Genomic DNA, 57,671 nt, shown 5'->3' with positions numbered 1-57,671 from the left:
CCTCAAGTCGCACCGCTGCCTGAACTACGCGCATGTCAACAAGGGACACATCTGGCACCTCGGCAGAGGCCGGGAAACAGCGCACGTGGCCGTCGGCGGGCCGCTGTGCGCCAACAACGGCGACCTGCTGGTGGAGGCCGCCGTCGCGGGCGCCGGGCTGATCCTGCAGCCCGAGTTCCTGGCGGCCAAACACCTCGCAGCGGGCCGCCTGGTGCCGGTGTTGCCGCAGTGGCAGGAGTCGCCGGAGATCGCGCTCTACGCGCTGTACCCGGCGACGCGGCGCGTTCCCGTCACGGTGCGCGCACTGATCGACCACCTGGCGGCGGCCTTGCCTCAAGCCATGTCGGCCGTTGAAGCGCCCCGCCGCTAGCCTGGCGCGGCGCCCGCGGTCTCCATGCCGAAGCGGGGCGGCGCGCTGGGCCCCAGCAGCCAGTAGGTGGCCATGCGGCCGCGGCCCTTGAGCTCTATGGGCTCGCGCGCGGCAAAGGCAAAGTGCTGCCGCGTCTGCAGGTAGACCGCCTCGCTGACGTGGACGGCCCCCGGCTCGCCGCTGGACTCCATGCGGCTGGCCACATTGACCGTGTCGCCCCAGACGTCGTAGAGAAAACGCTTGACGCCTATCACCCCCGCCACCGCGGGGCCCGCGTGCATGCCTATGCGCATGGCCAGTTGCGTGCCGTTGGCGACGTTGTAGCGCTGCAAGGCTTCCCCCATGTCCAGCGCCAGCCGCCCCAGGCTGTCGAGCCGGTGGTGCGCTACCACCATGTAGGCATCGCCTATGGTCTTGATTTTTTCCAGCCCGTACTTTTCCACCAGGCCGTCAAAGGCCGAGAAGATCTGGTTCAGCACCAGCACCAGCGCGTCCGGCGGCAAGCTGCGTGAAAAACTCGTGAAACCGGCGATGTCGGCGAACAGCACGCCCATGTTGTCGAACTTCACCGCGTTGACCTTGTCCTCGCGCTTGAGCTCATCGGCGATGGAGGCCGGCAGCACGTTGTACAGCACCTTGTCGGCGCGCGCGCATTCGCTCTCGGCGCGCTGCATCTCGGCGTACAGCTCGGCATTGCGCGCCAGCATGAGCTCGTCGAGCGCCGTGCACAACACCAGGATGCAAAACGGGTTGACCAGCGCGGCAAGGAGTGCCAGGCCCGCGTACCCGCGCAGGGCGACGGCCAGGCTCAGCGCCCCGAAGCTCAGCAGGTACATGGGCTTGCGCACCGGGCTGGGCGTGCACATGACGGCTGCGACAAAGGTCGCGCCCGCGGCATAGATGGACAAATCGCCCCACATCGCGCCGTGGACGGCGCCTACCCAGGTGGCCAGCAGCATGGCGCCGGCACAGGCAGTATTGAGCGCGCCTTCCCGGCCGCGCAGCCGAGGCGCATACCGGTCCACCAGGATCACCGTGATGAAGAACAGCTCCGCCGTGAGCTGCCAGGCCAGCAGGCCGGCCACACCCTGCGGCCGGTGTTGCTGCGCGATGGTGAAGTAAGCCGCATCGGCGGCGAGCGCCGCCGGCGGTAACAGCCAGGCCACGGCCTTGCTGTAATACACGCCCTGTGCCCAGCTTTTCTGGACGAGCCAATCCCGGAACGGCTGCAGCGCCATGGTCATTCCTCCCTTGCGCCGCGCGGCATGGGCGCGGCATGCGGGAACCATACGGGCTGAACGGCCTTGGATCAACGGACATTGACCGCCTGCGGCCTTTTGATGTGCGAAGCCGAAAAAAAAAGCGCCCGAAGGCGCTTGTTTGGGGGCGTTGGCGGCCGCGAATTACTTCGAGACGACGCGCACCATTTCCAGGCACTTGTTGGAGTAACCCCATTCGTTGTCGTACCAGGCCACGACCTTGACGAAGGTGCCGTCCAGCGCAATGCTGGCGTCGGCGTCAAACACGCTGGTGCAGGTCTCGCCGCGGAAGTCGGTGGCGACCACCTTGTCTTCGGTGTAGCCCAGAATGCCCTTGAGCGCGCCTTCGCTTTGCGCCTTCATCTCGGCGCAGATTTCTTTCAGCGTGGCTTCCTTGTTGAGTTCGCAGGTCAGGTCGACCACCGAGACGTCGGAGGTCGGCACGCGGAAGGACATGCCGGTCAGCTTCTTGTTGAGTTCAGGAATCACCACACCCACGGCCTTGGCCGCGCCGGTGGAGGAGGGGATGATGTTTTCCAGGATACCGCGGCCGCCGCGCCAGTCCTTGTTGCTCGGGCCGTCCACGGTTTTTTGCGTGGCGGTGGCCGCGTGCACCGTGGTCATCAGGCCACGCTTGATGCCCCACTTGTCGTTCAGCACCTTGGCGACGGGCGCCAGGCAGTTGGTGGTGCAGCTGGCGTTGGAGATGATGGCTTCGCCCTTGTAGGTCTTGTCGTTGACGCCGAAGACGAACATCGGGGTGTCGTCTTTCGACGGCGCCGAGAAGATGACCTTCTTCGCGCCGGCGGCCAGGTGCTTCTCGCCGGAAGCTTTGTCCAGGAAGAGGCCCGTGGATTCCAGCACCACGGTCGCGCCGATGTCGCCCCACTTGAGGTTGGCGGGGTCACGCTCCTGCGTCAGGCGGATTTTCTTGCCGTTGACGATGAGGGTGTTGCCGTCCACGGACACGTCGCCTTCAAAGCGGCCATGCACCGAGTCGTACTTCAGCATGTAGGCCAGGTAGTCGGGCTCAAGCAGGTCGTTGATGCCGACGATTTCGATGTCGTTAAAGCTCTTGATCGCCGAGCGGAACACGTTGCGGCCGATCCGGCCAAAACCATTGATACCAAGTTTGATCGTCATTTTCTGTTGCTCCTGGAAGTTGAAATTCGTTGAATCGGCGAGCCGTGTACCTGATGCGCGCGCTTACTTGCGCAGCACCGTGCGCACGGTGTCGGCGACGTTCTCGGCGGTGAAGCCGAAGTGTTTGAACAGCACCGGGGCGGGGGCGGATTCGCCGTAGCTGTCGATGCCGACCACGGCCGCGCAGCCGTATTTCCACCAGCCGTCGGTCACGCCCATTTCCACCGCGATGCGGGGGATGCCTTCGGGCAGCACTTCGCTCTTGTAGGCGGTCTTCTGTTTGTCGAAGGTGGTGGTGCTGGGCATGGAAACCACGCGCACGGCGATCTTGTGGGCGGCCAGCAGTTCCTGCGCCTTGAGCGCCAGCTGCACTTCGGAGCCGGTGGCGATGATGACGGCCTGGGCTTTCTTGTTGAGGCCGACTTCGGCCGGGTCGGCCAGCACGTAGGCGCCGCGGCTGATGTTGCCGAGGTCTTTCTTTGGCGCGTAAGGCAGGTTCTGGCGGCTCAGCAGCAGCGCCGTCGGCTTGTTCTTGTTTTCAAGCGCGACAGCCCAGGCGACGGCGGTTTCGGCCGTGTCGCCCGGACGCCAGACGTCCAGGTTGGGGATCAGGCGCAGGCTGGCGGCGTGCTCGATGGACTGGTGCGTCGGGCCGTCTTCACCCAGGCCGATGGAGTCGTGGGTGAACACGTGCACCACGCGCAGCTTCATCAGCGCGGCCATGCGGATGGCGTTGCGGCTGTAGTCGCTGAAGGTCAGGAAGGTGCCGCCGTAGGGGATATAGCCGCCGTGCAGCGCGATGCCGTTCATGATGGCGGCCATGCCGAATTCGCGCACGCCGTAGTTGATGTGGCGGCCGATGGCGCTCACGCCCTCGGCGTTGGCCGTCAGCACGATTTCGCCGTTCATGTCAAAACGCAGGCTGGGCGTGGACTTGGTGTTGGTCAGGTTGGAGCCGGTCAAATCGGCCGAGCCGCCCAGCATCTCGGGCAGGCCGGCGGTGAAGGCTTCGAGCGCGAGCTGCGAGGCCTTGCGCGAAGCCACGGTTTCGGCCTTGGTGTGTGCGCCGATGACGGTGTCGACCGCGAGCTGCGCGAAGGTCTTGGGCAGCTCGCCCTTCATGCGGCGGGCCAGTTCGGCGGCGAGTTCGGGGTGGGCGGCCTTGTAGGCGGCGAATTTCGCGTCCCAGGCGGCCTCGGCGGCCAGGCCCTTGGCCTTGGCGTCCCAGGCGTCGTAGGTTTCTTTCGGCACTTCAAACGGCGCGTAAGGCCAGTTCAGGGCTTCGCGCGTGAGCTTGATTTCCTCGGCGCCCAGCGGCTCGCCGTGGGCCTTGGCGGTATTGGCGCGATTCGGCGAGCCCTTGCCGATGTGCGTCTTGCAGATGATCAGCGTGGGCTTGTCGTTGGATTTTTTTGCGCCTTCGATGGCCTGCGAGACCAGTTCAGCGTCGTGGCCGTCGATGGGGCCCTGCACGTTCCAGCCGTAAGCGGCAAAACGCACGGCGGTGTTGTCGATGAACCAGGGCGCGACCTGGCCGTCGATCGAGATGCCGTTGTCGTCGTAGAGCGCGATCAGCTTGTTGAGCTTCCAGGCGCCGGCCAGGGCCGCGGCTTCGTGGCTGATGCCTTCCATCAGGCAGCCGTCGCCCATGAACACATAGGTGTTGTGGTCGACGACGGTGTGGCCTTCGCGGTTGAATTCCTTGGCGAGCAGCTTTTCAGCCAGCGCCATGCCGACGGCATTGGTCAGGCCCTGGCCCAGCGGGCCGGTGGTGGTTTCCACGCCGGGGGTGTAGCCGTATTCGGGGTGGCCGGGGGTTTTGCTGTGCAGCTGGCGGAAGTTTTTGAGTTCGCCGATCGGCAGTTTGTAACCGGTCAGATGCAACACGGCGTAAATCAGCATGGAGCCGTGGCCGTTGGAGAGCACAAAACGGTCGCGGTCGAACCAGTTGGGGTTGTGCGGGCTGTGCTTGAGGTGGCTGCCCCAGAGGGCGACGGCCATGTCGGCCATGCCCATGGGGGCGCCGGGATGTCCGGAATTGGCTTGTTGTACGGCGTCCATTGCGAGTGCGCGTATCGCATTCGCCATCATTTGCGTGTTTGCCATGTAGGCTGCTCCGGAGGGGGAAAGATCAGGGGTAACCCGGTATTTTACCGTTAGGCCCCAGCCGGGGGATTTGCCGGGATATGGAACCAAGTTACGGCCCGAACGGAGCCGCGCATCGTCTAAAGTCGGGGCATGCAAGGCCTACACCTGACCGCCGACCTTTACAAATGCCGCTGCGACGCCGCCTGGCTAACCGACGCCGCCCGCCTGGGCGACTGGTGCGTGCAGGCCGTGCAGGCTACCGGCCTGCAGGCCGTCAACCAGCTGTTCCATACCTTTCCCGACACCGGGCACGGCCCGGGCGGCATCACGGCCACGGTGCTGCTGGCCGAATCCCATGTCTGCGTGCACACCTGGCCCGAGCAGAAGGCCGTGACGCTGGATGTTTATGTCTGCAATTTCGGCGGCGACCACTCGGCCCGGGCGCGCAGCCTGATGGATGCGCTGGTGCGGCGCTTCAACCCGGAATGGACCGAGCAGCGCTCGCTGGACCGGGGGGACACGCAGTAAGCCGGTTTACCAGCTTTCGCGCACGGTCGCCAGAAACAGCGCATTGAGCGAGGGCAGCACAGGCCGCAGGTCGTCGGGCGTGGAAATCGCCGCATCCAGCCTGGCGAGTTCGGCCTCAATAAAGGCGTTGACCCGCGGGTAGGGCGCCGACAGGCCCAGTTCCGGCGCGCCGCGTTTTTGTTCGAGCATGTCGGCGATGTCGGCGAGCAGGTCCGTTTCACCGTCAATCAGGTGCAGCAGGCTGGCGAACTCAATGGGCGCGGCCGTGCCGTAGCGCTCCAGCCAGCGCACCGCGAGCAGCGGCCGCAGCACATAAAAATACTTCTTGAGCCGCACCATCTCGCCCTGAAGGTGCTCGCGGTAGTTGCCTTTTGCCGAGCTGCGGTAGTGGTGAATGCCCCGCTCGCACGAGTAGACCTGCGGCAACAGCCGGCGAGCCTCTTCAGCGAACGCGCCGTTTTCGATGTACTTGATCGGCGACTGGATCCATTCGACAAAACCCGGGTTGGACTTCCAGAACAAACGCAGTGCCTTGCGCAAATCCCAGCCGTTGAGGTCTATGTCGTCGACGATGGGGTACTCGATGACGTCACGGCGGTCCTCAAGGTCCAGCGAGAGGTAGTCGTCGGCCGGCCGTGCGTAGATGAAACGCACGTCGAAATCGCTGTTCGGCGAGGCAAAACCCCAGGCGCGGCTGCCGGACTCTATCGCCATCAGGATGCGCACACCGTGCTCGCGTTCGGCCGCCGCGAGGCGGCTCATGATCTCAGCGCGGATCTCGGGAGGAATCATCGTCAGGCTTTCGGGTTGCGGTGGCCATGCATTCTGCATGAGCGGCTCCCGTTAAACTGCCGCCATGCCCTCTGCACCCATCAAAGCCATGATCATGGCCGCCGGCCGCGGCGAGCGCATGCGCCCGCTGACCGACAGCACGCCCAAGCCCTTGCTCAAGGTGCGCGGCAAGCCGCTGATTGACTGGCACGCCGAGGCGCTGGCGCGCGGCGGCTTCACCGACCTGGTGGTCAACACCGCCTGGCTCGGTGAGCAGATTGAAAACCACTTCCGCCAGCCAAGCCGCGCGCCCTTGTTGTCCATTGCCTATTCGCACGAAGGCATCGACTTCGGCGGCGCGCTGGAAACCGCCGGCGGCATCGCGCGCGCGCTGCCGCTGCTGGGCGATGTGTTCTGGCTGCTGGCGGGCGACGTGTTTGTGCCGGGCTTTGAATTCACGCAGGCCGCGGTGGACCGGTTTGCCGCCGGCGGCAAGCTGGCGCATCTCTGGCTGGTGCCCAACCCGCCCCACAACCCCCAGGGCGATTTCGGCCTGGGTACTGACGGCGTGGCGCTGAACCTGCCCAAAGATAGCGTTGAGCCCAGGTTCACCTACAGCACCATTGGCCTTTATCGCCGGGAATTCTTCGACACGATGCCCTTCGGCAACCCGCGGGGCCTGAAAGCCCCACTGGCGCCGCTGCTGCGCGCGGCGATGGACAATGGCCGGGTCAGCGCCGAGCTGTACCCCGGGTCCTGGACCGACGTGGGCACGCCAGCCCGGCTGGACGAGCTGAACCAGGCAAGCACCACACACTGAGCAACAACCTAAACAAAGCGCAGCCCACCATGAGCACCACCACGATTTACCAGAAACGCCGTGCCGCCGTGGCCCGCGCGCTCAAAGCAGCCGGCGGCGGGGTTGCCCTGCTGCCGACCGCGCGCGAATACCCGCGCAACCGTGACACCGACTTTCCTTACCGGCACGACAGCTACTTTTATTACCTGACCGGCTTTGACGAGCCCGAAAGCTGGCTGGTAATAGACGCCAGCGGCAAGACCACGCTGTTTTGCCGCCCCAAGGACCTGGAGCGCGAAATCTGGGATGGCATACGCCTGGGCCCCAAGGCCGCGCCGGCCCGGCTGGGCGTGGACGCGGCCTTCAGCACTGAGGCGCTGGATGCGCAGATGCCTACCCTGCTGGCCAACAAGAAGTCGGTATGGTTTCCGTTTGCCACGCACGAGGGCCTGGACGCGCGCGTGGACGGCTGGCTGGACAAGGTGCGCGCCCGCGTGCGCCTGGGCGACGAGTGCCCGCAAAGCCGCAACGACCTGTGCGGCGTGCTCGATGAGATGCGTCTCTTCAAGGACAGCCACGAGATCGCCACCCTGCGCCGCGCCGGAAAAATTTCAGCCGGCGCGCATGTGCGGGCCATGCAAACCTCGGCGGCCATGCTGCGCAATCCCGTCAAGGGCGGCCTGCGCGAATACCACCTGGAGGCCGAACTGCTGCACGAGTTCCGCCGCCACGGCTCGCAGTTCCCGGCCTACACCAGCATCGTGGCGGCAGGCGCCAATGCCTGCGTGCTGCACTACCGCGCCGGCGACGCCGAACTCAAGGCCGGCGAGCTGTGCCTGATAGATGCCGGCTGCGAGCTCGACGGCTACGCCAGCGACATCACACGCACTTTCCCGGCGGGCGGTACATTCACGCCGGCCCAGCGCAGGCTGTACGACATCGTGGTGGAGTCCCAGTACGCCGCCGTCAAGGCCACCAAACCCGGCAAACGCTTTAACGATCCGCACGAGGCCGCGCTGCGCGTGCTGGCCCAGGGCATGCTCGACACCGGCCTGCTGCCCAAGTCCAAACACGGCAAGGTCGACGACGTGCTCGAGTCAGGCGCGTACCGCCAGTTTTACATGCACCGCACCAGCCACTGGATGGGCATGGACGTGCACGATTGCGGCGACTACACCGAGCCCGGCAGCAAACCCCGCCCCGACAAGGACGCCATGGGCCAGCCCATCATGCGCAAGCCTTCGCGCATCTTGCGGCCAGGCATGGTGATGACGATAGAGCCCGGCCTCTATGTACGCCCCGGGAAGAACGTTCCCAAGGAGTTCTGGAACATTGGTATCCGGATTGAGGATGACGCGCTGGTCACGGCCAAGGGATGTGAATTGATGACGCGCGGGGTTCCGGTGGATGGGGATGAGATCGAGCGTTTGATGAAAGGCTGAGAGGCTTGCGCGCAACGTGCGCGCTCAAGGACAAACGCTCGCTTCTATCGCGGAGCCCGGCTCCACCAGCGTGTTGGTCAGCATGGGGTTGATGCTTTTCCAGGCGCGCATTTTTTCGGCCGTGAGGTAGACCTTCACGCAGCTGCCAACAGCAAAACTCTGGCTGGTCCGGAAAAAAAGCTGCTCGGCATTGGTCTGGCGTATCAGGAACAGGCACTCGCGTGGCGCCAAAGCCTTGTCGATCGGCTTGAGCACAGACTCCATTGCTTTCCCGATGACCGCGATGCCGGGTGGTTGATCAACATTGGCAGTGAAATTGTTGGTCAGCGACTGGGTGCAGGGGTCATAGACTTTTTCCACGCGTCCGGTCAACACCACAGTATCGGCCGCCTGTTTGTTGACGGCGCAGGATGCCAGCAGCGTTGCCAGCAGGCAGCATGACAGCAGCGGCAGGCGCCTGGCTCGGTTCACTCTGAAGTCCAACATGATTTCCCCTCCCGATTTTCATCATTTGCAATGGTGTGGGGCATTATCCGGTGGGCGCCGCACCCGGCGGCGCGAGGCCCGGCCGAAACACACTCAGCCCAAATTCAAAGCCGTTCCCCGCCTATGCCCCTGCGTAAACGCCTCCTCAAACACCGAATACCCCGATAAATCACTGTGCGCAAAATGCAGCCGCCGCCAGGGCAATGGCAAAGGCCCTTGCAGCGCCCGCAGCACCGAGCTGCTGTGAACGCCCGGCACCGGCGTGCTCATCGCATGCCCATAGCGCATGACCTCCATGCGCGTGACCTTGCCGGGCAGGTCGGGATGCGGCACGGACAGTTCGGCCAGCACGCTGTCGCGCCAATGCGTCCAGGGCTGCTCGTACAAGGTTTTGCGGCCGGCCGCGCCTGTGCCGAAGGCACGGTAATAGGTGAGCACCGTGGCGGCGGGCACGGCCTGCAGGCTCTGGTGGGTGGCGTCGACATAACCCAGGCCGGGGCTGTCGCCGTAAATCACGTTGTCCCAGCTGGGCGCGGCACCGGGCCTGTCGTGCAGGGCTGAAGCGATGTGCAGGTTGGCGACCAGCCAGGGCGCGTAGCGCAGCTGACCGGCGGCCTCGCGCAGCGCGGGCGGCGGGTTTTCGACGACACGCGCGGCCACAAAGAGCGGCAGGGCCAGGATGCACTGCTCGGCCTGCCAGCGTTCCACCGATTGCGTGGCCGCATTAAAGGCGTCGACTTCCACGCCGTGCCGGTTCGCGGCGACGCGGATCACGATGCGGCCCGTGTGCAGGCGCTCGCCCAGCGGCGCGGCCAGCCGGCGGGTCAGCCAGCCGTTGCCCTCGGGCCAGGTCAGCACGCCGGCATCGCGTTCGGCCGAAGGTGGCTCGCCGGGCGCCTGGAAGCCGTGGCGGCTCGCGAAGTAGTGGATGCCGGCCCAGGCCGAAACCGCGTCCAGACCCGCGCCATAGTCGTCGCGGCAGCAGTAGTCCAGGTACCAGCGCAGCGGCGCGCGCGTGAGCTGCTGCTGGTCCAGCCAGGCTTCAAAGGTCAGGGCGTCGAGGGCGCGGTGTTGCGGCGCCGGCGCGCTCACCGAAAGCGGAATCGAAAAAGGCGCGGCGACTGAAGCTTGCCGCATCAGCCGCGCAAAACGCTGGTAGTCGGCCATCAGGGCGATGTCCATGTCCGGCAGGGGCAGCAGGCCTTCCTGCCATTCACCGCGTATGAAGAGGCGCTCCTGCGGGCTGTGGCACAGGTGGCGCTCGTCATACTCCCAGCGTCCGGCCACGCGCCTGCGCAGCGACAGCTCTTCAAGCAGGTCCTGCACGTCGCGCGCGGCGTCGCCGGGCACCGGCAGGTAGTGCGCGCCCAGCGGGCAAGGCAGGCCGCCGACCATGCCGCCGCGGCTGTTGCCACCGGCGCTGTCCTCCAGCTCCAGCATCGCAAAATCGTCCATGCCGCGCAGGCGCAGCGCGCGCGCCGCCGCGAGGCCGGCGACACCGCCGCCGGCAATCAGCACACGGGTGCGCCGGGTGACGGAAGGAGCGGGCCAAGCGCGGCCTTTGCCGGGCTCGCCGGGCCGCAGCAGGTGGCCGCGTTCATGGTTTGCGCCGAGGAAGCCGCCTTCGATCTGCCGGGTCCCCTTGCAGCCCAGCAGCGGCAGCGCGACGGAGGTCGCCAGGAAATGGCGGCGCTTCAACGCAGCACCTTGCCCCATTCCTGCTCGTAGCTGTGCACCAGTTCCTGGTTGGAGAGCCGGTTCACGGGCGCCGGCACGCGCGCCATGTCGACCGGGAAATCAAACAGCAGCGGCAGGGTTTGCGCATCCAGGAAACGCAGGCCGGAAGGCAGGGCGCCTGTTTGCGTCGTGGGGCTGAAGGGCCGGCGGCTGGCCACCACAAAACCCCATTCGCCGAAGCTGGGCACATTGGCGTGATAAGGCGCGGCCCTCAGGCCCACGGATTCCAGCGTGGCCACCACCGTCCAGAAACTACGGCGCGCCACCAGCGGCGAGGTGGTCTGGATCACGGCATAGCCGCTGGCCGAGAGGTGCCGGTCCAGCAGCGCGTAAAACGAGTTGGTGTAGAGCTTGCCGATCGAAAAATTCGTGGGGTCGGGAAAGTCGACGATGATGATGTCGAACATGTCCGCACTTTTGTCCAGCCACTGGAAGGCGTCGGCATTCACCACCCGCACCTTGGGCGACAGCAGCGCCTCGCCGTTCAGGCGCTTCAAGGCCGGCTGCTGGCTGAAGAGATCCGTCATGGCCGGGTCCAACTCGACCAGCGTGACGCTTTCCACGCTGGGGTATTTGAGGATCTCGCGCACCGCCATGCCGTCGCCGCCGCCCAGCACGGCGATTTTTTTGGGCGCGCCGTGCGCGCTCATCACCGGGTGGACCAGCGCCTCGTGGTAGCGGTATTCGTCGCGCTCGGCAAACTGTAGGTTGCCGTTGAGGAACAGCCTGTGGCCGCCGCGGCCGTTGGTCACCACGATGCGCTGGTAAGGCGTGGTGGCGGTGAAGACCACGCGGTCCTGGTAGAAATGGTCTTCGGCCAGCGTGGTGATCTGGTTGGCGCCCACAAAGCCGGCCGCCAATGCGCACAAGACGGCGAAGCAGGCAACGGCATGCGACCTGAGGTGTCGCAGCTCGGCGCGAAACAGCCACAGCGCCCACAGCGCGACGGCCGCATTCATGAGGCCGAACAGCAGGCCGGTGCGTATCAGGCCCAGCTGCGGCACGAGCACCAGCGGAAAGGCCAGCGACACGGCCAGCGCGCCCAAATAATCGAAGGTCAGCACCTGCGAGACCAGCTCCTTGAGCGCCACGTTGCGCCGCAGTATGCGCATGACCAGCGGAATCTCCAGCCCCACCAGCGTGCCCACCAGCAGCACCAGGGCGTACAGCAAGAACCGGAATGCGCCGGGCACGTAAGCATTGGCCAGGAACAACAGGGCCGGCAGGGCGCCTCCCACCAATGCCACCATCAATTCAATGCGCAAAAAATGCGCAGGCAGCTGCCGCTCGAAAAACCGCGACAGCCAGGAGCCAATGCCCATGGCGAACAGGTAGCTGCCGATGATGGTGGAAAACTGCAGCACCGAATCACCGAGCAGGTAAGAAGCCAAAGCCCCCGCCGCCAGCTCATACACCAGCCCGCATGCCGCCACCACAAAGACGCTGGCCAGCAACGCGACCTCGAGAGGGCGCGGGGTGGGGGTGGAGGAGGTTTCAGTGTTCAAAACAGATGGAGGTGATAGCAGGAAGCAGGTGAGGCGATGCGAAGCGAGCCGGTATCACGACGGCGTCAAGGGCGTAGCGAGCGAGCTGCGGGCAAGGCGGACGGCGCGCAGGAACCGGAATGTACCTATGGGTACATGAGGATTCCGAGCACCGGCCAACGCCGCCCCCAGTTCGCGCAGTAGCCGGGAACGAGCCTAGCCGTGGATGGCGGCGGCTACTATTACGCAGATGCCTAATGCCATCGCGGCCACAACCAGCGCCAGCGCCACATTCTGCTTCTCGACAATCTCCAGCCACAGGTCATAGGGCGTTATCTTGTCGATGATGACAAAGCTCAACCAGAAGATGATCACGCCAATCAGCGCGAACAGGATCGAGCCCAGGAAAGCCGCGGGTTTAAGCCATTCAAGTCCCATGATGGTCTCCAGAAAAGGTCTGCCAGCTTGCGCAGAAGATGAAGAAGCAAAAAGAGGCGGCCTTCATTTATGGCCGCCCCCGCCGGAAAAACCGCCGAACGAGCCGCCCGAACTGCGCGAGCTGCTGGACGAGGAACAATTTTCGTACTTCGGGTCGCAGCTTGAGCAGCGGCCTATCAAAAACAGAAACAGCAATATCAGCAGCACCACGATGATGATGGTGCCGCAGCCCATGCCGGCCGAGCTGCTCAGCGGCTTGGCGTCCGAGCGTTTGAACAAGTCCTTCTTGCCGTCAAGCTTGAAGGCCTTGGCGACCAGGTCGCCGTCCAGCTTGTTGCCGCTGGACCAGGTGATCTCGTTGGGCGACTCTTCCTGCGACAGCAGGGCGCTGCCGCTCGCGAAATCGCGGTTAAAAGTCTTTTGCCCGCGCTGCACCTGCCAATAGAACTCGCCAGCCACATAACTGGTTTCGGCCTGGTAGCTGCTTTGCAGCCGGTAGGTCGTTTTGAGATAAGTCGCGCTGTCGCCGCCGGGCTTGAAGCTGGGCGCGCCCGTGACCGGCTTGACCAGGCTCCAGCCGTCTTCGGAATCCACCAGAAACGTGAAGCCACGCTTCTGGTTGTAGAGCAGGTATTCATCCCAGCCGAATTGCTCGTCCGGGTCGTCGGCCTCGTAGCCCATGCGGTGCTGGAAACCGACGACTTGCCATTGCACACCTTGCAGTTGACCCGTGGTGCCCAGCGCGATCAGCGGGCTGACGGGCTCGTCCTGGATCGCGTGCTTGAGCGCGGCGCCCGTGCCCTGCGTGAGGTCGATGATGCTGTTGCAGGAGCGGCAGGTGATGCTTTTGCTGCCGGCCAGCGTGACCTCGACCGGCGCGCCGCAGTTCGGGCAGCTGAACTGCTTGCCGCTTTCGTCCTTGGCCGATTCATCCTTCAGGCCCGTCAGCTTCAAGTCCTCCAGCAGCACGGAGCGGCCCAGCGACAGCGCGGGCGCGCCGCCGCCGGCCACCGCGCCGTAGTCGACGCTGAGCACGTCGCCGTCGGCGCTGCGCAGCTCCACCATCGCAAAGGGCGAGCCCAGCGCCGGCAGACGCGGCAGCTCGCCCTGGGCCGAGAGCAGCGATACACGTTCGTTGGACGCCACGCTGAAGGGCTTGGCGTTGATGGCCGTGGTCGCACCCACGCGGAAATTTTCCGCCGGAGGCACGGCGCGCTGCAGGCTGGTGGGCAGGCTGAAAACGTAAGCGCCGTTGTCTTCGCTCAGGAAAGCCGCCGTGCCGTCGTCCAGTACCGCGTACCACTCGGTCCAGGTGCCTTGCGCGTACTGGTATTGCAACCGGCCGACCAGCGTGAAATTGCGGCCTTGCCAGGTACCGGAGGCCTGCAGCTGCAGCGGGCTGAAGTCATTGAACAGCTCGGCCATCTTGCCGATGCGCGACAGGGTGTCGCCGTCGCGCACGACAGTGCTCTGGCAATAGCCGCACACCGCGTGCGTGGACTGCGCGCTGCGAAATTCAACGGGCGCGCCGCAGCCGGGGCACGGCGCGCGGTAGGCGCGTTGCTGGGGCTCGGATGCCAAGATGGGCTGTCAGTGAATGATGCGCGGCGTCGCCGGCATCAGACCAGCTTCTTCAAAAGCTCGGCCTTCTTGGCGTCGAACTCTTCCTGCGTGAGTATGCCCTTGGCCTTGAGTTCGCCGAGCTTCTCGAGCGTGGCCATCACGTCGTCGGGCTTCACGGCCGCAGCCGCAGCCGCCTGGGCCGCGTTGCCTCCGCCCTGCAGTCCTTGCTGCAGGTTTTGCGCCAGCACCTGGCCCAGCGCCACGCCGGCGCCCAGGCCCATGGCGTCGCCGGCAATGCCGCCGCCCGCGCCCGCGCCTTCGGCGAATTTGGGAATCGCCTGCGCCGTCTGGTACTGCATGAATTTGCCCATGTCGTTGCCGACCATGCCCATGCCGATTTTCTGGTCCAGGATTTTTTGCAGCTCTTCGGGCAGCGAGACGTTCTGCACCGTCATGCCTTCGAGCTTCAGGCCTATCTTGGCGAACTCGGGGGTGAGCTGCGTGACCAGCGCCTGCGCGAAGGCCAGCTGGTTGGCGGCCAGGTCCAGGAAGGCGATTTCGCTGGAGGCGATGGCGTTGGAAATGTTCTGCAGCACCAGGCCGCGCAGCTGGCCGTCGAGGTCGGCCGTGGTGTAGCTGTCGCGCGTGCCCGAGATTTCGGTGTGGAAAAGCTTGGGGTCAGCGATGCGGAAGTTGTAGTTGCCGAAGGCGCGCAGGCGCACGGCGCCGAAGTCCTTGTCGCGTATGGTGATGGGCTGGGGCGTACCCCATTTCTGGTCTATCTGCTGGCGCGTGCTGAAGAAATAAACGTCGCTCTTGAAGGGCGACTCGAACAGCTTGTCCCAGTTCTTGAGGTAGGTCAGCACCGGGATGGTCTGCGTGGTCAGCTTGTACATGCCGGGGCCGAACACGTCGGCGACCTTGCCCTCGTTGACAAACACCGCCATCTGCGATTCGCGCACGGTCAGCGAAGCGCCGTACTGAATCTCCATGTCGGCCATCGGGAAGCGCCATGCCAGGGTGCCGTCACCGGCCTCGGTCCACTGGATGATGTCGATGAACTGTTTCTTGATGAAGTCCATTAAGGCCATGGCGCGCTCCCTTTGAAGTGAGTTATCGGCCACATGATAACCGCGGGAAATGGCGCTTGGGCAGCCATTTCTGTCCGCAAAAACAGGCTGAAAAGGAAAGGCGGCGCCGGACGGCGCCGTTTACTGCCCCTGGCCTGCCTCCACCGGGTCGGCCAGGCATGCCACGCGGCTGCCCGCGCCCGTGCAATCGGCCTGGGCCGGGCCGTCGGGGTTGCGCGTATCGGGAAAACCCGCCAGGCGGAAAGCCGGCGTTTGCGCCGCGCCGGCCAACTCTGTTGCGGGCCGTATACCGGCCGCGCGGCGGAAAGCCTGCTCGCGCCTGTCGTCGGCCTCCAGCACCGGCAGCGCCGTTCCGTTGGCGATACGCGCGTCGCCGGTGCGCTCGGCCATGTTGGCCGGCGCCGGCGTGATGCTGGCCGTGGTGGCGGCCGTGGTGTTGAGCAGCACGTAGTTGCCGGCGTCCGCGCCCGACAGCGTGATGCCGGTGATGCTGACGGGTTTGCCGCTGCCGACGGCGGGCGTGTCGAAATTGCCGGTTGCCGTGCCCACCGTGAGCACATCCGTGCCAATGCGGCCGGTAAAGGCAGCGGCGCCGGTCGCCAGCGTGGCGGCCGTGGTGCCGTCCTGCACCTTGTCGGCGGCGGTGATGCCGCTGACGTTCGCGATCGAGGCCGGCGTGATGGTGGCCGTGGTGGCGGCCGTGCTGTTGACGCTGTAATTACCGGCGTCGGTGCCCGTGATGGCGATGCCGCTGACATTCACCGTCTTGCCGATGCCCGCGTTCTTGTCAGTGAAGTTCGCAGACGTGTTGCTGGTGGAGAGCACGTCGCCGGCGACCCGGTTGTCGCCCAGCGTCACTGTCGCGGCGGTGCCGCCGTCGTACACCTTGTTTTGTGCCGCGGCGCCTACGGTGAGGGCACGCTGTGTGATGTCGGCGGTGGTAGCGGCCGTGGTGTTGAACGTGTAGTTGCCGGAGTCCGTGCCGGCAATACCGATACCGCCCACGCTCACGGCCTTGCCGGTTCCCACATTTTTGTCTGCGAAGCTGGCCGAGGTATTACTGGCCGTGAGCACGTCGCCCGCAACACGGTTGTCCGTCAGGGTCACGCCGGCCGTGGTGTTGCCGTCATAAACCTTGTTGCTTCCCGTGGCGCTGACCGTGAGGGCGCGCTGCGTGATGTTGGCCGTGGTCGCCGCCGTGGTGTTGACGCTGTAGTTAGCCGCATCGGTACCAGTAATGGCTATGCCGCTCACGCTGACGGCCTTGCCGATACCCACGTTCTTGTCGGCGAAGTTCGCGGCCGTGTTGCTGGTGCCGAGCACATCGCCCGCGACACGGTTGTCCGTCAGGGTCACGCCGGCCGTGGTGTTGCCGTCGTAAACCTTGTTGCTTCCCGTGGCGCTGACCGTGAGGGCACGCTGCGTGATGTTGGCCGTGGTGGTCGCCGTGGTGTTGACGCTGTAGTTAGCCGCATCGGTGCCGGTAATGGCTATGCCGCTTACGCTGACGGCCTTGCCGGTTCCCACATTCTTGTCGGCGAAGCTGGCAGCGGTATTGCTGGCGCTGAGCACATCGCCCGCAACGCGGTTGTCGGACAAGGTGACGGTGGCAACGGTGCCGCCGTCGTAGACCCGGTTCTGGCCGGTGGCACTGACCGTAAGGGCACGCTGCGTGATGTCGGCCGTGGTGGCTGCCGTGGTGTTGAAGCTGTAGTTGCCGGTATCAGTGCCTGTGACGGCAATGCCGCTCACGCTCACCGTCTTGCCGGCGCCGACATTTTTGTCGGCAAAGTTGGCGGCGGTGTTGCTGATGGTCAGCACGTCGCCACCGACGCGGTTGTCAGCGAGGGTCACGCCGGCGGTGGTGTTGCCGTCGTAAACCTTGTTGCTTCCCGTGGCGCTGACCGTCAGGGCGCGCTGCGTGATGTCGGCTGTGGTGGCCGCCGTGGTGTTGACACTGTAGTTGCCGGCATCGGTGCCGCTGATGCTGATGCCGCCCACGTTGACGGTCTTGGCGATGCCCACATTCTTGTCGAGGAAGGCAGCCGAGGTGTTGCTGGCGGTGAGCACATCGCCGGCCAGGCGGTTGTCGGCCAGCGTCACGGCGGCGGCGCTGCCGCCGTCGTAGACACGGTTCTGGCCGGTGGCCGTGACGGTCAGGGCCCGCTGGGTGATGGTCAAGGCGCCGTTGGTCAGGGCCAGGGTGTAGTTTTCGTTGTTGGTGGCGCCGGCGGTGATGGCCACCGGGCCGGCGGCGACGGCCGTCCTGTCCACCGCGGTGGTGCTGTAACCAACACCCACACCGGCGGCGGTGTCGCCGTCGATCAGGCCGCTGACCACACCGGTCAGCAGCGGATTGCTGTCGCCATAGACCTTGGTCTTGTTGTCGGCCGTGACGGTCAGGGTCGGCGCGATGCGGTAGAGGAAGGTGTTGGCGCCGCCGGCCGGCACATAGCTGGCATCGCTGTTGTAACGCTTGCTGTAGCCGGTGACGCCCTCGAGCGTGGTGCCCGGGTCGCCGCTGTAGACCAGGTAACGGCCGGAGGCGGCCACGATGCCGCCCACACCCACGTTGTTGATGAGCTGGCCGCCGGTGCTGACGCCGGCCGCATTGGAGCTGCCGGCCTTGAGCACCACGGCATCGCCGGTGGCGGAAGAACTCACGGCATTGTTCAGCGTGAGGTTGGAGGCCGCGCCGGTGGTTTCGATTTTGACCGTGCCGCTGGCCGTCACGCCGGCGGTAGCGCCCACGGTTCCCACGATCAGCGCGCCCGTCTGTTTGTAATCCACGCTGCCGGCATTGGCCGCAAGCGTCGTGACGGCGTTGCCTGCGTTTGCGAGCGTGTAGCCGCCTGCGCCTGTGAGCGCAAGCCCGGAGGCGGCAATGGCGCCCGACTGGCTGACCGCAGCACCGGCGGACAAGGTGGCGTTGGCTGTGGTGGCCAGTGCCGCCACGTCAAATCCGGCGGCGCTGCCGTACTGAATGGCCCCCGCCGCATTGGCCGTGTCCGCGGCGTTGCGCGACTGCAGGTTGATGGCGGTGTTGGTATTGCCGCTGTTATTGAGCGTGATGGCGCCGCCGGCGTTGACCAGGGTCTTGACCTTGAGCGTGCCGGCCGTGATGTTGCCCGTGCCCGCCGTCTGGCTGACCGCGCCCGCCGCCACCAGGTCCAGCGTGCCGCTGCCCACATTCGAGGCTGTGGCGCCCACGCCCAGGTTGACGGCGCCCGCGCTGCGCACAAAGGCATTGGCATTGCCCGTGGTGTTGACGCTGAGGTTGGTGGCCGCGATGTCTATGCCGTTGCTGGCGTCCGTGCCGATCTGGCCGTTGGCATTGAGCGAGACGTTCTGCGCGGTGATGGTCTGCACGCCCACATCGGTGATGGAACCGGCATTGAGCGTCAGCGTCTTGCCGGCCAGGGCGACCGGCCCGCCGATTGTCATCACGCCCGTGCTGGCCGTGTCGCCGATGACGATGGGGCCGGTGGCGCCCGTGGCGAAGGCGGTGATTTCCGCGGCCGTGAGGTCAAAGCCGGACGCGCCGGCCAGTGACATGGCGCGGCTAGCGGTCTTGGCCTTGAGCGTGAGCACGCCGCTGGTGGCCAGCGCGTTGTTGCCGGTGTTCGCGGCGATGGCGACCGTATCGGCCGTGACGGTGATGGGCCCGCTGCCGGCAGCCACGTCGATGTTGGCATTCTGCGTGTAAGTGCCCGTGCCGGTGTCTATGGCGACAGCGCTGTTGGTGGTGCTGATATTGCCCGCCACCACCGTGCTGTTGTTGCCGTTATTCAGCGCGAAGCCGCCCGCCGCCGTGATGGCGTTGAGGGTGGCGATATTGTTGGCCTGGGTGCCGAAGTTCAGCGAACCGGCGCCGGTGCCGGCCACTGCCAGCGAGGCAGCCGTCACGGCGCCCGACTGCGTGATGTTGCCGCCCGACTGCAGCGCCAGCGCTGCCGTGGTGTTGATCGCGGCCACGTTGAAGCCGGTGGCGTCGCGGTAGGAAATTGCACCTGCGGCATTGACCGTGTCGGCGGCATCGCGCGCGCGCAGATCGACGCTGGCGGCCTCGTTGCCCGCGTTGTTCAGTGTGATCGCGGCACCGGCATTGACCAGCGTCTTGGCCGACAGCGTGGGTGCGGTGATGGCGCCGGTCTGGGTGATGGCGCCGCCGGCCGCGACCGTCAAGCTGGTATTGGCCGTGGACGTGCCCAGCACGATGGCGTTGCTGTCGCGCAGCGAGACGTTGTTGCCGCTGGTGACGGCGACGCTGGAGAAATTGTTGCCGGCATTGGCCAGCGTGATGTCGTTGGCCGTGCCGGCCGCCAGCGTGGTCGCGCCGGTCACGGTGAGCGCGCCGGTTTGCGTGATGGCGCCGCTGGTGTTCACGGCCAGCGTGCCCGAGACCGTGGACGCGCCCAGCGCCAGCGCATTGGCATCCGTGAGGCTGACGTTGAGCCCCGACACCACTGTCACCGCGCCGGTGAAATCATTGCCCGCATTGTTCAGCGTGATGTTGTTGCCGGCGCCCGCCGTCAGGGTCGCGGTGGTGGCCTTGATGGCGCCGGTCTGCGTGAGAGCGCTTCCCGCCGTCAGAGTCAGCGCATTGACGTTAAGTGCGCCGTTGAGGCTGATGTCGCCGGTGTCAGCGCCGGCGGTGGTGGCCGTCAGCGAGGTGGCGCCGGTGACGCCTGCCGAGGCGCCGCCTATGGCGCCCATGGCGATGTCGTTGGCGGTCACGGTCAGTGCCGACAGGGCCAGGCTCGCGCCGGTAGTGCCGTTGATCGCCACGTCACCGTTGCCTGCCTGCAGCACCAGCGCACGGCCCGAAGCCAGGCTGTTGACCGCGCCGTCCAACTGGATGTTGGCGCCTACGCCCGCGCCGGCATTGCCGCCGCGCGAGTCCAGCGTGATGCTGGCCGCGTTGAGCAGGGCATCGTCCTTGATGCGGATCGCGCCACCGGCGCCCGAAACCGCACCGCCGACCTGGTTGCCGCCCAGCGCCGTGAGGCCGCCGGCCAGCGTGATGGTGGGCGCTGCGCCCGCCGCATCGAGCGTGATGCTGCCCGCGTTGCCGCCCGCCGCCACCCCCGTGCCGCCGTTGCCACCCGTGGTGGTGATTGCGGCGACAGCCAAATTGCCGCCGGTGGACGCCAGCGACACCGCCGCGCCTTGCCCGCCGGCCTGGTTGGCACCCACGCCGTTGCCGCCGATCGCGGTGAGCGTGCCGGTGCTGCTGATGGCCGCCGTGGAGTTCACGGTGATCGCACCGCCGTTGCCGCCCGCACCCGTGGTGCTGCCGTTGCTGCCGTTGGCGGTGATCGCGGCCGTGGTAACGCCCGCGCCGCTGATGCTTACCGTGCCGGCATTGCGGCCGTTGGCTGTGCCGGTGGTTGCGCCGCCGCTGGTGGTGATGGTGCCGACCGTCGCGATGCCGCCTGCGGCCGAGGCAATGACATTGCCGCCGTGGCCGGAGGTGCCGCCCGTGGTGGTAAGCGTGCCGGTTGTGAGGTTGCCCGCGGCATTGCTCACGCTGATGCTGCCCGCCGTGCCGCCCGCGCCGGTGCCCGCCGCATTGCCGCTTTGCGCGGCCAGCGCGCCTGTCGTGATATTGCCGGCCACCGTGTTGGCCAGGCTGATGCTGCCGGCATTGCCGCCGTCGCCGTTGGTTGTGCCGCCCGCGCCGCCGTTGGCGGTGATAGCCGCCGTGGTGACCGTTGCGGTTGTTGTGATGCTAACGGCCGCGCCGCTGCCGCCTTTTTCATTGGCGCCGGCCGCTGCCGCGCCGCCGGAAGCGGTGATGGTGCCTGTGCCCATATTGAGGCCGGCGCCGCTGATGGTGACGCTGCCCGCATCGCGGCCGGCCAGGCCGCTGACCGTGGTGCCGCCGCTGGTGGTGATGTTGTTATTGAGCACGGACACCTGGCCCTGCGCCGACAGGCTGACATTGCCGCCATTGCCCTTGGTGCCGCCTGTGGTGGTGATGGCCGCGGTGGAGAGGGTCCCGCCAGCCGCCGTGTTGGCCACACTGATACTGCCGGCCGCACCACCGGCGCCCGTGCCCAGCGCGTTGCCGGTTTGCACGGTCAAAGTGCCGGTGCTGACGTTGCCGCTGCCGCTGCCGCTGCCGCTGTTGTTGACCGTGATGCTGCCGGCGTTGCCGCCGGCCGCGTTGGTGCCCACCGCGGCGCCGCCGCTGGCCGCGAGGTTGGTGACCGTGATGCCGGTGTTGCCGGTGATGCTGATGGCCGCGCCATTGCCGCCGGCCTGGTCGCCCGTCAGCGTGCCATTGCTGCCGCTTGCGGTGACAGTGGTTGCTGTGAGCAAACCGCCTGCGGCCTGCAGCGTCACACTGCCTGCATTGCGTCCCGAGGTGCCCGCATTGGCCGTGCCGCCGCTGGTGATGACAGCGCCCGTCGTCAGCACGCCGGCTGTTGACGTGGCGCTGATATTGCCGCCGTCCCCGTTGGCGCCACCCGTGGTGGTCAGCGCGCCGACGTTGAGTGCTGTGCCGCCCAGCGTGATGCTGCCGGCTGTGCCGCCCGTGCCTGTGCCGGTGGCCGCGCCCGTGGAGGCGTTGATGGTGTTGGTGCCCAGCGTGCCGCTGCCTGTGATGCTGACAACACCGGCATTGCCACCGGCCTGGTTGGTGCCCAGGCCGGCGCTGCCGCTGGCCGTGATGGCTCCCGTGACGGAGCGGTTGGCGCCGGTCACCGTGATGTTGCCGGCGCTGCGGCCGGCGCCGGTGCCGCCGGCCAATACCGTGCCGCTGGTGTTTAGTGTTCCGGTGACCGTGACGCCGGCTTGGGAGGCCAGCGTGACCGCACCACCATTGCCGCCGGCACCACCGCTGCTGTCTATGGCACCAGTGCTGAGGTTGGCGCCGGCCGCGCCGTTGCTGACGCTGATGCTACCGGCCGCGCCGCCCGCGCCTGTACCCGCCGCTGCACCTGTGCGCGCCGTGAGCGCGCCCAGTGCAATCGCGCCCGTCGTGGCCGAATTGTTCTGTACCGTAATGCTGCCGGCATCGCCGCCGTCACCGTTGGTTGTGCCGCCCGCGCCGCCGCTGGCGGTAATGGTGCTGATGGTCACGGCATCGGTGCTCGTGACGCTGACGGCTGCACCGCTGCCGCCCTTCTGGTTGGACGTGGCCGCTGCCGCGCCACCACTGGCCGTGATGGTGCCTGTGCCCATGTTGAGGCCGGCGCCGCTGATGGTGACCGTGCCGGCATTGCGGCCGGCCAGGCCGCTGACCGTGACGCCGCCGCTGGTGTTGATGTTGTTGTTGAGCACGGACACCTGGCCCAGGGCTGACAGGCTGACGTTGCCGCCGTTGCCCTTGATCCCGCCGGTGGTGGTGATGGCCGCGGTGGAGAGTGTTCCTGCGGCGGCGGTGTTAGTGACGCTGACGCTGCCGGCCGTGCCGCCCGCGCCTGTACCCAGCGCATTGCCGGTCTGCGCGATCAGGGTACCGGTGTTGATATTGCCACTGCCGCTGTTGTTGAGGGTGATGCTGCCGGCATTGCCGCCGGCCGCGTTGGTACCGACCGCCGAGCCGCCGCTGGCCACCAGGCTGGTGACCGTGATGCCGCTGTTGCCGGTGATGGAAATCGCCGCGCCGTTGCCGCCGGCCTGGTCACCCGTGAGGGTGCCGTTGGTGCCGCTGGCGGTGATGGTGGTGCCGGTGAGCAGGCCGCCCGTAGCCTGCAGCGTCACGCTGCCTGCATTGCGTCCCGAGGTACCCGCATTGGCCGTGCCGCCGCTGGTGATGATGGCGCCCGTCGTCAGCACGCCGGCCGTCGAGGTGGCGCTGATATTGCCGCCGTCGCCATTGGCGCCGCCCGTGGTGGTCAGCGCGCCGGCCACGACCGTTGTGCCGCTCAGTGTGATGCTGCCGGCCGTACCGCCGGCGCCTGTGCCGGTGGCGCCGCCGGTCGAGGCCGCGATGGCCACGGTGCCCAGTGTGCCGCTGCCGGTGATGCTGACCACACCGGCATTGCCGCCGGCCTGGTTGGTGCCGTTGGCCGCGCTGCCGCTGGCCGTGATGGCGCCGGTGACGGAACGGTTGACACCCGTGATGGTGACGTTGCCGGCGTTGCTGCCGGCGCGCGTGCCGGCAGCCAGCACGGTGCCGCTGGTGCCCAGGGTACCGCTCACGGTGACACCGGCCTGCGAGGCCAATGTGACCGCGCCGCCATTGCCGCCCGCGCCGCCCGCGGTGTTGATGGCCCCGGTGTTGAGGTTGCCGCCGGCCGCGTTGTTGGTGACGGCCAGGCTGCCGGCTGTGCCCGCAACGCCGGTGCCGGTGGCCGCGCCGGTTTGAGCCGTCAGGGCACCGGTGACCAGGTTGCCGCTTCCGCTGTTGGTCACGGTGATGGCGGCGGCATTGCCGCCTGATGCATTGGCGCCCGCACCGGCCCCGCCGCTGGCGCTGATGGCCGCACCGGCGATGCCGCCTGTCGCGGTGATGGAAACCGCGGCCGCATTGCCGCCGTTGCCGGCCGTGTTGGCGCCGGTGCCGCTGGCCGCCACGGCGCCCAGCGCGGTGATGGCGCCGGCTGCCGTGATATTGATCGCGCCGGCATTGCGGCCCGAGGTATTGGCCAGCGTCCCGCCGCCGCTGCTGGTGACAGTGCCCGCGCTCAGCGCACCGGCAGAGTTGAGCGTGACCGAACCACCGTCGCCGTTGGCGCCGCCGGTCGTGGTGATGTTGCCGGTGCCCAGGCTGGCGCCGGCGGCGCTGTTGGTGACCGAGATGCTGCCGGCCGTGCCGCCCACGCCTGTGGTCACGGCATTGCCGGTGCTCGCGGTGAGCGCGCCGATGGCGATATTGCCGGCGCCGCTGTTGGCCACGCTGATGCTGCCCGCGTTGCCGCCCACCGAAGGGCCGGCGCCGCCACTGGCGCCGCTGGCCGTGAGGGCGCCGGTAGCGGAGATGCCATTGGTGGAGGTAATGCCGATGTTGCCGCCGGCGCCGCCGGTTTGCCCCGCGCCCGATCCGGCGGAGCCGTTGGCCGTGATGGCGGCAACCGTGACGCCCGCACCTGTGATGCTGACGACACCGCCGCTGCGGCCCGGGTTGCCGGCGCCGGCCGCACCACCGGTGGCGGTGATGGCGCCGGCCAGGTTGATGGTGCCGGTGGCGTTGAGGGTGACGTTGCCGGCATTGGTGTTGGCCGCGCCGGTGGTGGTGATGGTGCCGGCCGCCATGCTGGTGATGCTGGCCGCCGAGAGGTTCACGCCGCCGGAGGCCGTCAGCGCGGCATTCAGGGCAATCGTGTTGCCGGCTTCAAAGCGGACCTTGTTGCCCGCCGTCATGGCCAGCGCATTGGCCAGCGTGATGTTGTTCGTGGCCTGCAGGTAGAGCTCGCTGTAGCCGGTGACGTCGGCGACCTGGATGGTGTAGGTGCTCGCGGCCGGTGGGTCGGCGAAAGCCACGTCGGGCGTGCCGTCGGCATTGTTGGGTGGCGAGGGCTGGACCGAGGCGTTGAGCAGGATGTCCTGCGGGTCCAACAGCACCCGCCCGCCGGTGCCGGCCGGCGCGGCCACGTCAACGCTGCCGTGCAGGTCCAGCTGCTGTTTGCCCGAGACCTCGACAAAACCGCCGTCGCCGCCGTTCACACCACCGCGTGCGCTGATGGCGCCGCTGTGGCGGGTGTCGCCATCGGCCCAGACCACCACCTTGCCGCCGTTGCCGCTGTCGGTCGCGTCGGCGCGTATCGCCGCGCCCGCCGCGATGTAGGTGCGCGAGGCGTTCTGCACGGCCGCATTGCCGCCCTGGTAATCGCCGCCCACCAGCGCGGTGCCGCCGCCCGCGGCGCCGGACACATTGATGGAAGCGCCGCTGTCGAGCGCCACCTTGTCGCCCAGCACCTGCACCGTGCCGCCGCTCTGGCCTGCCACCGCGCCGCTGGCGTCCAGCGTGCCCGAAACACGGACCACGCCGGTGCCGCCGCCGCTCAGCACAATTGTGCCGTTGCGCTCCACCGCCGAGTTGGCGCGGATGATGCCCGACTGGTTGATGACGGTCGCCATCGCGTCGCCCATGGCGCTGGCCAGCACGGCCACCTGGCCGCCCGCGGCGGAGATGCTGCCGCTGTTGTTGATCGCGGCCTGTGCGGCCGCGGCGTCCACCGAGAAGCGCACCAGCCCCGCGCCTGAAGCGTCAACCGACACACGCGAGCCTGCCAACAGGCCGACGGAACCAGCCTCGGCGCTGATGGCGCCGGTGTTGGTGACCTGCGGCGCGGCCAGCAGCACATAGCCGCCGCGCGCGGCATTGATGCTGCCGTAGTTGCTGACGGCGCCCGTTCCCGTGCCGCTGAAGCTGTAGCGCTCGGCCATGAAGTCGCCGTTGCTGATGTCCAGGCTGGAGGCAACCAGGCCGCCCACATTGACCTGCGCGCCGGGCGCGAACATCACGCCCGAAGGATTGACCAGGAAGACCTGCCCGTTGGCGCTCAGTGAGCCGAAGATGGACGAGGCACCGTTGCCGATGACGCGATTCAGCGCGACGGACGAAACGCCGGGCTGCACGAACTGCATGGACTGGCCGGCGCCTATGTTGAAACTTTGCCAGTTGAGCACGGCCTTGTCGCTGGCCTGGTTGACCACCATGGCATTGGCCGAGGGCGTGCTGACGCTGGCCTGGCCGGCCACGACCTGCGCGCCTTCGGGCAAGGCGGTAGCCCAGGGCGAGACGGCGGCCAGCAGCGTTGCAAGCAGCTGCGACAGGCGCCGGCCGCTGCGGATGCGGTAGGTGGCGCGCAGCTTGCGCGAGATCCTGACCACCACGGTACGCACAGCCCAGGGTCGGTAGGCGGCGTGGGTGCTGGATGCAGTGGCGGTCATGATGGGCATTCGGAATGAAGGGGGGCTAGTACTGCAACCCGAAAGTAGCGAAACACAATGAAAGTGATGGATTCGCGCCCAGGGCAAGGCGCAAGCCGCAGCGAAGGCTGGACGCCTTCGCAAGGATTGCAACGCGGCCATGGGTGCGAAGACGCGCTTTCATGTTTCGATACTTTCAGGTTGCAGTACTAGAACCAGGTCTGGGCCGAGAGCCAGGCGCGCGGTGCGCGGTCCGGATCGCCGGTGGAGGGCTGCGCGGGTGTGGTGCGCCAGGCCAGGTAGCTCTTGATGAGGAACTTTCCGGGCCGGCCCAGCGTGGCGCCCACGCCGAAGGAGCCCAAGCTCAGGGTGTTGGTGTTGGTGGGCAGGGTGGGGCCGTTCTGGTTGAAGCGCACGCGACCGAAGTCGTAGAAGGCCAGCAAGGTCAGGGGCTCGCCCCACGGCGCCTGGGGGAACTGGTAGCGTGCCTCAAGATTCAGCAGGAAGCCGGCGTCGCCCACGCCTTCACCCACCGGGTAGCCGCGCACGCCATTGGGGCCGCCCAGCACCATTTTTTCGGCCGAGCTGAGGTTTTTGGAGGCCAGCTGGGCCTGGGCAGCCAGATGGAAGCTATAGGGTGCGTCAAAAAACTGCGAGCGCTGGAATTCCAGATTCAGCTTGCTGAAGCCGCCCGCCGTGCGCAGGCCGCCCAGGCCGTCGTCCAGCGCCTGGTCGGCCGCATTGAGCGTGAGGCGGCCGAACGTGAGGTTGAGGGCATAGTTGTTCAGGCCGCTGCCGCCCATCGCTTCGTCGACGAAATTGCCTGCCAGGCCCAGCCTGAGCGCGGTGATGTCGCGTTCGCTTTTCAACGCGGGCGTGCGGGTTTCATCGACCAGCTTTTTTTGTTCCGCGCTGACGAAGCCGTACACATTTGCGCCGCGCCCGCGCAGCAGGGGCTGCGACAGGCTGATGCCCGCGATGTCGGCGCTGCCGCTGGCGCCCAACGCCTCGAACTGCTTGCCCAGCGTGTAATCGAGCCGCGCCAGGCTCAGGCCCAGCCGCGTGCCATGGTTGCCAACGGGCACGGTGTAGCCGATGCGGTAGAGGGCGGAGCCGGCCTGGTCGCTGTGCTGGGCGCTCAATGCCAGCACGTCGCCGCGACCCAGCAGGTTGTTGATGTTGGCGTTGAGCACGGCGCGCACGGCGCCGGCGGTGCGTGCGCCGTGGTTGTCGATGCTGACCGAGCCGTCCATGCGCGGGCCCTTGGCCTGGACGGTGACCAGCACATCGGCCTGGCCCAGGCGGTCGCCGGGCTGGACGGTCGCGGCGGCCTCAAAGCCGGCCAGGTCGCGCAGCAGCAGCACGGGTTTGTCGAGCGCGTATTCGGTGACGGCGTCGCCGGTCTTCAACTGGCCGGCCACCAGGCTTTCGGCGAAGGCCTGCGAAATGCCGGAGCCTTCCACGCGCACCGTGACGCGGCCCACGTGCGCTTCAAGAACGGCGATGGTGACACTGCCGCCCTGGGCGGCGAAAGCCTGCTCAGGCAAATAGGCCTGCGTGAGCAGGTAACCCTTTTGCCGGTAGTAGGCGCTGACGCTGTTGGCCGCTTCGCTCAGGCCGGCCATGTCGGTGGGCTGGTTCAGGCGGGACGCGAGCAGGGCGGCGAGCAGCTCGCTGGAGAACACCGTGTTGCCGGTGAAGTTGAAGGCCGCCGGTGTGATGCGCGCGGCACCGGGGGCGGGTGGCGTGGCCTGGGGTGGCCGCAGTTCCAGCGGCGGCTCGCTGCGTTGCGGGAGCATGGGCAGCGACCCCGGCGACTCGAGCAGGATGCCGGCGTCCGGCCGGATTTGCGCCAGCGCAGGCGCAACCCCGGCGGCGCAAGCAGCCAATACAAACCAGGCCGGAGCCCGGAACATCAAAACAGCAGGACGGGACAAGTGCAAACCCTTAAGCCAGAGTGCAACAAAATGTTGTAAACCGGTTGTAGTCCTTTGGGTTCACTCTGTCCAACAGTTTCCCTGTTCAGAGCATATGTTTAACGCGTATCTGTTTGTTTTTTCACACTTTTTTGGTGAGAACCGATGTTGAACCCCGGTGCCCGCCCGGGCACCCGAGAGTTGTAACAATTGTCTTTATCGACCTTCGCAGCCGCCCGGCCTATGCATCGCCTAGGGCAAATCAATTGGCGATTGACTTAGTGACTTTCTATTGCTCAATGAAAGTCAATCTATTGAAGCTATTTTCAAGCCATCCCAAGGAGAAGCTGATGACTGAGCTTTTACGCGCCAATTTGCCAACGCTGAAGAAAACCGCCAGCGATTACGTGGTGCACGTGACAGTGGCAGCGCTGGGGCGGCCGGCGTACGGCCGCGCCCGCAGCGGCGGGCGCCTAGCGCTCAGTGGGGCCGGGGGATACAGCTCAAGCCGTGCCCCAGACCTCTTGTGCCGTTTCGACCACCAGCCGCAGCTTGTTGCGCTGCGCCTCGACGGCGATGTTGTTGCCGTGCACCGTGCTGCTGAAGCCGCACTGCGGTGACAGCGCGAGCTGCTCCAGCGGTGCGTATTTTGCGGCGTCCTCGATGCGGCGCTTCAGGTCGTCCTTGCTTTCCATTTCGCCGAACTTGGTAGTGACCAGGCCCAGCACCACGGTCTTGCCCTTGGGCAGGTAGCGCAGCGGCCGGAAGTCGCCGCTGCGGCTGTCGTCGTACTCGAGGAAGTAAGCGTCCAGGTCCATCTCCTTGAGCAGCGCTTCGGCCACCGGCTCGTAGTTGCCGGCCGCGGCATGGGTGCTCTTGAAGTTGCCGCGGCACAGGTGCATGGCCAGGGTCATGCCGGCGGGTTTTTGCGCGACCACCTTGTTGATGAACTTCGCGTAGCGGTGCGGCAGCTCGTTGGGGTCGTCGCCGCGCTGGCGCGCTGCTTCGCGCATTTTTTCGTCGCAGAGGTAGGCCAGATTGGTGTCGTCCATTTGCACATAGGTGCAGCCGGCCGCGGCCAGGCTGCGCAACTCGTCGCCATAGGCCTTGGCCACGTCGTCATAAAAATCCGGCTCGAGCTCGGGATAGGCGTCCTTGCTGATACCGGCACGGCCGCCGCGAAAGTGCAGCATGGTGGGCGAGGGAATGGTGACCTTGGGGGTGTTGCCCGCGCTGACCTGGCTTTTGAGGTACTGGAAGTCGGCGAGCTGGATGTCCTTCACGTGGCGCACCTTGTCGATCACGCGCATCACGGGCGGCGCCAGTTCCATGCTGCCATCGGGCCGCTGTATGGTGACCGGGATGTCGGTCTTCACGCCGCCGATCTGCTCCAGGAAATCGATGTGGAAGTAAGTGCGGCGGAATTCGCCGTCGGTGATGCTTTTGAGACCCACGTCCTCCTGGAACTTCACGATTTCGGTGATGGCCTGGTCTTCGACTTTGCGCAGCTGTTCGGGCGTGATCTGGCCCTTGGCTTTCTGCTCGCGGGCTTCCAGCAGATATTGCGGGCGCAGAAAGCTGCCGACGTGGTCATAACGGGCGGGTAGTTTGGCGGTCATGGGAAAGTCTCCAGAGTTGGCGAGTTGGCAGATACAGGTGCCATGGTATTCCAGCTGGAAGCACCCTCATTGAATACAATGACTCCGTATTTACCCTGAATTTTGGCCTTTTACTTGGTTTTTTTGGCATTTATGTATACATTGAGTATCCATGGATGCTAAAAAACCCACTTTTCCGCTCAACGCCTGGTATGCCGCCGCCTATGACGTCGAAGTCGGCCGCAAGCTGCTGGCGCGCACCATCTGCAAGCAAAAACTCGTGATGTTCCGCCGCACCGACGGCCAGGTGGCCGCGCTGGAGGATGCCTGCTGGCACCGGCTGCTGCCACTGTCCATGGGCTCGCTGTACGGCGACGAAGTGACCTGCGGCTACCACGGCCTGGTCTACAACGCCCAGGGCCGCTGCACCCATATGCCCAGCCAGGAAACCCTGAACCCCTCGGCCTGCGTGCGCGCCTTTCCGGTGGTGGAAAAACACCGCTTCGTCTGGATCTGGCCTGGCGACCCGGCCAAGGCGGACCCGGCGCTGGTGCCCGACATGCACTGGAACGACGACCCGGCCTGGGCCGGCGACGGCAAGCTGATCACCGTGAAGTGCGACTACCGCCTGGTGGTGGACAACCTCATGGACCTGACCCACGAGACCTTTGTGCACGGCTCCAGCATAGGCCAGCGCGCCGTGGCCGAAGCGCCCTTTGTGGCCACGCACGGCGACCGCACGGCAACGGTGACGCGCTGGATGGAAAACATCGACGCGCCGCCTTTCTGGGCCGGCCAGATCGAGCATGCGCGCGGCTACAAGGGCAAGGTGGACCGCTGGCAGATCATCCGGTTTGAAGGGCCCTGTACCGTGAACATCGACGTCGGCGTGGCCGAGGCCGGCTCGGGCGCGCCGCCCAAAGACGGACAGCCGGGCGACCGCAGCAAGGGCGTCAACGGCTTTGTGCTGAACACCGTGACACCCGAGACCGACGGCAGCTGCCACTACTTCTGGGCCTTCGCGCGCAACTACTGCCTGGGCGAACAACGCCTGACACACCAGTTGCGCGAGGGCGTGGCCGGCATCTTCCGCGAGGACGAGCATGTGCTGGAGGCCCAGCAGGTCGCGATCGAGGAACACCCGGACCACCAGTTCTACAACCTCAACATCGACGCCGGCTCCATGTGGGCCAGGCGGCTGATAGATCGCATGGTCGCGCAGGAAACGCCGCCGGCACCTGTGATCCCGATACGCCTCGCGGCCTGAACCCCATGGTGAAAGCACTCCCTATGGCCAACGCCGCCAACCCCGCCGCCGTACCCAACAACAGCCTGGAAAGCGCGCAGGTGAGGGCGCAGCTGCAGCTGCGCGAGATGATCCTGGCGGGCGAGCTGCCCGGGGGCGCGCGCATCGCCGAGCTGTCCATCGTCGAAAAGCTGGGCGTTTCGCGCACGCCGATACGCGCCGCGCTGATGCGGCTGGAGCAGGAAGGCCTGCTGGAATCGCTGCCCAACGGCGGTTTTGCGGTGCGTACTTTTTCCGAGCGCGATGTGTCTGAAGCGATAGAGCTGCGCGGCACGATTGAAGGCCTGTCGGCGCGGCTGGCAGCCGAGCGCGGCGCGCCCACGGTGGTGCTGGGCGAAGCGCGCGAATGCCTGAACCGCATCGACGCGGTGCTGAGCCAACCGGCCCTGAACGATGAGGCGTTTTCGGACTACGTGGCGCTCAACGAGCGCTTTCACGCGCTGCTCAGCGAGATGGCGGGCAGCGAGGTGATCGCCAAAGAACTGGACCGTGTGTCCAGCCTGCCTTTTGCCTCGGCCTCGGGTTTTGTGGTGGTGCAAGCCAACTCGCCGCGTGCGCGCGACATGCTCATCGTGGCACAGGATCAGCACCGCCAGGTGCTGGACGCCATCGAGCAGGGAGAAGGCTCGCGCGCCGAAGCCATCATGCGCGAGCACTCGCGCCTGGCCCAGCGCAACCTGCGCGCCGCCGTGACCAGCCACAACCTGGACCAGATGCCGGGCGTACGCCTTATCCGGAAGAAATGACGTTCCCCCCGAAGCGGCCTGCGGCCGCCTCCCCCTCAAGGGGGCGCCACCAGTGGCCCGGCGAAGCCGGTTCCACGGTGGCTCGCGAATTGAAGAGACCACGGAGAACTGAAGAATGAGAGCCAGCGCTACTTGGACCGATGCGGTCATTGAATCCATCCACGATCTCACGCCGACCGTGCGCGAGTTCCGCATACGCCCCGCGGACGGGCAGGGCGTGCCGCGCCACGAACCGGGCAGTCACCTGCAGGTGCAGCTGCTGGTGGGCGGCAGGCCGCAGCAGCGCTCCTATTCTCTGGTCGGTGAGCCCGACGGGCAAAGCTGGCGTATCGCGGTGAAGCGGCTGGACGACGGCCGCGGCGGCTCGCGTGCGATGTGGCAGCTGGCCGCCGGCGACCGGCTACAGCTGAGCGGGCCGCACAACCATTTCCCGCTGGACCTCAACGCGCCGGCCTATCTGCTGGTGGCCGGCGGCATAGGCATCACGCCGCTGCTGGGCATGGCCCAAACGCTGGCGGGCCGGTGCGCCCAATCGGGTCGGCCGCTGCGCATGCTGTACGGCGTGCGCAGCGAAGCCGAGCTGGCTTACGGCGAAGCGCTGCAGGCCTGCCTGGGGCCGCGACTGCATGCGGCCGTCGATGCGCGCATCGATTTCGCCGCCGAGATCGCGGCACTGCCCGCCGGCGCGCAAATGTATGTCTGCGGCCCCGTGCCCATGCTGGACGCGGCGCGCCACGCTTGGGAGGCCTCGGGCCGGCCGGCGACCGACCTGCGTTACGAGACCTTCGGCAACAGCGGGCGTTTCGCACCGCAGGCCTTCCGGGTGCGGATTCCGCGCCATGCGCTGGACATCACCGTGCCGGCCGACTGCAGCCTGCTGGACGCGCTGGAGCTGGCCGGCGTGGAGGCGGTGTCCGACTGCAAGCGCGGCGAATGCGGCCTGTGCACGCTGGACGTGCTGGCGCTGGACGGCGAGATCGACCACCGCGACGTTTTTCTGAGCGAACATGAAAAACAGGGGAACAGGCGGCTGTGCGCCTGTGTCTCACGGGTGGTCGGCTCGGTGACGCTGGATTCTTCCTACCGGCCTGATCTTTGACAAGGCAACTTGTGTGCGATCACCGGGCCATGCGCGCGATGATCGCGCAACGTCGGTGAACAGGCACCAAACCACGGGATGACCCGCGACAGAATAAAACCCAATGGTGTTCGCATAAAGAACATTTGTGCAGATACCGCACTCAGACTAGACTCGCAGCGTTTTGCAGCCGCATGCCGGGGCGCAATGGCAAGCATTGAAAAATCACCAGGAGACAAACATGAAAAAACGTAGCTTTCTTACCGCCGCCGCGCTGGCGGCCGCCACACTTGCCGCCGGCCCCGTGCTGGCCCAGGACAACACCTTCAAGATAGGCCTGATCCTGCCGATGACGGGCCAGCAGGCCACCACCGGCCGGCAGATCGAGGCGGCCGCGCGGCTTTACATGGCGCAAAACGGCGACACCGTGGCGGGCAAGAAGATACAGCTGATCGTGAAGGACGACACCTCGCTGCCGGACACCACGCGCCGCCTGGCGCAGGAGCTGGTGGTCAACGACAAGGTCAATGTGCTGGCCGGTTTCGGCATCACGCCCTCGGCCCTGGCCACCGCGCCCATCGCGACGCAATCGAAGACGCCTATGGTGGTGATGGCGGCGGCGACCTCCAGCATCACGCAGGCCTCGCCCTATATCGTACGCAGCAGCTTCACCTTGCCGCAGGTCTCGGTCGCGCTGGCCGACTGGGCACCCAAGAACGGCATCAAGAAGGTGGTCACGCTGGTGTCTGATTACGGCCCCGGCATAGACGCCGAAAAGTTCTTCAAGGACCGCCTGACCTTCAACGGCGGCGAAGTGACCGACGCGCTGCGCGTGCCGCTGCGCAACCCGGACTTCGCGCCCTTCCTGCAAAAGGTCCGGGACAACAAACCCGACGCGCTGTTCGTCTTTGTGCCTTCGGGCGCGGGTGCGGCGGTGATGAAGCAGTTCCTCGAGCGCGGCCTGGACAAGGCCGGCATACGGCTGATCGCGACTGGTGACGTGACGGACGACGACCAGCTCAACGACATGGGCGACGGCGCGCTGGGCGTGGTCACCTCGCACCACTACTCAGCGGCGCATCCCTCGGCCGTAAACAAGAAGTTTGTGGAGGCTTTTTCCAAGGCCAACAAGGGCCTGCGGCCCAACTTCATGGCCGTCGGCGGCTATGACGGCATGCGCGTGATTTATGAGGCGCTCAAAACCAGCAAGGGCCAGGGCGGCGGCGACGCGCTGCTCGCGGCCATGAAGGGCCAGCTGTTTGAAAGCCCGCGCGGCAAGATCTTCATCGACGCGCAGACGCGCGACATCGTGCAGGACGTCTACCTGCGTAAGGTCGAGAAAAAGGACGGCCAGCTTTACAACGTGGAATTTGACGTGATCAAGGACGTGAAAGATCCCGGCAAGAGTAAGTAACCCCCCGAAGCGCCGCTTCGCGTCGCCTCCCCCCTGCTGGGGGCAACCTCTGCGGCCCGGCAAAGCCGGTTCCGCGCCGTTCCTGGCATGGACCTCTTTCAAGCAAACACTGATCCTCCGGCCAAAGCATGCTGACCCTTCTTTTTGACGGTATCGCCTACGGCATGCTGCTGTTCATCCTGGCGGTGGGCCTGGCGGTGACCATGGGCTTGATGAATTTCATCAACCTCGCGCACGGCGCCTTCGCCATGGCCGGCGGCTACATCACCGTGCTGCTGATGCAGCATTTCGGTGTGCCCTTTTTGCTGTGCCTGCCGCTGGCCTTTGCCGGCTCGGCGCTGCTGGGCGGCGTGCTGGAGCGCACGCTGTACCGGCCGCTTTACAACAAGCCGCACCTGGACCAGGTGCTGTTTTCCATCGGCCTGGTGTTCATGGCGGTGGCCAGCGTGGACTATTTTGTCGGCTCGACACAGCAAATCGTGCAGCTGCCGCAATGGCTCAAGGGCCGCACCGAGATCGGCAGCGGCGCCTGGATGCTGGGCATGGGCCACTACCGGCTGTTCATCATCGCGGTCTGCGCGGCGCTGACGGTGGGCCTGCAGTACCTGCTGGCGAGCACGCGTTTCGGCAGCCGGCTACGCGCTTCGGTGGACGACCAGCGTGTGGCGGCCGGCCTGGGCATCAACGTCAACATCGTGTTCCTCTCGACCTTCGCCGTGGGCTCGGGCCTGGCCGGCCTGGGCGGCGCGCTGGGCGCCGAGGTGCTGGGCCTGGACCCGGGCTTTCCGCTCAAGTTCATGATTTATTTCCTGATCGTGGTGGCCGTGGGCGGCACCTCGTCGATCACCGGGCCGCTGCTGGCCGCGCTGCTGCTGGGCATCGCCGACGTGGCAGGCAAGTACTACATCCCCAAGCTGGGCGCCTTCATCGTCTACAGCCTGATGATCGTGATCCTGATCTGGCGGCCGCAGGGCCTCTTTGTGCGCAAGGGAGGCAAATAGCATGAGCAACACCCAGACATCGCTGCTCAAGAGCAGCCGCTGGAAACCCTGGGAGCCGGTGCTCTGGCTCGTCGCATTCGCCGCGCCGGTGCTGATGCCCAGCCATGCCTCCCTCATCAACGAGATTGCCATCGTCGCGCTGTTCGCGGTATCGCTGGACCTGGTGCTGGGCTACACCGGCATCGTCTCCCTGGGCCATGCGGCCTTCTTCGGCATAGGCGGTTATGCCGCGGCGCTGTTCGCCAAGCTGGTCATGCCCGACCCGCTGCTGGGCCTGGCCGTGGGCATGACCACCGCCACGCTGCTGGGCGCGGTCTGTTCGCTGACCATTCTGCGCGGCAGCGACCTCACGCGGCTCATGGTGACGCTAGGCGTGGCGCTGATCTTGCTGGAGCTGGCCAACAAGCTGGACTGGCTGACCGGCGGGGCCGACGGCCTGCAGGGCGTGGTCATGGGCCCGCTGCTGGGCCGCTTCGAATTCGACCTCTCAGGCCGCACCGGCGCCTATTACTCGCTGACCGTGCTGCTGATCCTGTTTGTGCTGATGCGCCGCCTGGTGCATTCACCGCTGGGCGCGACGCTCAAGGCCATACGCGACAACCGCCTGCGCGCCATGGCGATCGGCATACCGGTTGGGTCCCGGCTTGCGGTGGTCTACACGGTGGCGGCCGGTGTGGCGGGCGCGGCCGGCGCGCTGTTGACGCAGACCACCGGCTTCGCTTCGCTGGATTTGTTCGAATTCCACCGCTCTGCCGATGTGCTGCTGATCCTGGTGGTGGGCGGCGTGGGCTGGCTGTACGGCGGCGTGGCGGGGGCGATTGTGTTCAAGCTGATGCAGGACGCGCTTTCGTCCATCACGCCGCAATACTGGACCTTCTGGATAGGCCTTTTCCTGGTGGTGCTGGTGCTGGTGGGCCGCGAACGGCTGGTCCGGCCCTGGACCTGGCTGCCGCAGCGCGGAGGGCGGCCATGAGCGCGCCGGTCCAGGACGCGGTGTTGTCCGCGCAAGGCCTGGTGATGCGCTTCGGCGGCATCGCGGCGACCAACAACGTGAGCCTGAACCTGCGGCGCGGCGCGCGCCATGCGCTCATAGGACCCAACGGCGCGGGCAAGACCACGCTGGTCAACCTGCTGACGGGCGTGCTGCAACCCACCGAGGGCCGCATCTTCCTCGAGGGCGAGGACATCACGCGGCTGGCGCCGCACCAGCGCGTCAAGCGCGGCATGGTGCGCACCTTCCAGATCAACCAGCTTTTTGATTCGCTCACGCCGCTGCAGACGCTGGCGCTCACCGTGTCGCAGCAGGTGGGCCTGGGCGCGAAATGGTGGCAGCCGCTGGGGCGCAACCGGGCCGTGGCCGAGCGCTGCGAACAGTTGCTGGAACAGTTCCACCTGACGGAGGTCATGGACCAGCCGACCCGCGTGCTGGCCTACGGCAAGCGCCGCCTGCTGGAGATCGCTGTGGCGCTGGCCTGCGAACCGCGCGTGCTGCTGCTGGACGAGCCCGTGGCGGGCGTGCCGGCCGGCGAGCGCGAGGAGCTGCTGCAAACTGTGGCCGCGCTGCCCGCCGACGTTTCGGTGCTGCTGATCGAACACGACATGGACCTGGTGTTCAGTTTCGCCACCACCATGACGGTGCTGGTCAACGGCACGCTGCTGACCGAAGGCACGCCCGAGCAGATCGCGGCCGACCCCCAGGTCAAGGCGGTCTATCTGGGCCATGGCGAGGAGGCTGTCCATGGCTGAACTGCTCAAGGTCGACAAACTGCGCGCCGGCTATGGCGAGGCGGTGGTGCTGCACGAGGTCTCGTTCTCGCTGGGTGAGGGCCAGACGCTCGCGCTGCTGGGCCGCAACGGCACCGGCAAGACCACGCTGATCAACACCCTGGCGGGCGCGACGCGCCAGCACGGCGGGGCCATCGCCTTCGGCGCGGGCGCATCCATGGTCGCGCTGCACCAGTTGCCCTCGCACGAACGCGCAGCGGCCGGCATAGGCTGGGTGCCGCAGGAGCGCAACATCTTCAAGTCGCTGACGGTGCACGAGAACCTGACGGCGGTGGCGCGGCCGGGCAAGTGGAACCCCGATGGGGTGTACGCCATGTTCCCGCGCCTGGCCGAGCGCAAGACCAACCTGGGCACGCAGCTGTCGGGCGGCGAGCAGCAGATGCTGGCCGTGGGCCGGGCGCTGGTGCTTAACCCGAAACTGCTGCTGCTCGACGAGCCGCTGGAAGGCCTGGCGCCCATCATCGTGGAAGAGCTGTTGCGCGCCATACGCCGCATCACGCGCGAAGAGGGCCTGAGCGCCATCATCGTGGAGCAGCATCCGCAGGCCATCCTGGCGATTTCCGACAGCGCCGTTGTGCTGGACCGCGGCATGGTGGTGCACACGGGCACGGCCCAGGCGCTGCGCGAGCAGCCCGAGCGCCTGGACCATTTGCTGGGCGTAGCACGCTGAGCGGCCGGGCGACCGGCCCGGCTTGCTGTTTTGTATTTCGCGCTTACAGCGTCCAAAAAGCATCTACACGCCGCCATCGTGAACCAGCTTCACGGCAACGCGGCTTTCTGTGCTGAAAAGTCAAAAGCGATCCACCTTTTTGCGTAGATTCACTTACTAGGGTTTTCCCCTCCAACGGCCTACAATCGCAGACCCTTACAAGAAATTGACGGTCATCCGACCGTTCCCCGCTGGAGACCCTGCTGATGCCGACACCCACCGCCGCGACGCCTGCCGACCGTGAAGAAAAACGCGCTGAACTGCGCCGCGCAGCCCTTGAATACCACGAGTTTCCGACCCCCGGCAAGGTGGCCATCGCAGCGACCAAGCAGCTGACCAACCAGCGCGACCTGGCCCTGGCCTATTCCCCGGGCGTCGCCGCGCCCTGCGAGGAAATCGTCAAGGACCCGAACAACGCCTTCAAATACACCAGCCGCGGCAACCTGGTGGCCGTGGTGACCAACGGCACCGCCGTGCTGGGCCTGGGCGACATCGGCCCGCTGGCCTCCAAGCCGGTCATGGAAGGCAAGGGCGTGCTGTTCAAGAAGTTCGCCGGTGTCGACGTGTTCGACATCGAGATCGACGAAAAAGACCCGGCGAAGCTGGTCGACATCATCGCCTCGCTGGAGCCGACCTTCGGCGCCATCAACCTGGAAGACATCAAGGCGCCCGACTGCTTTTATGTGGAACGCGAGCTGCGCAAGCGCATGAAGATCCCGGTGTTCCACGACGACCAGCACGGCACCGCCATCACGGTAGGCGCCGCGGTGCTCAATGCGCTCAAGGTAGTGGGCAAGGGCCCCGGCCAGGTCAAGCTGGTGACCTCCGGCGCGGGCGCGGCGGCGCTGGCCTGCCTGAACCTGCTGCTCAAGCTGGGCATTCAGCGTGAAAACGTGTTCGTGACCGACCTGGCCGGCGTAGTCTATGAAGGCCGCACCGAACTGATGGACGAGGACAAGATCCAGTTCGCGCAGAAGACCGACGCGCGCACGCTCAGCGACGTGATCGCGGGCGCGGACATCTTCCTCGGACTGTCGGCCGGCGGCGTGCTCAAGAAGGACATGGTCGCCAAGATGGCGGCCAAGCCCATCATCCTGGCGCTGGCCAACCCGAATCCCGAAATCACGCCCGAGGACGTCAAGTCCGTGCGCGACGACGCCATCATGGCCACCGGCCGCACCGACTACCCCAACCAGGTCAACAACGTCCTGTGCTTTCCCTATATCTTCCGCGGCGCGCTGGATGCCGGCGCCTCGACCATCACCGTCGAGATGGAAATCGCGGCCGTGCATGCGATCGCCGAACTCGCGCAGGCAGAGCAAAGTGAAGTCGTGGCGGCCGCCTATGTGGGCGAGAAGCTGGCCTTCGGTCCCGAATACCTGATACCCAAGCCGTTTGACCCGCGCCTCATGATGAAGATCGCGCCCGCGGTGGCGCAGGCGGCGGCCGACAGCGGCGTGGCCCTGCGGCCCATCCAGGACATGAACGCCTACCGCGACAAGCTGCAGAGTTTTGTCTATGCCTCGGGCACGGTCATGAAACCGATCTTCGCGGCCGCCAAGGCCGCCAGCCGCAAGCGCGTGGCCTACGCCGAGGGCGAAGAAGAACGCGTGCTGCGCGCCTGCCAGATCGTGGTGGACGAGGGCCTGGCACGGCCGACGCTGATAGGCCGGCCCGCCATCATCGCCCAGCGCATCGAAAAATTCGGCCTGCGCCTGAAGGAAGAGCTCGACTACGACGTGGTCAACGTCGAGCAGGACCATCGCTACCGCGACTTCTGGCAGACCTACCACCGCATGATGGAGCGCCGCGGCGTCACCGTGCAGATCGCCAAGATCGAGATGCGCCGCCGCCTCACACTGATCGCCGGCATGCTGCTGCACAAGGGCGACGTGGACGGCCTGATCTGCGGCACCTGGGGCACGACCGCCCACCACCTGGACTACCTGGACCAGGTCATCGGCAAGCGCGAGGGCGTCAACACCTATGCCTGCATGAACGGCCTGCTGCTGCCGAATCGCCAGGTCTTCCTGCTCGACACGCACGTCAACTGCGACCCGACGGCCGAGCAGCTCGCCGAGATCACCACCATGGCGGCCGAGGAAATGATGCGCTTCGGCATCAAGCCCAAGGCAGCCCTGCTGTCGCACTCAAACTTCGGCTCCTCCAACCTGCCCAGCGCCCTGAAGATGCGCCGCACGCTGGAACTGCTGCGCGAAAAAGCGCCCTGGCTGGAAGTCGACGGTGAAATGCATGGCGACATGGCGCTGGACGCCGATGCGCGCGGCCTGATCATGCCCAACAGCACGCTGGCCGGCGAGGCCAACCTGCTGGTGCTGCCCAATATTGATGCGGCCAATATTTCGTACAACCTGCTCAAAACGGCGGCCGGCGGCAACATCGCCATTGGCCCCGTGCTGCTGGGCGCGAACAAACCCATGCACATCCTGACCGCCACCGCCACGGTGCGCCGCATCGTGAACATGACGGCCCTCACGGTAGCGGACGCCAACGCGGCCCGATAAGCCTTAATTAGATAGCCAGCACTAACTTATTTAAGCAGTAAGCCCCTTCTTTACTGCCTAAATTTTCAGCAGCCACTTGCGTTTTCCAGCCACTTGCGGCAAACTAGCTCTCTTGAAATTTAAGGGTTAACCCGAAATCGGCGGGCGAACCCTGGGTTCAGGAAAGGCTTCTTTTTCATGTTGCGCAATGGGTGGGGACGTCGGCAGGCAGCCAGAATGGCCGGCCTGCTGGTCTTGGCAACCAGCCTGAGCGGGCTAATCCCCAGCGTGGTGCAGGCCAAGGGCGCGGATTCACCGGCGCCGGTCGGCACGATTGCAGCGGCCCAATTGCCCCCCCAAGGGCGCGACATGATGACGCTGATTTACCAGGGTGGGCCGTTCAGGCATGACAAGGACGGCGTGGTGTTTGGCAACCGGGAACGACTTCTTCCGGCCAACCGTCGCGGTTACTACCGCGAATACACCGTCCGAACGCCCAATGAACGCAGCCGGGGAGCCCGGCGCATTGTTTGTGGCGGCTTGAAACCCACCGCCCCGGATGCCTGTTATTACACCGACGACCACTATGCGAGTTTTCGCAGAATCGTTCAGTAAATGAACCGTGGTTGTTATTACGAGTTTTTGACTTCAGAGAAAGAGTAGCGGAGATGGATACACCACTTCGTCGGGACAACGAAACGCCGGTGCGCAAGGACGGTGAAACGCCCTTGCGCGGCGTGCGGCCCAATATCGTTCAATCCATACGCGCCTTCCGGGTGCAGGACCTGCAGGATGCCGCAACGCATCTGAACCAGCATTTCCTGTACGCCAACCTGGGCAATGCCCAGAGCAAGCAGGACGTGCTGGACATGATTGCGGCGCAATACACCTTCCCGGCCCACTTCGGCAAGAATTTCGACGCGTTGTACGACTGCATGACGGACCTGGTCCACAAATCAGGCCCGCAGCCCGGCTTCATCGTCGTGCTCGAGCAGATTCCGGCCAACGCCAAATTCGACAAGGAAGCGCGCGAGCAACTGCTCGACATCTTCCGGGATGCCTCGGACTACTGGGCGGATCGAAAGATACCGTTCAGATGCTTCTATTCTTTTCTGTAGCCCGCTCCCCAGACATCGGCCAAGGGGATCGGGCGAATGAGGCCCAGCAAGCAGTTGCAGAAGGTGAAGAAGTCATGCCTACCGACAAACTGGTGGACGTGTCACCTCTGGCATTGCGCATGAGCAGCCCGTTTAACGCGGGTTACTGGCTCGCCGCTGCTTGAAGCAAACGACAAGGGCGCCGCAGGCGCCCGCAAAAAAGCCCGTCAAAGACGGGCTTTTTTATGCCGAAAACCGGCCTTCAGGCTTGCAGCGCCTGCACCAGCGCCACGTATTCGGCCACCGGCACTTCCTCGGCACGGCGCTGTACGTCGAAGCTGCCGCCAAAACCGCGCTCGGCCAGCCACTGGCCCAGCGTGTGGCGCAGCAGCTTGCGGCGCTGGCTGAAAGCCACCTGCACCAGCTCGCTGAGCAGCCTGGCGTCCAGCACCGGCGGCACCGCATACGGCACCATGCGCACCACCGCGCTGTCCACGCGCGGCGGCGGGTCAAAGCTCTGCGGCGGCACGAACAGCACATTTTCCATGGCGTAGCGCCACTGCAGCATCACACTGAGCCGGCCGTAGTCGCCGGTGGCGGGCGTCGCCACCATCCGGTCTATCACTTCCTTTTGCAGCATGAAGTGCTGGTCTTCAATCACATCCACGGCGCCCAGCAGGTGAAACAGGATGGGTGTGGAGATGTTGTACGGCAGGTTACCGACCACCCTGAGTTTTTGCCCCGGCGCGCAGGCGGTGCTCGCCAGCGCATGGATGTCGACCTTGAGGACGTCGGACTCGACCACGCTGAGCTGGGGATGCTCACGCAGCTGCCGGGCCAGGTCGCGATCCAGCTCGATCACAGTCAGGTTCCCAAGACGCTCGACGAGCGGCTGGGTCAGCGCCGCCAGTCCGGGGCCGATTTCGACCACAGCCTGGCCAGGCCGCGGCGCGATAGCCTGGACTATGCCTTCAATGATGCCCTGGTCGGTCAGAAAGTGCTGGCCAAAACGCTTGCGCGGGATATGTTTCACAAGATCACCGCCTTACAACTTAAACCAGCAGGGGCCGCGGGACTGGCTTTGCCAGACCGCAGGCGCAGCGGCCCCCTCGGGGGGGCAGGGGCTACACGCAGTGAGCGACCGTGGGGGCCACATTATTGCGGCGGTTCACGGTACTCCACATACGCGCGACCGCGGACCTCCTGGGCCCAGAGTGCGTAGGCTTCGTTCTGCTTCTTCTCGCGCAGCACGTTGCGCGCGATCTCGCGTTGGTCGCGCAGCGAGAGCTGGGTGTCGCGGCGCTCCAATACCTGGATGATGTGCACGCCGAAACGCGACACCAGCGGATCGGACACCTGGTTGGGCGCCAGGCTGTTCATGACTTTTTCGAACTCGGGCACAAACATGCCGGGGCTGGCCCAGCCCAGGTCGCCGCCTTCCTTGGCCGAGCCGTCATCGCTGTTCTCGCGGGCGAGGGCGGCAAAATCGGCTTGCCCGGCCTGGATGCGCTTTTTGAATTCAGCGAGTTTTTCGGTCGCAGCGGCTTCCGTCATTTTGGGGTTCAACCGCAGCAGGATGTGCCGGGCATGGGTCTGCGTCACGGTCGCGCCAGGCATGCCGCCCTGGCGCTTTTCAATCACCTTGAGGATGTGAAAGCCAGCGCCGCTTCGCACCGGGCCCGCCAGTCCACCGGTTTGCAGGTTTTTGGTGGCCTCCACAAAAAGCGGGGGATAGCGGTCGGCGGTGCGCAGGCCCATCTGGCCGCCGGTCGCGCGCGTGGCGGAAGCGGAGAACTCGGCGGCCAGCGCGGTGAAATCACCGCCCGCGCGGGCACGGTCAAGCACCTGCTGGGCCCGGGCCTGCAGCGCCGCGACCTGCTCGGGCGTAGCGTTCTCGGGCACCGCCACCAGGATTTCGCCCAGGTTCAGGGTCAGGGCGGAAGCGTCGGCGGCCCCGCCGTCCTGGTCGCGCAGGAACTGGTCGACCTCCTGCTCGGTCACGGTGACGCGCGACTCGAGTTCGCGCTGGCGCAGGCGGCCCACCAGAAGCTCGTCACGCACTTCCGAGCGGAACTGCGTGTAGTCGATGCCGTCCGCCTTCAGACGGCTGCGCAACTCGTCCACGCTGATCTGGTTCTGGGTCGCGACGCTCTGGACCGCGGCCTGGATCGCACTTTCATCGATCCGGACACCGGAAGCGCGCGCCAGCTGCAGCTGCGCCTTGTCGCTGATCATGCGCTCCAGGACCTGCACCACCAGTTCGCTGCGCGGCGGCAGCGCCGTGCCCTGCTGGAGGATTTGCTGTTCGGTGCGTATCAGCTTGAGGCGGACCTCGCTGTTGGTGATGGGCTCGGAATTCACCACCGCGACGATGAAATCGGCCTGGCGCTGACCGGCCGTGGCCCGCGCGGCCGGGTCGGACGACAGGCGCAGGGGCGCGGACGGCCTGAGCCCCTGTGCTTGCGCCTGCGCCGTCAACAGCATGGCAAGCGCGAGCGCTGTCCCGGCGAGGCGCGGCAGGGCCGAGAAAAATTCTGGAACAAAGCGGTGATTAGTCATAAGTGGTAAAGCGGCTTGGAGCCTCGATTTTCTCACGCAGGTACTGGTAGCGCGGGACATTTGACTTGAGGGTTTCCAGGGGGTTGGCGCCTATGCGGGAGAAACCCACCAACTCCAGCTGGAACATGATCCGGGTATCCGAAGTGCCCGTGCCGGTCTGCGAACGCTGCAGGACGACGCGGCCTATCCAGCAGCATCCGTCGTACTCGACGCCGATGATGGAATCGACCAGCCGCTTGTCCAGCACGCTGTAATTGAGTCGGCCGACCGCGTAGTAGCGCCCGCCGCCCTGGCCTTGCCCGGCACCCAGGTCCTTGCCCCTGTCGCCCCACAGGTCATTGATGGGCCATTGCCAGCCCACGTCGATCTGCTCGCTGACATTGCGCTGGCGCCGGAACGCGGCGCTGATGACACGGTAGTTGCTAGGGTTGTAGCGCACGCCGAAAGAGGCGCGCTCGGACTGCCGGGTCTTGGGGTTGTACTGCACCGTGCTGTCGAAAGACCACTGCGGCACCCAGTTGACAGATGCGCCGACCAGAATATCGCTGATGCGGTCGGTGACCGGCAGCGCGCCGGGCAGCGTCACCCGCTGGTCCTCAAAGCGCAGGCGCTGCGCAATGCCCACGCGCACGGCCTCGGCGCCGGTCGCGGGGTCCAGCAGGCGCGAGGTCACGCCCAGGGTCAGCAGATTCGCGTCGGAAATGCGGTCATTGCCGACAAAGGCGTTCTCGGTGAACACCGTCGCGAAATTGAAGTCGTTAAGGCCGGAATCGTAGTTCGGCAGCCGGCTCTGGTCGCGAAAGGGCGTGCGCACGTAAAAGGCCCGCGGCTCCAGCGTCTGGGTAAAGCTGCGGCCCAGGAAGCTGGCCTGGCGCTCAAACTGCAGGCCGCTGTCCAGGCTGAAGGTCGGGACGACACGCGAGGCCGAGCGCGCGCCGTCGGCCAGCAGCGGCGCGTCGAACTGGTAGCTGGTGGCGTGCAGCTGCACCTTGGGCGTGATAAAGCCGGACGATGACAGCCAGGGACGGCTGACCTGCAGCTTGGTGTAGGCCCGGTTGCTATTGGGTTGGTTCGTCAGGGTCCGGTCGGCGGAAAACCGCGTGTAGTCGCCCTCGATGGACCAGTCAAACCCGTTGCCCAGGCCGCCCAGCGGGGCATCCACCCGGGTGTAGCTGGCCGTGAGCTGCGGAAGCCGGTCGTAGGGCGGAACGATAGGCGAGGTCACGTCCTGCAGCGTCTGCCACTTCAAGGTGCGCAAGGAGGTGGTAAAGAAGCCTCGGCTCCAGGACAGGGTGGCATCCTGCGACAGCAGTCGCTGGGTGGTCGCTCCCAGTCCTGCCGGAAAATCGCGCCAATAGTCGTTGTCGCTGACCCGGTTCAGGTTGAGATTGAGCCCAAGGTTGCCGATGGACGGAAAGCCGGTATTGATGGTGCCGGTATGCTGGTAGCCATAGGACCAGCGGTCCCGGTCGCGCAATTTGTCGTTCGGCAGGTAGTTTGCACGCAGCTGGCCGTTGTAGGTGGGCTCCAGGTAGCGGAACTCGCCGGCCAGGTCTATGCCCCGCTTGGTCATGATCGCCGGGGAAAAGGTCGCGTCCCGGTTGGGCGCTATGTCGAAGTAGTAGGGTTGGCGAAACTCGAATCCGTCGGTCGAGCCCATGCTGATGCTGGGCGGCAGCAGGCCCGACTTGCGCTTGTCGCTCAGCGGAAAGCTGAACTTGGGAAAAGCCAGGATGGGCACATCCTTGAAGCGGACGACGGCCCCCCGGGCCACGCCGACCTCGGTTTCCAGGTCGAACTCAAAGCTGCTGGCGCGCAGCACCCAGGCCGGCTGCCAGCTCGCTTCGTCGTTGCGCTCGCAGGTGGTGTAGCTGGCACGCTGGGCCGTCAGGTGGTTTTCATCAAGGAAGTCGACCCGCTCCGCCCGGCCGTTGCCGCCGTTACTCAGGAAACGGTAGCCCGGCGTGGTGAAAAAGCCCTCGAATCGGTCCAGCTTGAGTTCCAGTTCCGGGCCTTCAAAGCGGTTGCCGGCCCGGTTGATGCGGACATTGCCACGGCTTTTGAGCTGGTCGTCGGGTTGGTAATACTCGATGCGGTCGGCGCGTATGGCGGTGGCTCCGCGGCGCAGCTCCGCATTGCCGTCGATCACCGTCTCCAGGTCGGGGCGGCCCGACACGCGGTCACCGAAGACAAAGGTGGGGCCGCGGTCCTGCGGGTCGCTGGAGACTTCCTCGGCCAGCCTGGGCGTGGGCTTGAGCCTTAACCCGCCACCGGATTCCGCCGTCTCCGCCGGTGCGGCGGCGGACGTTCCGCTCGCGGCCGGCGACGGCACCGCCTGGGCGTGCGCCGTCCCGGCAACAGTCATCCCCAGCGTGGCGCAAAACACAGCCAGCCTGGAGACAGCAAGAGCTACCGGGGAGAGAATAAAAGGCGAGGGGGATGCGCGGCGCATCGTTTATGTGAGATAAACCCGTTTGTAAAATCAGGCCTGATTATCCATGACCCTCCATCCCCTCCCCACAATGCCGAACCCGAGCCCGGCCGCGCGCCCGGCGAAGGCTTCGCAAGCATGACCGCACCGTTCATCGCCTGGGCCGATCCGGCACGCGCCGCCGCCTTCGAGCAATGGCTGGCCGCCACCGCCCGCCAGCACCACCTGCAAGCCAACACACTGAGGCCGGCCTCCGCTGATGCGAGCTTTCGCCGCTATTTCAGGGTGGACGCTGCATCGGGCGGGAGCAGCTGCATCATCATGGATGCGCCGCCCGCGCAGGAGGACTGCAAACCCTTTGTCAAGATCGCCGGCCTGATGGCGGACGCCGGCCTGAATGCGCCGCGCGTGCTCGCATGGGACGAGCCCCTGGGTTTCATGCTGCTGAGCGACCTGGGCGCGCGGACCATGATGGAAGTGATCGCGCCGCCCGCCGCCGTTGACGCCATTGCCAGCCCGACGCCTGCGCACTACGACTTGTATATGGATGCAGTGGAGGCCTTGATCCGCTGGCAGCTCGCATCGCAGCCCGGTGTGCTTCCTCCTTATGACGACGCGCTGCTGTCGCGTGAACTTTCGCTGTTTCCGGATTGGTATGTCGCCAAACACCGCGGCCTCGCGCTGGACACCGGCCTGCAGGGCAAACTCGACGTCCTGTTCGCACAGATCAAAGCCAGCAACCTCAACTCGCTGGACGGCGCACGCGTTTTCGTGCACCGTGACTTCATGCCCCGCAATCTGATGATTCCGGATGGGTCGTCAACAGCCCCCACGGATGCGCCGCCGCTCGGCGTGCTGGACTTCCAGGACGCGGTCTACGGCCCCATCACCTATGACATCGCCAGCCTGATGCGCGATGCCTTCCTCAGCTGGGAAGAGGATTTTGTACTCGACATCACCGTGCGCTACTGGCAGAAGGCCCGCAAGGCGGGCCTGCCTGTCGGTGACGATTTCGGCGAGTTTTACCGGGCCGTCGAGTGGATGGGCCTGCAGCGCCACCTCAAGATTCTGGGTATTTTTGCGCGCCTCACGCTGCGCGACGGCAAGCCCAAGTACCTGGCCGACACCCCGCGCTTCATCAAATACGCGCGCAACACCGCCGCGCGCTACCGGCAGCTGGGCCCGCTGATGGTGCTGCTCGATGAGATCGAAGGCAATGAGACCCGCGTGGGCTACACGTTTTAAGGCCACCCCATGAATGCCCGTTTTTACGCCGACATCGCACTGGTGCCGGGCACGACGGTCCAGCTGCCGCCGGATGCCGCCCGCCACGTGCAGGTCCTGCGGCTGCAGCCCGGAGACACCCTCTCGCTGTTCAACGGCCGGGGCGACGGCCTGCCCGGCAGCGAAGGGGAGTTTGGCGCCACGGTCGCGCGCATGGGCCGCAGCGAGGTCGAGGTGATCGTCGGCACCTACATCCCCACGGCGCGCGAGGCCGGCCGCGCCATCCACCTGGCGGTCGGCATGCCGGCCAACGAGCGCATGGACTGGCTGGTCGAAAAAGCCGCTGAGCTGGGCGCGGCCAGCATCCAGCCCCTGATGAGCGAGCGCAGCGTACTACGCCTCAAGGGCGAGCGCGCCGATAAAAAAATCTCGCACTGGCGCGGCGTGGCCGTCGCCGCCTGCGAACAGTGCGGCCGCAGCCGTGTACCGCTGATCCACGAGGTCGCCAGCCTGGCCGACTGGCTCAAGGGAATCGGGAATGCGGCCGCGGACGGAAGCCGCCTGCTGCTGTCGCTGCGCGAAGGCAGCCGCCCGCTAGCCCAGGCGGTGCCGGGCAACGGCGCGCTGACGTTTTTGAGCGGCCCCGAGGGTGGCCTCGGCCCCGCCGAGGAGGCCGCGGCCATTGCTTGCGGCTTCAGCCCCGTCACGCTGGGCCCGCGCGTGCTGCGGGCCGAAACCGCGCCGCTGGCCTGCCTGTCGCTGCTCACACTGGGCGCGGCCGCATGAACCGCAACCTCTGGCTGCTGGCCGTCTGCCAGGGCCTGTTCCTGACCAACAACGTCACCTTCATCGCCATCAACGGCCTGGTCGGCCTGAACCTGGCGCCGCTGGGCTGGATGGCCACCCTGCCCGTCATGGGCTATGTGGTGGGCGGGGCACTGTCGACCGCGGTGGTTGCGCGCACGCAATCGCGCTTCGGACGCAAGACCTCTTTCCAGCTGGGCCTGCTGGTGGCCGTGGCCTCGGCCCTGCTGTGCTGCTATGCGGCCTACAGCCGCAACTTCTGGCTGCTGGTCACAGCCACGGTAGTGGCCGGTTACTACAGCGCCAACGCGCAGCTTTACCGCTTCGCCGCGGCCGAACTGGCCCTGCCGGCCTTTCGCGAGAAAGCCATTTCGCTGGTCATGGCCGGCGGCCTGCTGGGCGCCGTCGCCGGGCCCAACCTTGCGGCGCACACGCGGGAGCTGACTGCCGTGCCTTTTGCCGGCGCCTACCTGGCACTGGCCGGCGTGGCGCTGCTGTCCATGGCGCTGCTGGCTTTCATCCAGTTTCCGCCGCCGCCCGAGGCGCTTGCGGCCCGCGGCGGAAGGCCGCTCGGCGAAATCATGCGCCAGCCGGTCTTTGTTGTGGCCGCGGCCGCCGGCGCCCTGGGTTTTGGCGTGATGAACCTGCTGATGGCCGCCACACCTATCGCCATGCAGGTCTGCGGCTTGCCGTTTTCCAGCGTCGCGCTGGTGCTGGAGTGGCATGTGATCGGCATGTTCGCGCCGGGTTTTTTCACCGGCCACCTGATACGACGCTTCGGCACCCTGCCCATCATGGCGACAGGCCTGCTGCTCAACGTGCTGTGCGTGCTGATCGCGCTCTCGGGCGTGGACCTCAAGCAGTTCCTGGGGGCGCTTTTCCTGCTGGGACTGGGCTGGAATTTCCTGTTCACCGGCGCCACCACGCTGGCGCTCACGGCCTACCGCCCCGAAGAAAAAGATAAGGCACAGGGCGCGCTCAATTTCTGCATTTTTGCCGTGCTGGCGGTTTCTTCGCTGGCCTCGGGCGTGCTTGTCACGACCCAGGGCTGGGCCTTGCTCAACCTCGGTTCGCTGCTGCCGCTGGGCCTGACCGGCGCCTTGCTGGCCTGGCTTGCAGTAGGCCGGCGCAGGGAACAGAATGCCTGAGGCCTTCCGCCTTTTCGTCTCCCGTTTTCTACCGTTTTCACTTCACCCCCACTTGAGGAGTTCGTCATGGGTTTACTTGATTCCGTCCTGGGCAGCGTCCTCAACAACAACGGCCAGCAGGGCCAGGCCGGCGCGGGCCTGGGCGGCCTCATCGGCATGCTGGCAAGCAATCCGCAGCTGATCCAGGTCGCCACGGACATGCTGGCCAACAACGGCGGCCAGGGCGGCCTGGGTGGGCTGATCAGCAAGTTCGAGCAAGCCGGCCTGGGCGACGCCATCCAGTCATGGATAGGCAGCGGGCCCAACCAACCCGTCTCCGGTGACCAGGTCACCAGCGCGCTGGGTGCCGGCACCGTGTCCGACATCGCCGCGAAGCTGGGACTGGAGCCGGGCGACGCCGCCAGCCAGCTTTCCCACATACTGCCGGGCCTCATCAACCACCTGACGCCCGAAGGCCAGGCGCCCGAGCAGGGCCTGGGCAACGGTGAGGACCTGATGGGCATGCTGGGCAGCCTGCTGCGGCAGGCGCGCTGACTTTTTGGGCTGGCGCAAACCTAGAAACGCGCGTCCAGCCAGGATTTGAGCGTGTCAAACACCTGGGCTGAATCGGTTTCGTTGAAGATCTCGTGGTAGAGGTCTTCAAAGCGGCGCGCGGTCACTGTGCCGGGCATGACGGCGCGTGAGTTCGCGGCGCTTTCCGCGAAAGCGCTGCTGCCGGCCGGGTCGACGAGGCGGTCCGCGCCCGCGTACATCAGCAGTGTGGGCGTGCGCCACTGCGCGGCGGCCGCAATCGTGGCAGGGCCGGCCGTCGCGATGAACTTGCCCAGCCGGGGCGAGATCCTGTTGTGCACCAGCTTGTCAGCCAGGTATTTCCTCACCACTTCCGGGTCGTGCGAAAGGTAGTGCGGATCCAGGCCGTTGCCCACGCAAAAGTCGGGGGCCAGCCTGGGCATGAAGGCCAGCAGCAGTTTCTGCAGGGGATTGAGGCCCGCATCCAGCGCCGGAGAAGACATCACCAGGCCCTCTACCGGGCGTATGCCCAGCGAGACAAAACGGCTCACCACAAGGCCGCCCAGGCTATGGCCCAGCAGCACCAGCGGGATCTGGTCGGGTTCAGCCGATGCATGATGCGAAGGAGATTCCCTCAGCAAGCGCATGCAGCGCAGCCGCGTGTCGTCGACCACCTCGGCCAGGTCGTCGAGCAAGGTGCCGTCAGCGGGCAGCACGCCGCGCGCGCCGCCGGACTCACCGTGGCCGCGCTGGTCGTAGGCGCGCACGGCAAAACCCCATTCCATCAGCTGGCGCGCCACATGGTCGTAACGGATGGCATGTTCACCCAGGCCGTGCACCAGCAGCACGACGGCGCGCGGCGGCGGCGCATACTGGCCCATTTCGTCGGCCCAGGCGTCCAGCGGCCACTCGTACAGAGCCAGGTTTTCGCCGTCGCGGGCGGTGAAGGGTGCTAGAACGGTCGAGTGCATGCGGCGGCGAAAGCCTGGCCAGGGACAAGCGCGGGCGGCGGGCCGCGGCGCTGGATGAAAGGACTGCGCACCCGAATCAACCGGGGACGCGGGCCATGACGTGCGCGACCGCGGCGGTCAGCTTCTTGGCATAGGGCACGTTCAGGAACTCGTTGGGGCCGTGAGCGTTGCTCTTGGGACCCAGCACGCCGCAGACCATCATCTGCGCCTTGGGAAAGCCCTTGCTCAGCATGTTCATCAGCGGAATGGTGCCGCCTTGGCCTATGGTGCCGCAGGGCGCGCCAAAAAAGCTTTGCGAGGCGTCGTTGAGCGCGTTCTCGAACCAGGGCACGGTGCTCGGTGCGTTCCAGCCCGTCGCGCCGCCGTTGCTTTCGAAGGTGACTTTGGCCTGGTAGGGCGCATTGTCTTCGAGCAGCGCCTTGAGCTCCTGCACCGCCGCACCGGCGTCAATCAGCGGCGGGAAACGCAGCGAGAGCTTGAAGGCCGTGTAGGGCCGCAGCACATTGCCCGCGTCCTTGAGCGCCGGGAAGCCTTCGGCGCCCGTCACGCTCAGCGTGGGGCGCCAGGTGCGGTTGAGCAGGGCTTCGACAGGGTCGGTGGTGGTAGGCAAGGCAAACGTGCTGGAGCCTTCGCAGTCGTAATGCGCCCACGGAAAGCGCTTGTAGATTTCATCACCGAGGATTTTGGCGGTGGCCTGCGCCTGTGCCAGGCGGTCGGCCGGGATTTCGCAGTGAAAGCTCTGCGGCAGCAGGCGCCCGGTCTTGCTGTCCTCGAGGCGGTCCAGCACCTGGCGCATGATGCGAAAACTCGAGGGCACCAGGCCGCTGGCGTCGCCGGAGTGCACGCCTTCGGTCAAGATTTCCACCTTGAGCACGCCGGCCGCGTTACCGCGCAGGCTGGTGGTCAGCCACAGCTGGTCGTAGTTGCCGGCACCGGAATCCAGGCACACCACCAGCGCGACTTCGCCCAAACGCTCGCGCAGCGCGTTGACGTAGGGCAGCAGGTCGTAAGAGCCGCTTTCCTCGCAGGTTTCGATCAGGCCGACGATGCGCGGGTGCGGGACGTTCTGCGTCTTGAGAGCCTGCACCGCGGCAATGCTGGCATAGACGGCGTAGCCATCGTCAGCGGCGCCGCGGCCGTAGAGCTTGCCGTCCTCATACTTGGCCGTCCAGGGGCTCAGGTCATTGCGCCAGCCGGTGAATTCAGGCTGCTTGTCGAGGTGGCCGTACATCAGCACGGTTTGCGTGGAATCGGCGCGTGTGGCCGGGATTTCAAAAAACAGCACCGGCGTGCGGCCTTCGAGGCGCACGATCTCCAGCTTGAGGCCTTCGACCTTCTGCGCCTCGACCCAGGCCGCCGCATTGCGCATGACAGTGTCTATGAAACCGTGCTGCGCCCAGTCGCTGTCGAAAGTGGGGGACTTGGCGGGGATGGAAATGTAGTCGGTGATCTGCTTGACGATGTCGCCGTCCCACTGGGCCGTGACCTGGGACAGGGCCTGGGCGGCGTTGAGGACGCTGGCGGGGATTTCGCGATGCAATGGGGCGTTCATGGGAAAGGCTCCGGGGGAAAAATGTCGGCTTTTTAGGACAGCGTTTTGCTGCGGCAGCTGCTACTGTACGCTTCCGGCACAGACCACGCCACCGGCCGCGCGAAGACCCGCAATTGGGGAATTCAACCTACAACGGCCGCAGCCGGCGAGGGCAAAGATATCTCCTCTATTTGAACGAGAGACCAGACAAGTACGCCACGGAGCCGCCATGACACCCACCAGCCGCGCGCAAGCGCCATCTTCCGCCACGCCTTCCACCGCCGATGGCCGCATACGCGCGGGCGTGGGCGGCTGGACTTTTGAGCCCTGGCGAGGCAGCTTTTTCCCGCCCGGCCTGCCGCACAGCCGGGAGCTCGAGTACGCGAGCCGCCAGCTGAGCGCCATCGAGGTCAACGGCACCTATTACGGCACGCTCAAGCCGGCCAGTTTCAGGAAGTGGCATGAAGAGACGCCGGACAACTTCGTGTTTTCCCTCAAGGCCTCGCGCTACGCGACCAATCGCCGCGTGCTGGCGGAGGCCGGCGACTCCATCCAGCGCTTCACCGAAAGCGGCATCAGCGAGCTGGGCGGCAAGCTGGGCCCCATCGTCTGGCAGTTCATGCCAGGCAAGGTGTTCGAGGCCGGGGATTTCGAGGCCTTTCTGGCGCTGCTGCCCAAGCAGGTGGACGGCCTTGCGCTGCGCCATGTGGTCGACGTGCGCCATGAAAGTTTCATGTCGCCCGACTACCTTGCGCTGGCGCGCCGTTACAAGGTCGCGACGGTGTTTACCGACGCTGACAAATTCCCGTCCTTCGCCGACCTCACGGGCGACTTCGCCTACGCCCGCTTGATGATGAGCGAGGCAGACCTGGAGACCGGCTACGCGGAAGGCGCGCTGGACGCCTGGGCTGAACGTGCAAGGCAATGGGCCGCAGGCGGTGCACCCGGGGACCTGCCAACACTGGAAGAAGCCCCAGCGCAGGGAAAGCCGCGCGACGTGTTTGTGTACTTCATCAACGGCGCCAAGGAAAGGGCGCCTGCCGCGGCCATGGCGTTTTTAAGCCGGCTCGGCTTCAAGCCCTCAGATCAGCCATAGGTCGCCATGGCCTCGCCAAGCCGGATCTCGCGGCCGGGCGCCCACTCTGGGTTGAACTGCAGCGGCCCGTTGGGAAACAGCATGACCACGGTGGAGCCCAGCAGGAAGCGGCCCATTTCCTCGCCTTGCTTCAGGCGTATCGCGGAGGTCGGCTCGTTGGGGTAATCCCACTGCCGCACGGTTTTGCCGCGCGGCGGGTTGACCACGCCGTGCCACACCGTGGCCATGCTGCCGACGATGGTCGCACCGACCAGCACCAGCACAAAAGGTCCGTGCGCCGACTCAAAGACGCAGACCACACGCTCGTTGCGCGCGAACAGCCCCGGCACGCCGCGCGCGGTGACAGGGTTGACCGAAAACAGCTCGCCGGGCACATGGATCATGCGCGTCAGCCGGCCGTCACAGGGCATGTGGATGCGGTGGTAATCCCTGGGGCTCAGGTAGAGCGTGGCGAAATGGCCGTCCTGGTAGTGCGCCGCCAGCGCCGCATCGCCGCCCACCAGTGCGGTGGTGGAGTAATGATGGCCCTTGGCCTGGAATATCTGGTCTTTCTCGATGGCGCCGAACTGGCTGATCGCGCCGTCCACCGGCGACACCAGGTCGGCCGCCGCGAGGGGCCGCGCGCCGGGCTTGAGCGCGCGCGTAAAAAAGTCGTTGAAGGTCAGGTAGCTGGCAATGTCTGAATTGAGTGCCTCGTCCATATTGACCCGGTACTTGGCGACAAAGCGGCGGATGATCTCCGTGGTGACCCAGCCGCGCTCACGCGAAGCCACAAAACCAGCAAAGGAAGTCAACGCCTGCTTGGGAAACAGGTACTGGGGAAGGACGGCGAATCGGTCGGACACTAGGCGGCTTGAAGGGTGAAGGAAGGGCCATTCTATCGACGCCCCAGGGCCTTGCCGCCGCGCAGCACTGTCTTACTGTGCGGGATAACCCGCCTGCGCGAGCGCCGCGGCCACGGCCTGCCGGTCCTGCGGGGTCTGGACCACGACTTTTTTGGACGCCAGGTCCACATTGACCTGCGCGGCCGGGTCCAGTGCCTTGACGGCCTTGGTGATGACGTTGGCGCAGTGGCCGCAACTCATGGCGGGGATCGTAAATTCCATATAGCCTCTTGAGGGTGGTTAAAAGGGTTGGCAGGAGTCTGAACCTTCCCATGGGGGCAGAGTCCAGCCTGGCCGGCCAAACCCTCCCTGCGGCTGCGGCTATTGTCCCGCGGGCTTGACCCTCCCATGATGGTAAGGTTCAGACTGCCTGACATGAACACCACCGCTTCCCTGAAAATCCCGCCCGCCGCGGCCGCACTGGCCGAGTGGCAATTTCCCGTCCAGGGCATGAGCTGCGCGTCCTGCGTGGCACGCGTGGAACGCTCGCTGGCCGATGTCCCCGGCGTGCAGGACGTCAGCGTCAATTTCGCGACCGAGCAGGCCAGCGTCAAGGCGCGCGGCGATGTCGGCATGGATACCTTGAAGGCCGCCGTCGCGAAAGCCGGCTACAGCGTGGCTGAGCAAACCCTAAGGCTCCGGATAGAAGGCATGACGTGCGCCTCCTGCGTCTCGCGCGTGGAAAAAGCGCTTAAGCAGGTGCCGGGCGTGCTCTCGGCCAGCGTCAACCTCGCGACCGAAACCGCTGAAGTCAGCGTGGCCGGCAGCGCCGCCACGCTGCCCGCGCTGATGGCGGCAGTGGCCAAGGCCGGCTACCAGGCGCGCGACATCCCGGCGGCCGGGGAAGGCCCCGCCAACAAACCCGCCGCCGCCTGGTGGCCTGCCGCGCTGGCCGCGGTCCTGTCGGCGCCGCTGGCACTGCCCATGGCGGGCGCGCTGTTCGGCCGGGAGTGGATGCTCGACGGCTGGCTGCAGTGGCTGCTCGCCACACCGGTGCAGTTCTGGCTGGGCGCGCGTTTTTACCGCGCGGGCTGGAAAGCCTTGCGCGCCGGCACCGGCAATATGGACCTGCTGGTGGCCCTGGGCACCTCGGCCGCCTACGGCCTGAGCGTCTACCAGCTGCTGCGCCACGGCGGCCACGGCATGGCCCATCTGTACTTTGAAGCCTCGGCCGTGATCATCACGCTGATGCTGCTGGGCAAATGGATGGAGGCGCGCGCCAAGCACCAGACCACCGCCGCCATTCGCGCGCTGCAGGCACTGCGACCCGACATCGCACGCCGGCGGCGTGACGGGAAAGACGAGGATGTGACCCTTCTGGAGATTCGGCTCGGCGACATGGTGGTGGTGCGCCCCGGCGAGCGCATCGCGGTGGACGGCGAAATCGTCGAAGGCGCCACCCAGGTTGACGAATCCCTGATCACCGGCGAAAGCCTGCCCGTGGCCAAACACGCGGGCGAGCGTGTGACCGGCGGCGCGGTCAATGCCGAGGGCCTGATCGTGGTGCGCACCACGGCCATAGGCGCGGAGTCCACGCTGGCGCGCATCGTGCGCATGGTGGAGTCGGCCCAGGCCAAAAAAGCGCCGATTCAGCGCCTGGTGGACCAGGTCAGCGCCGTCTTCGTGCCGGTGGTCATAGGCATTGCGCTGGTCACGCTGCTGGGCTGGGGCCTGGCCACGCAGAACTGGGAGGCGGCCATCCTGAACGCCGTCGCCGTGCTGGTGATTGCCTGCCCCTGCGCGCTGGGCCTGGCCACGCCCACCGCCATCATGGTCGGCACCGGGGCCGCGGCCCGCCAGGGCATATTGATCAAGGACGCCGAGGCGCTGGAAGTGGCGCACAGCCTCAAGGTCGTGGCCTTCGACAAAACCGGCACCTTGACCGAGGGCAAGCCCGAGCTGGTGGCACTACAGCCGCACGGCATCGCGGAGCATGAACTGCTGGCCTGGGCCGCCGCCATCCAGTCGGGCAGCGAACACCCGCTGGCCCGCGCGGTTATGCGGCGCGCGGCAGAGCAGCATCTTGAAATCCCCGCGGCTAGCCAGCTGCGCGCCGTCGCCGGTCGCGGCATGGCCGCCGTGGTGGCCGGACGCGAACTGCGGCTAGGCAGCCCACGCTTCATGCAGGAGCTGGGCCTGGACCTCGGCAGCTTCGCGGCCCTGGATGCGCGCGCCAAGGAAATTGAAACCCTGGGCCGCACCGTGTCCTGGCTGGCCGATGTCACGGAAACGCCCGAACTGCTAGGGCTGCTGGCCTTTGGCGATACGCTGAAAAACAGCGCGGCGCCGGCCATGGCCCGCCTGCATGCGCTGGGCATACAGACCGCCCTGATCACCGGCGACAACCGCGGCAGCGCCGACGCCGTGGCGCGACAGCTCGGCATAGACCTGGTCCACAGCCAAGTGCTGCCGGAGGACAAGGCGGCCATCATGGTCCAGCTCAAGGCCGACGTGCAGGCACAGCGCGGGCGCGTGGCCATGGTGGGCGACGGCATCAACGATGCGCCGGCCCTGGCTGCGGCCGACGTGGGCATTGCCATGTCCACCGGCACCGACGTGGCCATGCATGCGGCCGGCATCACGCTGATGCGCGGCGACCCGGCGCTGGTGGCCGGTGCCGTCGACATTTCGCGCCGCACCTACGCCAAGATACGCCAGAACCTGTTCTGGGCTTTTGTTTACAACGTGGTCGGCATACCGCTGGCCGCGCTGGGCCTGCTGAGCCCCGTGATCGCCGGCGCCGCCATGGCGCTGAGCAGCGCCAGCGTGGTGATGAACGCCTTGCTGCTGCGCCGCTGGAAAGGAAACACCCATGACTGAAACCCTTGATAGCGCTGGCCCGCTCAACATCGGCCAGGCCGCTGCGCGTTCCGGCGTGTCGGCCAAGATGGTTCGCCACTATGAATCGCTGGGCCTGCTGCCCGCGGTGCACCGCAGCGACGCGGGCTACCGCCAGTACGGCGAAAAAGAGGTGCACACCCTGCGCTTCATACGCCGCGCCCGCACTTTGGGCTTCAGCATGGCCGAGATCGCCGAGCTGCTCAAGCTGTGGCAGAACAAGCGACGCGCCAGCGCCGACGTCAAGCGCATCGCAATGGCCCATGTGGCCGATCTGGAGCGCCGCATTGCCGAGATGGAGGCCATGAAGCAGACCCTGGGCCACCTGGCGCACTGCTGCCAGGGCAATAGCCGGCCTGATTGCCCCATATTGACTGAGCTGGCGGCTTGAATGGAATGTCCGATTCCGGCGAGCGCAAGCACGTCGGCGGATTTATCCTGGGGGTATTGATGGCTCTTCCATCGCATCACGAACCGCCGCACGCCACCCCTTTC

Annotated in this window: 42 protein-coding genes and 1 other RNA gene (1 of these 43 running past the window's edge); 22 read left to right on the top strand and 21 right to left on the bottom strand. The window is 66.2% G+C overall.

Annotated features, from left to right (window positions below):
* Nucleotides 1-370, top strand: partial view of a LysR substrate-binding domain-containing protein gene (locus ACEN8I_RS12620; RefSeq protein WP_413328810.1) — the 3' end only. 548 nt of this gene lie to the left of the window's left edge; 370 of the gene's 918 nt are visible here — the last part of the coding sequence; the start codon falls outside the window, past its left edge; the stop codon is at nucleotides 368-370.
* Here the strand turns inward: ACEN8I_RS12620 and ACEN8I_RS12615 are convergent.
* The 3 genes from ACEN8I_RS12615 to tkt form a co-directional block, all read right to left on the bottom strand.
* Complete coding sequence (locus tag ACEN8I_RS12615; RefSeq protein ID WP_413328809.1) at nucleotides 367-1,608, bottom strand: adenylate/guanylate cyclase domain-containing protein; 1,242 nt, start codon at nucleotides 1,606-1,608, stop codon at nucleotides 367-369. The two genes, ACEN8I_RS12620 and ACEN8I_RS12615, sit on opposite strands and share 4 nt — an antisense overlap.
* Before the next feature lie 165 nt (nucleotides 1,609-1,773).
* Entirely contained in the window at nucleotides 1,774-2,772 is a 999-nt protein-coding gene (gap, locus tag ACEN8I_RS12610) for a type I glyceraldehyde-3-phosphate dehydrogenase (protein ID WP_413328808.1), read from the bottom strand.
* A 63-nt stretch (nucleotides 2,773-2,835) separates the two neighbouring features.
* Entirely contained in the window at nucleotides 2,836-4,878 is a 2,043-nt protein-coding gene (gene tkt / locus ACEN8I_RS12605) for a transketolase (protein ID WP_413328807.1), read from the bottom strand.
* A gap of 132 nt (nucleotides 4,879-5,010) precedes the next feature.
* Here tkt and speD point away from each other — a divergent pair, with 132 nt between their 5' ends.
* Nucleotides 5,011-5,388, top strand: coding sequence for an adenosylmethionine decarboxylase (gene speD / locus ACEN8I_RS12600; protein WP_413328806.1), 378 nt, complete (start codon nucleotides 5,011-5,013; stop codon nucleotides 5,386-5,388).
* A 6-nt stretch (nucleotides 5,389-5,394) separates the two neighbouring features.
* Here the strand turns inward: speD and ACEN8I_RS12595 are convergent, their stop codons facing one another.
* Nucleotides 5,395-6,219 carry a DNA polymerase beta superfamily protein gene (locus ACEN8I_RS12595; protein WP_413328805.1) on the bottom strand — a complete coding sequence of 275 codons (825 nt, stop codon included), beginning with the start codon at nucleotides 6,217-6,219 and terminating at the stop codon, nucleotides 5,395-5,397.
* A gap of 25 nt (nucleotides 6,220-6,244) precedes the next feature.
* Here ACEN8I_RS12595 and murU point away from each other — a divergent pair, with 25 nt between their 5' ends.
* Together murU and ACEN8I_RS12585 are read left to right on the top strand one after the other, a co-directional pair.
* The gene (murU, locus tag ACEN8I_RS12590; RefSeq protein WP_413328804.1) at nucleotides 6,245-6,979 is read left to right on the top strand and encodes an N-acetylmuramate alpha-1-phosphate uridylyltransferase MurU; all 735 of its coding nucleotides are present in this window, start codon (nucleotides 6,245-6,247) and stop codon (nucleotides 6,977-6,979) included.
* A gap of 29 nt (nucleotides 6,980-7,008) precedes the next feature.
* Entirely contained in the window at nucleotides 7,009-8,400 is a 1,392-nt protein-coding gene (locus tag ACEN8I_RS12585; protein WP_413328803.1) for an aminopeptidase P N-terminal domain-containing protein, read from the top strand.
* A gap of 24 nt (nucleotides 8,401-8,424) precedes the next feature.
* On the opposite strand, the gene ACEN8I_RS12580 is transcribed toward ACEN8I_RS12585, so the two are convergent.
* The 10 genes from ACEN8I_RS12580 to ACEN8I_RS12535 all read right to left on the bottom strand — a co-directional run bounded on the left by ACEN8I_RS12580 (nucleotide 8,425) and on the right by ACEN8I_RS12535 (nucleotide 29,561).
* Nucleotides 8,425-8,886: a hypothetical protein gene (locus ACEN8I_RS12580; protein ID WP_413328801.1), complete on the bottom strand. Its 462-nt coding sequence runs from the start codon at nucleotides 8,884-8,886 to the stop codon at nucleotides 8,425-8,427.
* 93 nt (nucleotides 8,887-8,979) lie between these two features.
* Nucleotides 8,980-10,602, bottom strand: coding sequence for an FAD-dependent oxidoreductase (locus ACEN8I_RS12575; protein ID WP_413328800.1), 1,623 nt, complete (start codon nucleotides 10,600-10,602; stop codon nucleotides 8,980-8,982).
* Nucleotides 10,581-12,128 (bottom strand): polyamine aminopropyltransferase, encoded by a 1,548-nt coding sequence (locus tag ACEN8I_RS12570; RefSeq protein ID WP_413328799.1) that lies wholly within the window; start codon nucleotides 12,126-12,128, stop codon nucleotides 10,581-10,583. The genes ACEN8I_RS12575 and ACEN8I_RS12570 overlap by 22 nt, the downstream gene beginning before the upstream one ends.
* 61 nt (nucleotides 12,129-12,189) lie before the next feature.
* Nucleotides 12,190-12,265: non-coding RNA, sX9 sRNA (locus tag ACEN8I_RS12565), on the bottom strand.
* A gap of 58 nt (nucleotides 12,266-12,323) precedes the next feature.
* On the bottom strand, nucleotides 12,324-12,545 hold the full coding sequence (locus ACEN8I_RS12560; protein WP_413328798.1) for a DUF350 domain-containing protein: 222 nt from the start codon (nucleotides 12,543-12,545) through the stop codon (nucleotides 12,324-12,326).
* A 63-nt stretch (nucleotides 12,546-12,608) separates the two neighbouring features.
* Nucleotides 12,609-14,126, bottom strand: a complete 1,518-nt coding sequence (locus ACEN8I_RS12555; protein ID WP_413328796.1) for a DUF4178 domain-containing protein — start codon at nucleotides 14,124-14,126, stop codon at nucleotides 12,609-12,611.
* A 38-nt stretch (nucleotides 14,127-14,164) separates the two neighbouring features.
* Entirely contained in the window at nucleotides 14,165-15,199 is a 1,035-nt protein-coding gene (locus ACEN8I_RS12550) for an SPFH domain-containing protein (RefSeq protein ID WP_413328795.1), read from the bottom strand.
* Nucleotides 15,200-15,319: 120 nt separating this feature from the next.
* Nucleotides 15,320-26,047 carry a YDG domain-containing protein gene (locus ACEN8I_RS12545; RefSeq protein WP_413328794.1) on the bottom strand — a complete coding sequence of 3,576 codons (10,728 nt, stop codon included), beginning with the start codon at nucleotides 26,045-26,047 and terminating at the stop codon, nucleotides 15,320-15,322.
* A gap of 188 nt (nucleotides 26,048-26,235) precedes the next feature.
* On the bottom strand, nucleotides 26,236-27,942 hold the full coding sequence (locus ACEN8I_RS12540) for a ShlB/FhaC/HecB family hemolysin secretion/activation protein (RefSeq protein ID WP_413328792.1): 1,707 nt from the start codon (nucleotides 27,940-27,942) through the stop codon (nucleotides 26,236-26,238).
* Nucleotides 27,943-28,445: 503 nt separating this feature from the next.
* Entirely contained in the window at nucleotides 28,446-29,561 is a 1,116-nt protein-coding gene (locus tag ACEN8I_RS12535; protein WP_413328791.1) for a 5-methyltetrahydropteroyltriglutamate--homocysteine S-methyltransferase, read from the bottom strand.
* A gap of 151 nt (nucleotides 29,562-29,712) precedes the next feature.
* Between ACEN8I_RS12535 and ACEN8I_RS12530 the strand changes: the two genes are divergently transcribed.
* The 11 genes from ACEN8I_RS12530 (at nucleotide 29,713) to ACEN8I_RS12480 (ending at nucleotide 41,201) form a co-directional block, all read left to right on the top strand.
* Nucleotides 29,713-30,807, top strand: coding sequence for a Rieske 2Fe-2S domain-containing protein (locus ACEN8I_RS12530; protein ID WP_413328790.1), 1,095 nt, complete (start codon nucleotides 29,713-29,715; stop codon nucleotides 30,805-30,807).
* Between the two features lie 23 nt (nucleotides 30,808-30,830).
* Nucleotides 30,831-31,592 (top strand): GntR family transcriptional regulator, encoded by a 762-nt coding sequence (locus ACEN8I_RS12525; RefSeq protein ID WP_413328857.1) that lies wholly within the window; start codon nucleotides 30,831-30,833, stop codon nucleotides 31,590-31,592.
* Nucleotides 31,593-31,707: 115 nt separating this feature from the next.
* Nucleotides 31,708-32,691 carry a PDR/VanB family oxidoreductase gene (locus tag ACEN8I_RS12520; protein ID WP_413328789.1) on the top strand — a complete coding sequence of 328 codons (984 nt, stop codon included), beginning with the start codon at nucleotides 31,708-31,710 and terminating at the stop codon, nucleotides 32,689-32,691.
* Between the two features lie 220 nt (nucleotides 32,692-32,911).
* Nucleotides 32,912-34,084, top strand: a complete 1,173-nt coding sequence (locus ACEN8I_RS12515) for an ABC transporter substrate-binding protein (RefSeq protein ID WP_413328788.1) — start codon at nucleotides 32,912-32,914, stop codon at nucleotides 34,082-34,084.
* A gap of 128 nt (nucleotides 34,085-34,212) precedes the next feature.
* Nucleotides 34,213-35,085 (top strand): branched-chain amino acid ABC transporter permease, encoded by an 873-nt coding sequence (locus ACEN8I_RS12510; protein WP_413328786.1) that lies wholly within the window; start codon nucleotides 34,213-34,215, stop codon nucleotides 35,083-35,085.
* Nucleotide 35,086: 1 nt separating this feature from the next.
* Nucleotides 35,087-36,058, top strand: coding sequence for a branched-chain amino acid ABC transporter permease (locus tag ACEN8I_RS12505; protein WP_413328785.1), 972 nt, complete (start codon nucleotides 35,087-35,089; stop codon nucleotides 36,056-36,058).
* Entirely contained in the window at nucleotides 36,055-36,831 is a 777-nt protein-coding gene (locus ACEN8I_RS12500; protein WP_413328784.1) for an ABC transporter ATP-binding protein, read from the top strand. The genes ACEN8I_RS12505 and ACEN8I_RS12500 overlap by 4 nt, the downstream gene beginning before the upstream one ends.
* On the top strand, nucleotides 36,824-37,540 hold the full coding sequence (locus tag ACEN8I_RS12495; RefSeq protein WP_413328783.1) for an ABC transporter ATP-binding protein: 717 nt from the start codon (nucleotides 36,824-36,826) through the stop codon (nucleotides 37,538-37,540). Before ACEN8I_RS12500 ends, ACEN8I_RS12495 begins: the two co-directional genes overlap by 8 nt.
* 245 nt (nucleotides 37,541-37,785) lie before the next feature.
* Nucleotides 37,786-40,104, top strand: a complete 2,319-nt coding sequence (locus ACEN8I_RS12490; protein ID WP_413328782.1) for an NADP-dependent malic enzyme — start codon at nucleotides 37,786-37,788, stop codon at nucleotides 40,102-40,104.
* A gap of 216 nt (nucleotides 40,105-40,320) precedes the next feature.
* A complete protein-coding gene (locus ACEN8I_RS12485) occupies nucleotides 40,321-40,698 on the top strand; it encodes a ribonuclease domain-containing protein (protein WP_139201092.1) in 378 nt (125 codons plus the stop codon).
* A gap of 53 nt (nucleotides 40,699-40,751) precedes the next feature.
* Complete coding sequence (locus ACEN8I_RS12480) at nucleotides 40,752-41,201, top strand: barstar family protein (protein ID WP_413328781.1); 450 nt, start codon at nucleotides 40,752-40,754, stop codon at nucleotides 41,199-41,201.
* 241 nt (nucleotides 41,202-41,442) lie between these two features.
* Here the strand turns inward: ACEN8I_RS12480 and rsmA are convergent, their stop codons facing one another.
* The 3 genes from rsmA to ACEN8I_RS12465 form a co-directional block, all read right to left on the bottom strand.
* Nucleotides 41,443-42,213 carry a 16S rRNA (adenine(1518)-N(6)/adenine(1519)-N(6))-dimethyltransferase RsmA gene (gene rsmA, locus ACEN8I_RS12475; protein ID WP_413328780.1) on the bottom strand — a complete coding sequence of 257 codons (771 nt, stop codon included), beginning with the start codon at nucleotides 42,211-42,213 and terminating at the stop codon, nucleotides 41,443-41,445.
* Between the two features lie 122 nt (nucleotides 42,214-42,335).
* A complete protein-coding gene (locus ACEN8I_RS12470) occupies nucleotides 42,336-43,739 on the bottom strand; it encodes a peptidylprolyl isomerase (protein ID WP_413328779.1) in 1,404 nt (467 codons plus the stop codon).
* A complete protein-coding gene (locus tag ACEN8I_RS12465) occupies nucleotides 43,732-46,191 on the bottom strand; it encodes an LPS-assembly protein LptD (RefSeq protein WP_413328778.1) in 2,460 nt (819 codons plus the stop codon). Before ACEN8I_RS12465 ends, ACEN8I_RS12470 begins: the two co-directional genes overlap by 8 nt.
* A 117-nt stretch (nucleotides 46,192-46,308) precedes the next feature.
* On the opposite strand from ACEN8I_RS12465, the gene ACEN8I_RS12460 reads away from it, so the two are divergent.
* From ACEN8I_RS12460 to ACEN8I_RS12445, 4 genes are all read left to right on the top strand, one after another.
* On the top strand, nucleotides 46,309-47,415 hold the full coding sequence (locus tag ACEN8I_RS12460) for an aminoglycoside phosphotransferase family protein (RefSeq protein ID WP_413328777.1): 1,107 nt from the start codon (nucleotides 46,309-46,311) through the stop codon (nucleotides 47,413-47,415).
* 9 nt (nucleotides 47,416-47,424) lie between these two features.
* Complete coding sequence (locus ACEN8I_RS12455; protein WP_413328776.1) at nucleotides 47,425-48,180, top strand: 16S rRNA (uracil(1498)-N(3))-methyltransferase; 756 nt, start codon at nucleotides 47,425-47,427, stop codon at nucleotides 48,178-48,180.
* Nucleotides 48,177-49,346 (top strand): MFS transporter, encoded by a 1,170-nt coding sequence (locus tag ACEN8I_RS12450; protein WP_413328775.1) that lies wholly within the window; start codon nucleotides 48,177-48,179, stop codon nucleotides 49,344-49,346. The genes ACEN8I_RS12455 and ACEN8I_RS12450 overlap by 4 nt, the downstream gene beginning before the upstream one ends.
* A 66-nt stretch (nucleotides 49,347-49,412) precedes the next feature.
* Nucleotides 49,413-49,880, top strand: coding sequence for a YidB family protein (locus tag ACEN8I_RS12445; RefSeq protein ID WP_413328774.1), 468 nt, complete (start codon nucleotides 49,413-49,415; stop codon nucleotides 49,878-49,880).
* 20 nt (nucleotides 49,881-49,900) lie between these two features.
* Here the strand turns inward: ACEN8I_RS12445 and ACEN8I_RS12440 are convergent, their stop codons facing one another.
* Together ACEN8I_RS12440 and ACEN8I_RS12435 are read right to left on the bottom strand one after the other, a co-directional pair.
* The gene (locus ACEN8I_RS12440) at nucleotides 49,901-50,827 is read right to left on the bottom strand and encodes an alpha/beta hydrolase (protein WP_413328772.1); all 927 of its coding nucleotides are present in this window, start codon (nucleotides 50,825-50,827) and stop codon (nucleotides 49,901-49,903) included.
* Nucleotides 50,828-50,903: 76 nt separating this feature from the next.
* Nucleotides 50,904-52,379, bottom strand: coding sequence for a M20 family metallopeptidase (locus ACEN8I_RS12435; RefSeq protein WP_413328771.1), 1,476 nt, complete (start codon nucleotides 52,377-52,379; stop codon nucleotides 50,904-50,906).
* A gap of 208 nt (nucleotides 52,380-52,587) precedes the next feature.
* Between ACEN8I_RS12435 and ACEN8I_RS12430 the strand changes: the two genes are divergently transcribed.
* Nucleotides 52,588-53,454 carry a DUF72 domain-containing protein gene (locus ACEN8I_RS12430; protein WP_413328770.1) on the top strand — a complete coding sequence of 289 codons (867 nt, stop codon included), beginning with the start codon at nucleotides 52,588-52,590 and terminating at the stop codon, nucleotides 53,452-53,454.
* On the opposite strand, the gene asd is transcribed toward ACEN8I_RS12430, so the two are convergent.
* A complete protein-coding gene (asd, locus tag ACEN8I_RS12425) occupies nucleotides 53,445-54,299 on the bottom strand; it encodes an archaetidylserine decarboxylase (protein WP_413328769.1) in 855 nt (284 codons plus the stop codon). The two genes, ACEN8I_RS12430 and asd, sit on opposite strands and share 10 nt — an antisense overlap.
* 72 nt (nucleotides 54,300-54,371) lie before the next feature.
* Nucleotides 54,372-54,560 carry a heavy-metal-associated domain-containing protein gene (locus ACEN8I_RS12420; protein ID WP_413328768.1) on the bottom strand — a complete coding sequence of 63 codons (189 nt, stop codon included), beginning with the start codon at nucleotides 54,558-54,560 and terminating at the stop codon, nucleotides 54,372-54,374.
* 153 nt (nucleotides 54,561-54,713) lie between these two features.
* On the opposite strand from ACEN8I_RS12420, the gene ACEN8I_RS12415 reads away from it, so the two are divergent.
* Nucleotides 54,714-57,158 (top strand): heavy metal translocating P-type ATPase, encoded by a 2,445-nt coding sequence (locus tag ACEN8I_RS12415; RefSeq protein WP_413328767.1) that lies wholly within the window; start codon nucleotides 54,714-54,716, stop codon nucleotides 57,156-57,158.
* Nucleotides 57,151-57,567, top strand: coding sequence for a Cu(I)-responsive transcriptional regulator (cueR, locus tag ACEN8I_RS12410; RefSeq protein WP_413328766.1), 417 nt, complete (start codon nucleotides 57,151-57,153; stop codon nucleotides 57,565-57,567). Before ACEN8I_RS12415 ends, cueR begins: the two co-directional genes overlap by 8 nt.
* Nucleotides 57,568-57,671: the final 104 nt, after the last annotated feature.

The organism is Polaromonas sp. CT11-55 (assembly GCF_047303325.1).
GTDB lineage: Bacteria > Pseudomonadota > Gammaproteobacteria > Burkholderiales > Burkholderiaceae_C > Polaromonas.
This window is presented reverse-complemented; position numbering and strand designations above follow the sequence as displayed.

Excerpts from the sequence above, each read along its gene's own strand:
- gap (WP_413328808.1), bottom strand. The coding sequence starts at position 2,772 with ATGACGATCAAACTTGGTATCAATGGTTTTGGCCGGATCGGCCGCAAC.
- tkt (WP_413328807.1), bottom strand. The coding sequence starts at position 4,878 with ATGGCAAACACGCAAATGATGGCGAATGCGATACGCGCACTCGCAATG.
- ACEN8I_RS12615 (WP_413328809.1), bottom strand. The coding sequence starts at position 1,608 with ATGGCGCTGCAGCCGTTCCGGGATTGGCTCGTCCAGAAAAGCTGGGCA.
- ACEN8I_RS12560 (WP_413328798.1), bottom strand. The coding sequence starts at position 12,545 with ATGGGACTTGAATGGCTTAAACCCGCGGCTTTCCTGGGCTCGATCCTG.
- ACEN8I_RS12435 (WP_413328771.1), bottom strand. The coding sequence starts at position 52,379 with ATGAACGCCCCATTGCATCGCGAAATCCCCGCCAGCGTCCTCAACGCC.
- ACEN8I_RS12420 (WP_413328768.1), bottom strand. The coding sequence starts at position 54,560 with ATGGAATTTACGATCCCCGCCATGAGTTGCGGCCACTGCGCCAACGTC.
- ACEN8I_RS12445 (WP_413328774.1), top strand. The coding sequence starts at position 49,413 with ATGGGTTTACTTGATTCCGTCCTGGGCAGCGTCCTCAACAACAACGGC.
- ACEN8I_RS12585 (WP_413328803.1), top strand. The coding sequence starts at position 7,009 with ATGAGCACCACCACGATTTACCAGAAACGCCGTGCCGCCGTGGCCCGC.
- ACEN8I_RS12545 (WP_413328794.1), bottom strand. The coding sequence starts at position 26,047 with ATGACCGCCACTGCATCCAGCACCCACGCCGCCTACCGACCCTGGGCT.
- ACEN8I_RS12505 (WP_413328785.1), top strand. The coding sequence starts at position 35,087 with ATGAGCAACACCCAGACATCGCTGCTCAAGAGCAGCCGCTGGAAACCC.
- ACEN8I_RS12455 (WP_413328776.1), top strand. The coding sequence starts at position 47,425 with ATGAATGCCCGTTTTTACGCCGACATCGCACTGGTGCCGGGCACGACG.
- ACEN8I_RS12460 (WP_413328777.1), top strand. The coding sequence starts at position 46,309 with ATGACCGCACCGTTCATCGCCTGGGCCGATCCGGCACGCGCCGCCGCC.
- ACEN8I_RS12520 (WP_413328789.1), top strand. The coding sequence starts at position 31,708 with ATGAGAGCCAGCGCTACTTGGACCGATGCGGTCATTGAATCCATCCAC.
- ACEN8I_RS12540 (WP_413328792.1), bottom strand. The coding sequence starts at position 27,942 with ATGTTCCGGGCTCCGGCCTGGTTTGTATTGGCTGCTTGCGCCGCCGGG.
- ACEN8I_RS12530 (WP_413328790.1), top strand. The coding sequence starts at position 29,713 with ATGGATGCTAAAAAACCCACTTTTCCGCTCAACGCCTGGTATGCCGCC.
- ACEN8I_RS12495 (WP_413328783.1), top strand. The coding sequence starts at position 36,824 with ATGGCTGAACTGCTCAAGGTCGACAAACTGCGCGCCGGCTATGGCGAG.
- ACEN8I_RS12500 (WP_413328784.1), top strand. The coding sequence starts at position 36,055 with ATGAGCGCGCCGGTCCAGGACGCGGTGTTGTCCGCGCAAGGCCTGGTG.
- ACEN8I_RS12465 (WP_413328778.1), bottom strand. The coding sequence starts at position 46,191 with ATGCGCCGCGCATCCCCCTCGCCTTTTATTCTCTCCCCGGTAGCTCTT.
- ACEN8I_RS12595 (WP_413328805.1), bottom strand. The coding sequence starts at position 6,219 with ATGCAGAATGCATGGCCACCGCAACCCGAAAGCCTGACGATGATTCCT.
- ACEN8I_RS12470 (WP_413328779.1), bottom strand. The coding sequence starts at position 43,739 with ATGACTAATCACCGCTTTGTTCCAGAATTTTTCTCGGCCCTGCCGCGC.
- ACEN8I_RS12485 (WP_139201092.1), top strand. The coding sequence starts at position 40,321 with ATGGCCGGCCTGCTGGTCTTGGCAACCAGCCTGAGCGGGCTAATCCCC.
- ACEN8I_RS12430 (WP_413328770.1), top strand. The coding sequence starts at position 52,588 with ATGACACCCACCAGCCGCGCGCAAGCGCCATCTTCCGCCACGCCTTCC.
- ACEN8I_RS12525 (WP_413328857.1), top strand. The coding sequence starts at position 30,831 with ATGGCCAACGCCGCCAACCCCGCCGCCGTACCCAACAACAGCCTGGAA.
- ACEN8I_RS12550 (WP_413328795.1), bottom strand. The coding sequence starts at position 15,199 with ATGGCCTTAATGGACTTCATCAAGAAACAGTTCATCGACATCATCCAG.
- ACEN8I_RS12510 (WP_413328786.1), top strand. The coding sequence starts at position 34,213 with ATGCTGACCCTTCTTTTTGACGGTATCGCCTACGGCATGCTGCTGTTC.
- ACEN8I_RS12575 (WP_413328800.1), bottom strand. The coding sequence starts at position 10,602 with ATGGGGCAAGGTGCTGCGTTGAAGCGCCGCCATTTCCTGGCGACCTCC.
- ACEN8I_RS12480 (WP_413328781.1), top strand. The coding sequence starts at position 40,752 with ATGGATACACCACTTCGTCGGGACAACGAAACGCCGGTGCGCAAGGAC.
- ACEN8I_RS12535 (WP_413328791.1), bottom strand. The coding sequence starts at position 29,561 with ATGACCGCCAAACTACCCGCCCGTTATGACCACGTCGGCAGCTTTCTG.
- murU (WP_413328804.1), top strand. The coding sequence starts at position 6,245 with ATGCCCTCTGCACCCATCAAAGCCATGATCATGGCCGCCGGCCGCGGC.
- cueR (WP_413328766.1), top strand. The coding sequence starts at position 57,151 with ATGACTGAAACCCTTGATAGCGCTGGCCCGCTCAACATCGGCCAGGCC.
- ACEN8I_RS12515 (WP_413328788.1), top strand. The coding sequence starts at position 32,912 with ATGAAAAAACGTAGCTTTCTTACCGCCGCCGCGCTGGCGGCCGCCACA.
- ACEN8I_RS12490 (WP_413328782.1), top strand. The coding sequence starts at position 37,786 with ATGCCGACACCCACCGCCGCGACGCCTGCCGACCGTGAAGAAAAACGC.
- ACEN8I_RS12415 (WP_413328767.1), top strand. The coding sequence starts at position 54,714 with ATGAACACCACCGCTTCCCTGAAAATCCCGCCCGCCGCGGCCGCACTG.
- speD (WP_413328806.1), top strand. The coding sequence starts at position 5,011 with ATGCAAGGCCTACACCTGACCGCCGACCTTTACAAATGCCGCTGCGAC.
- ACEN8I_RS12440 (WP_413328772.1), bottom strand. The coding sequence starts at position 50,827 with ATGCACTCGACCGTTCTAGCACCCTTCACCGCCCGCGACGGCGAAAAC.
- ACEN8I_RS12450 (WP_413328775.1), top strand. The coding sequence starts at position 48,177 with ATGAACCGCAACCTCTGGCTGCTGGCCGTCTGCCAGGGCCTGTTCCTG.
- ACEN8I_RS12580 (WP_413328801.1), bottom strand. The coding sequence starts at position 8,886 with ATGTTGGACTTCAGAGTGAACCGAGCCAGGCGCCTGCCGCTGCTGTCA.